Below are 54,452 nucleotides of genomic sequence, written 5' to 3'. Positions count from 1 at the left end.
GCCATCTCGACGCTCGGCACCGTCGCCAATCAGGCGCTGCTCAGGGCACGCGGTATGCAGGAGACGGCGGCCGAAGCTGCCCGGGGCCAGCTCCAGGTGGTGGTGCACCGGCGCTACAATCCGGAAGCCGTCTCACAATACAACATCGTGCCCGGCCTGCTCGGCGTCATCCTGCAGATGACGATGGTGATGATGACCTCGATCGCGCTGACGCGCGAGACCGAGCGCGGCACGATGGAGAACCTTCTGGCGATGCCGTCCAGCCCGCTCGAGATAATGCTGGGCAAGGTGCTGCCCTATCTGGCGGTCGGCGCCGTGCAGGTACTGGTGGTGCTGGCAGCCTCGAAGCTTCTGTTTGCCATCCCCTTCACCGGGTCGATGTCGCTGCTGTTGACGGCGGTCCTTATCTTCGTCTTGGCGCTGGTGCTGCTCGGCTACACGATCTCGACGATCGCCCGCACGCAAATGCAGGCCCTGCAGCTCACTTTCTTCTTCTTCTTGCCGTCGATCATGCTGTCCGGCTTCATGTTTCCCTATCGCGGCATGCCGGACTGGGCGCAGATTTTCGGCGAGGTGCTGCCGCTGACGCATTTCCTGCGCATCATCCGCGCGGTGATGCTGAAGGGCGCCGAGCTGCCGGCGGTGGCAACGGAAATCGGCTGGCTGGTGGTGTTCGTGGCGCTGTTCGCCGGTATTGCGCTGGTGCGGTTCCGCCGGACGCTGGATTAGGGTCGAACTCGATCCGCTTGTGCAAATGATCGAGATTTACACGGACTTGGCCTGGCCCGGGACCGGTGTCAATTCAGGCGCATTGAGCCCTTCGAAGGGATCGCGCCAGGCGTCGATTTCTTCGAGTTTAAGATACCAGCGACTGACAGAGGGATAGTCATCGAGCGGCAATCGGGCGACATCGTTGAAGGGCAGAAACGTCGCCATTCGAAAGTCGGCATAGGAAACCGAAGCGCCGACCAGCCATTCTCGCTCAGAAAGCTCGGCATCAAGTATGGCAGCGGCCGTGCGGAAGTCGCTCAGGCCCTCCTCAACCCGCGCCTGATCGATCGGGCCGAGCCCATAGCGCTGTTTGGTCCCGCGTTCGAAATGCACGACATCGCAGGCTCTTGCGAAGTTCTCTTTCCCCCAACTCAGCCATCGGATCATCTCGGGCTCGTCGTCGCCAGCGCGCCAGAAATCCGAATGCATATCGCGCGAAAGCCGACAGGCTATGGCGTCGGCCTCCCAGAGGCTTTTTCCCGAACCTATAAGGATGGGCAATGAAAGATTTGGATTGAGCGGCCGAAATCGCTCGGCCTGGCCCGGAGCGAAGGGAGAGGCGAATTCAAACTCGACCTTGGCGTTGAGATACCGTGCCACCGCGACCGCGAGGCGAGGATTGGGATTGCGGCTGAAGAACAGTTTCATTGATCTCAGTCTTTGAAGGGTACCGGTTCGACCGGGTGCAACGGAGGCTCGAGCGCCTCGAACCGGCACCTGGAATTGGTTACTATATTAGCTGGCAGCAATGATCTCGGCATAGGTGCTGAGATCGACATTGCCGCCGGAGAGCACCACGGCAATGCATTTCCCGGCAAGGTCGATCTCGCCTGACGACAGCGCGGCCAAGCCGACGCAACCGCCGGGTTCGACGACCAGCTTCAGACAAGCCATCGCATCGCGCATCGCCTGTGCCACCGCCTTGTCGGAAACGGCGATGGCGCCGGCGAGATTCTTGCGGTTGATTTCGAAAGTGATGGCGCCCGGCTCGGCGACGAGAAGGGCATCGCAGATCGAGGTGTGGCCGGGCGTGTTCGACATCCTGGCGCCTTTGATCAGCGAGCGGCGTGTGTCGTCGAAATGCTCGGGTTCCACGGCCCAGACGGCGGTGCCCGGCGAGGCGTCCTTGACCGCGATCGAAATGCCGCTGCTCAACCCGCCGCCGCCGCAGGGAACCACTACTGCATCGAGGCTGACGCCAAGCGCTCTTGCTTGGCGCATCAATTCGAGGCCGATCGTGCCCTGGCCGGCGATGATGGCCGGATCGTCGTAGGGCGGCACTAGGACCATGCCCTTTTCCACGTAAGAACGGACGACGGCAGTGCGATCGTCGCGGACCCGGTCGAAGGTGATCACTTCCGCGCCCATCTTCCTGACATTGCCGACTTTCATCGCCGGCGCATCGGCGGGCATGGCGATGACGGCCTTGACGCCGAACATCGCCGCTGCGGCGGCAACGCCTTGCGCGTGATTACCCGACGAGAAGGCGACGACGCCGCGGGCGCGTTCTTCCGCCGAGAGCGAGGAGAGCTTGTTGTATGCACCGCGGAACTTGAACGAGCCGGTGCGCTGCAACGTCTCCGGCTTGAACAGGATCCTGGCGCCGAAGCGATTGTTCAACTCCGGCGATTCGATCAGCGGCGTTTCGACGATCAGTCCGGACAATCGCGCTGCTGCACTGTGAATATCGGCGATGCCGGGAGGGGTGATCATGGCTGGGTCCTGCAAGAGATGAGACTGCCTATGTGCACGGAAAGGGAAGCCGCGCACCAATGAAAAAATGTGACCGTTACAATTCGACTTGGAAGCAGGAGTGGGCGTGACTGTCACCCACCTCTCCTCCGCCCTCCGCCATGCTTCGTCATTTCGACAAATCGCTGCCGATTTACCGGCATTGCCGGCCGCCCCTCACCCCAACAGCGTCTTTTGCCGTTTGGGGCCGCCGATCTTGCGCCAGGTGTTGAAGCGATGGGTGGCAGCGGCGAAGGAGATCTTCATCTGCTGAGCAACCGAATAGCGCGACTTTCCCTCGTCGAACAGGCGATAGCAGCACTCGACGCCCTCCTCGGTCAACTTGCCGTCGGGAGCCTTGTTATGCGGATTGGCGGGATCAAATTTTTCGACCTGCTGCTCGACCAGCCCTTTCAGGCGCTGCAAGTCCGCCTCGATGTTAGCGATCAGGTCGAGAACCGGCTTGGGGTCAAACGGCTGCTGTTTTTCCAGCATCTGCGGGTTCCTTTCTCTTGGTTGAGATTCGGTTATATAGGTGAACGTTTGCCGATAGCAACGGCAATGTGTTCGGGATTTTGAAGCCTGTACCTTTGAGCATGAGTGGAGCGGGCACGATTGACCGAGGATGTGCGAAGCTCTAGTTTAGAACCGTTCTAAACTAGGGTGAATTTCTCATGCTTTCCCGCGTTTTCGGCTTCGGCCGCCGTCCCTTTGAATCGCTCTCGGAACAGGAGATCCTGGCGCTCGCCATCTCCTCTGAGGAGGATGACGGGCGCATCTATCGCGCCTATGCCGACGGGCTGGCGGAGAGCTTTCCGCAATCGGCCAAGGTGTTCGAGGAGATGGCGGAGGAGGAGGACGGCCATCGCGATTCGCTGATCGAGCTTTACCGCAAGCGCTTCGGCGAGCGCATACCGCTGATCCGGCGCGAACATGTGAAGGGCTATTACGAGCGCAAGCCGGACTGGCTGGTGAGGCCGCTCGGCATCGATCATGTGCGCAGCCAGGCCGAGGCCATGGAGCGCCAAGCCTACCTGTTCTATATCGAGGCGGCCAAACGCACAGGCGATGCGTCGACGCGAAAGCTGCTCGACGACCTGGCGATCGCAGAACAGGGCCACGAGACACTGGCGCAGCGGCTGGAGCAAAAGCATGTGCCGGGCGCGGTCAAGGACGAAGAGGCGGCGGCCGAGCAGCGCCAGTTCATCCTGACCTATGTGCAACCGGGGCTGGCCGGGCTGATGGATGGCTCGGTGTCGACGCTGGCGCCGATCTTTGCCGCCGCCTTTGCCACGCATGATACGTTCCAGACCTTTCTGGTCGGGCTTGCCGCCTCGATCGGCGCTGGCATCTCGATGGGTTTCACCGAGGTGGCTTCCGACGACGGCAAATTATCTGGCCGCGGCTCGCCGGCAAAACGCGGGCTGACCGTCGGCGTCATGACGACGCTGGGCGGGCTCGGCCATGCGCTGCCCTATCTCATCCCGCTTTTTTGGACGGCGACCATTGTCGCCGCCGTGGTGGTTTTCTTCGAGCTGTGGGCGATCGCCTTCGTGCAGAACCGCTACATGCAGACCCCATTCTGGCGCGCCGCCTTCCAGGTGGTGCTGGGTGGCGCGCTGGTGTTTGCGGCAGGGGTGCTGATCGGGAATGCTTAACCATTCACCGCCTGGCTGTCCTGAGGCGCCTCGGCGCGTTCGGTCAGGCCGTAATCGCGCACGACATGAGCGATACGCAAACGATAGTCCGCAAAGATACCGCCGCGCCCGGCCTTCTGCGCCTGCCGATGTTCCTGCGTGTTGCGCCAGGCCTTCACCGCATCCTCGTCGCGCCAGAAGGACAGCGACAGGATGCGGTTCGGATCGGCAAGGCTCTGGAAGCGCTCGATCGACAGGAAACCGTCGATGCCGTCGAGCAGTGGGCGCAGATCGGCGGCGATGCCGAGATAGGCATCGCGCATGCCCGCCGCCGGCTCGACCTCGAAGATGACGGTGATCATGGTTTTACCAAAGGAGCATGTGGCCCGGAGGCGAGCTTGAGGAAGGTGCGGTCCTCCTTCAGGATGAATTTTTCCCGCCGGGCGAACTCGTAATTCGCCTTACCGGCGGGATCGGCGGCGAGCCGGGCGCGGTAGGCTTCGTAGGCCGCAAGACTGTCGATGTTGTAGGCGGCATAAGCCGTGGTGGCCGAGCCTTCGTGCGGCGCGAAATAGCCGATCAGATCGGCGCCGCAGCGCGGGATCGCCTGCCCCCAATTGCGTGCATATTCCTCGAACGCCGCCTTGCCGAACGGATCGATCTCGTAGCGGATGAAGCAGGTGATGGTCATTTTCGCCTCCTTGGCGGTGGATGTTTTCTTGCGGTCACAGTTCGAGCCGGATCGAAACGTTCCGAAGATCGATATGCTAGGCAAATCCTTCGCTGATCATGCCTGCCAGAACGATTTCGCGCATTCGCGGCGGACGTCTTCAGGTGTCAGGCCAAGGTCCCGCAGCAGATGATCGTCGATCTCGGCGAGGTCGAGACGCTGCAGATGACGGTCGTACCACCGCTTCAGGAGCCGCAGCCGCAAGCGGCGCAAGACAATGAACGGGAACGGCCGGCGAGCAGGCGCGGCGCCGAGAATGGTCCTTGCAGGCATCGTTGTCTCCTTGATTTGCATCGAGACTAATGCTTTTCTGACGAGGATGCTTCGATGAGGAACGAACCATGCGCGAAGGACCTGACATAGCCCGCATTGCCAGCCTGGTGGGCGATCCAGCGCGGGCAAACATGCTGTCCGCACTGATGGGCGGCACGGCACTGACGGCGAGTGAACTGGCACTCGAGGCCGGGGTGTCGCTTCCGACAGCGAGCTCCCATCTGTCGAAGCTGATGGAAGGCGGGCTGCTGACGCTGGCAAGCCAGGGACGGCATCGCTACTACGGCCTCGCCGGCCCGCAGGTAGCAGGCATGATCGAGGCGATCACAGGTGTTGCCGCTGCGGCCGGGCCGCAACGAGTGCGGCCTGGCCCACGCGACGCGGCCATGCGCGTGGCGCGGGTCTGCTACGACCACCTCGCCGGCGAGCAGGCGGTGGCGATGCTGGACCGTCTCGTCGCTCGACAAGTGCTCCTGCGAGATGATGAGGAGATTCAGCTTGGGCCGTCGGCCGCCTCGCATTTCGCCGCGATCGGCATCGATGTCGAGGGCAAGGCGCGGCGACCGGTGTGCCGGGCCTGCCTCGACTGGAGCGTGCGGCGTTCGCACCTCGCCGGCACGCTGGGCGCCGCCATTCTCGACAAGATCCTCGCCGAGAAATGGGCGCGGCGCGAGAAGGACAGCCGTGCGGTGATTTTCTCGCCGACAGGCAAGCAGGCGTTCGAGAAGACGTTTCTCGCCTGACGGCTCGCTTCGACGCACTAGAACGGCTCGTCGTTTCACGGAAACACCGAACCGCTCTATCTTTTTTGTTTTGACGCAATCCCAGACGGAAAACCGTTCCACACTTTTCCTGGAATTGCTCTAGCCGCGCTTGAGCGGCTTGGCCTGCTTGAAAAAATCCTCCCAGGGATCGGCTTGCCCAAGCCGCTTCAGCGTCGTCTTGTCGCCGATCGGAAAGGCGTTCGGCGGCAATCCGGCCTCGATTTCCGCCCAGGTCACCGGCATTGATACCGTGGCGCCTTTTTTGGCGCGCGACGAATAGGGCGCGACCGTGGTCGCGCCACGGCCATTGCGCAGATAATCGACGAATATCCTGCCGGTGCGCGCCTTCTTAGACAGCGTCGCCGTGTAGCGGTCGGGTGCGGCTTGCTCGAGCGCTCGGGCGAACTCATGGGCGAAGCCTTTGACCTCGTCCCAGTCCGCCGACGGCTTCAGCGGGACGAGGACATGATAGCCCTTGCCGCCCGAGGTCTTGACGAAATTAGGCAGGGACAGTTCGTCGAGCCGGCTGCGGATATCGAGCGCCGCGGCACGCACCGCCTTCACGTCGACACCCTCGTCGGGATCGAGATCGAAGATGATCTGGTCTGGTTTTTCCAGCTCGTCCGTGGTCGAGCCCCAGATGTGGATCTCGACGACGCCGAGTTGAACGAGGGCCACGACACCGTCGAAATCGCGGATGAACAATATCTCCTCGCCGTCGGTGGGGTCCTTCATCACGGCGATCTTGTCGTGCATGCCGGCCGAGGCATGCTTCTGGAAGAACCGTTGGCCGCCAACACCGTCCGGCGCCCGCACGAGGCTGAGCGGCCGGTTGATGACGAATTGCTTCATGCGCGGCCAGACCAGCGCGTAGTGATCGACCAGATCCTGCTTCGATACGTTCTCCTGCGGCCACAGAAGCTTGTCGGGGCGGGACAGCGTAACCGAGGTTTTCGCCGCGCCGGCGGGTTCGGCGGGCTTTGGCCTCGGCTCGGCCGTGGCTGAGCGTGCTTTCGGTTTCTCCTGCACGACTTCCTCCGCCGGCTTGTCCTCGCGCAATCCCTGGAACGACGCGTGGCGTATTATACGGTCCGACGTCCAACTGCGAAACTCCACTTCGCCGACAAGTTCGGGCTTGACCCAGACCAGCCCCTTGCCCCTTGGCACCGCCCTGTCGAAGGGCGAGGTTGTCGTCTTCAGCGCATCAAGCCTCCTCTTCAGCTCGTTGGTGCTTTTGGCCGTGAAGCCGGTGCCGACGCGGCCGGCATAGCGCAGCTTGCCGCCCTCGTGATAGCCGACCAGCAGCGAGCGCAGGCCCCGCCCGGTCTTGTCCGACGGCATGTAGCCGCCGATGACGAATTCCTGGCGCGCCGTACATTTCGACTTCACCCAGGACGGGACACGGCCGCTGCGATAGGGCGCATCGGCGCGCTTGGAGACGACGCCTTCGAGCCCCAGCCGGCAAGCATGCTCCAGCATGATCTTGCCGGGCTCGGCAAAGTGGTCGCTGAAGCGCACGGCCTGATCCTCGGCCTGTCCGGCGAGCAAAGTGCGCAGCCTTTCCTTGCGCTCGACCAGCGGCTCTGAACGGATATCCTCACCGTTGAGACGCAACAGGTCGAAAACGTAGTAGATGAAACGATCCGTACGGCCCGCCGACAGATCTTGCTGCAGCAGCGAGAATGACGACACGCCATTATGCGCCAGCACGACGATTTCGCCGTCGATGATAGCATCGGTGCATTTCAGGCCGCCAAGTGCCGCGACAATTGCGCCACCGAATTTGTCGGTCCAGTCGAGGCCGGCGCGTGTCAAAAGCCGCACCTCGGTGCCGGCAAGCTGCGCCTGCATGCGATAGCCGTCGAACTTCACCTCATGTAGCCAGTCCTTGCCAGGCGGGGCGTCCCGCTCCAGCGTTGCGAGCGCCGGTTCGATGAATTCCAGCCGCCTTGCCGCGACGGCCTTCGCTTTGCTGGCGGCCGGCCTGTCGGACTGCCAGACGCTTGGCTTCTTGCCGTCGGCGGTCTTGCCTTCGCCGACCTCTTCGATGGTCAGGCCGGATTTCACCGATTGCGGCGCCTCCTGCAAAATGTCCTCGCCCGGACGCGCGGCGGCATCGTCGGATTTGATCAGCAACCAGTTGTCACGCTTTTCGCCCGGACGCGGCTTCAGCCGCACCAGATGCCAGGCGCCATGCAATTTGTGGCCATACAGTTCGAAACTGATATGGCCTTTCTTCATCGCCCTTGCCGGTTCGCCATCGGGGACCCAAGTTCCCTCGTCCCAGACAATGACCGAGCCGCCGCCATATTGGTCCTTCGGGATAGTGCCTTCAAACGGTGCATAGTCGATCGGGTGGTCCTCGACGTGCACGGCGAGCCGCTTTTCGTGCGGGTCGAGGCTCGGGCCTCGCGTCACGGCCCAGCTCCACAGCACGCCACCATGCTCGAGACGAAGGTCGTAGTGGAGCCTGGTGGCGGCATGCTTGTGGATGACGAAGATGCCACCCGCCACGGCTTTCTTGCCGCGCGAAACCTTGCCGGCTGGTTCGGCCGTCTTCTTGAAATTGCGCTTGGCGTGATACTGCTCGAGGCTGGCCATGGGCGGATCCTAAGCAGATTTGCGCCGGGCGGCTTTGGACTTGGCGCCTTTTCCCGGGCGTCCGGTCTTTGCCGGCGCACCGGCTTCCGACGAAAGGCTCTTCTTCAGCGCATCGAAGAGGTTGACGACGTTGGAGGGCCGTGGTTCCGCCTTGGCCTTCGGTGCCTTCTTGCCGGCCTTCTTGGCGCGGACCAGCTCGATCAGGGCATTTTCGTATTTGTCCTCGAATTCGGAAGGATCGAACGCCGCCTGTTTCTCATCGACGATGTGTTCGGCCAGCCTGATCATCTCGGCGTCGGTCTTCACCGTCTTGATGTCGCCGAACACTATCTCGGGCCTGCGAACCGTATCGCCATAGCGCAAGGTCGTCAGCAGCAGACCCTTGCCCAACGGCTCGATGACCACCGGACGTTCGCGGCGATAGAGCACAATGCGGGCTAGCCCCGCCGTCTTCTTGGCGGCCATGGCGTCGCGGATGACGGCGAAGGCCTCTTCCGAGACCTCGTCCGCAGGCGTCACATAATAGGGCGCGTCGAGATAGATCTGTTGGATCGAGGATTTTTCGATGAAACCATCGAGGTTCATCGTGTGCGAGGATTCGATCTGCACGGCTTCGATCTCCTCCTCCTCGATTTGGACGAAGTCGCCGTCGCCGATTTCGTAGCCCTTGATCTCGTCGCCTTCATCGAGCGGCTTGCCGCTTGCCGAATCGACATAGACGCGCTTGACGGTATTGCCGGTCTTGCGGTTGAGCACGCGGAATGAGACTTTCTCCGCGTGGGTGACGACATTGGTCAGTTCGACGGCGCAAGTGACCAGCGAAAGCTTGAGATACCCTCTCCAGGCCGGGCGCGGCGCCATGACAAACTCCCTGCACGACAATGTTCAACCGAGAACGGGCAAAGTCCGTTCCGGTTCCGGCGGCGCAAAAGGCAAGTCCGGGCTTTCAACCCAGCCTTGCCTTGTTCTCGCTCACTGCGCTACTCGGCGGCTTGCAGGTTGACCTTGCTTTCCGCTATCTCGGTAAGCTTGCGGTCGGTTGCCTGCTCCTCCTTGAGGTTGTTGGCCAACACATTGGCGCAGTCGCTGCGGCCCAGTTGCTTGGCCCAAGCAATCAGGGTGCCGTAACGGGTCATCTCATAATGCTCGACCGCCTGGGCGGAGGCGATCAGCGCAGCGTCGAGGACCTCCTTGTCGGCGATGTCGCCGCTGACGTCGTCGGCTTCTTCGAGAATGCCGTCGATGGCTGGGCAGTCGACCTGCTTGGCCTTCACGCCGTGCAGTTCGAACACCTGCTCGACACGCTGGATATGACCCTTGGTCTGAGCGAGATGTTTCTCAAAGCCGGCTTTCAGCTGCGGATCACTCGCCTTGTCGATCATCTTCGGCAGCGATTTCTCGATCTGTTTTTCAGCGTAATAGATGTCGCGCAGCGTGTGCACGAAGAGGTCGTCGAGGGTTTTGATATCCTTCGAAAAGAAACCCATGGCCTTTGCCTTTCCATTGCTCTTGCGGTTTCGGATTTTTTGGCTGCGGCCCACCCGAGCACCACAGCCTGCGGAGCCGGTTCGTCCCGGCACTGGGAAATCAACGTGCGGCTGACGGGCCGGTTCCTGGTTTTCCGGCCGCGTGCACGGAAATTTCGCGGTCCGGCAAAACCTGAAACAAAACCGCGCCTCTGCGACATTCAGGCGAAACATATGTGATGCAAAAGTCACACTGGACGAAATGCCGACGGACTGCATGGAAACACCGCGAATCAGCCGCATTCCAGCCATGAACAAAGGCATTTTCGACCAGAGATTAACATCGCGTTCACCGACTATTCACGCCTGGACGCTATGATCCCCGCAATTCGGAAGGGACATCCGAAGCGGGACAGGGACCGAGTAAAATGAGCTTCTGGAATCAAATCGCCGGCTATGCCGCCGCCATCCGCGAATTCGTCGCTCCGACCTATCGGCCTGAGCGCTATTATATGCGCGGCCCAGGCCCCGCCTGCGCGCGCCGTGGCAACACGCTTGGGATCAGCGTGCACTGATGATGACCACGGAAAGCCGTCACGACAGCCGGATCTGCCGGCCCGACGCCGACAACCGGTCAACGACCTATCGCGCCGAGCGCCCTGCGCTGACCGACGGACGGCGTGCGACAACGCCAAGGCCCTGACATTCCGGGCTTTGATCCAGCCGCCGGCAGGCCTAGTTTCATCTGACACCAGCTGTCAGGCGCCACGTGACCGTCAAGCCGAACCATTCTCCTGAGCCGCCGGAATTCGATGCAAGTCGCCCGTTGATCGTGTTCGACGGCGTCTGCGTGTTGTGCTCGGGCTTTGTGCGCATGGTGGTGAAGCTCGACCGCAAAGGCCGCTTCCATTTCGTAACGGCGCAGTCACCGTTCGGCGAGGTGCTGTTCAAGAAATACGGGCTGCGGACGGATCGCTACGAGACCAATCTCGTCATCGTCGATGGCGCGGCTTTCACCCGCCTGGACAGTTTCGTTGCCGTCATGGCCGAACTCGGCTGGCCGTGTCGGTCGGCGCGGATCCTGCTGCTGTTGCCGCGCCCGCTTCGCGACTGGCTCTACGGCCGCATCGCAAAGAACCGCTACGCCCTGTTCGGCAAGAAAGACAATTGCGAAATCCCTTCCGCCGAGGTGAGGGCAAGATTGATCGGCTAGATTCGTTGCCGTGGCCGGGAGCGGGCGGGGCATTTTGGGGGAACTGTTGGGGGAACTGCGGATGAAGGTTCTTGTCGTCGGCGGCTATGGCACCTTTGGCGGTCGCACTGTCGAGCTTTTGGAGGGCGAGCCGCATCTGATCCTCTTTGTCGCCGGGCGCTCGCTCGCCAAGGCTGACGCGTATTGCAAGAAGCGCGCCCCGACAGCAGCCCAGCTGGTGCCGGCACTGTTCGACCGTGACGGCGATCTCGCCGCGCAACTCGCTGCATTAGAGCCTGATATTGTAGTCGACGCGAGCGGTCCGTTCCAGGCCTATGGCGAGGGACGCTATCGCCTGATCGAGGGCTGCATCGCCCGGCGCATCAACTATCTCGATCTAGCCGACGGCTCGGATTTCGTCGCCGGTGTCTCTGCGTTCGACGAGGCGGCGCGAAACGCCGGCGTCTTCGTGCTGTCCGGCGTGTCGAGCTTTCCGGTGCTGACGGCGGCAGTGGTGCGTCGCCTGTCTTCGGACCTGACGCGGGTCGACGGCATTCGCGGCGGCATCGCGCCGTCGCCCTTTGCCGGAGTCGGCGAGAACGTCATTCGGGCTATCGCCGGTTACGCCGGTCAGCCGGTGCGGCTTGTTCGTAATGGCCGTCCCGAACAAGGCCATCCGTTCACAGAGCAATTGCGCTACTCCGTCGCGCCGCCGGGCCGGCTGCCGCTTCGAAACACGCTGTTCTCGCTGGTCGACGTTCCGGACCTGCGCGCTCTGGCCAAGCTTTGGCCGGAGGCGAAGACCATCTGGATGGGCGCCGGGCCGGTTCCCGAGACGCTGCACCGCGCCCTGATCGGCCTCGCCTGGCTTGTACGCGCCGGATTGATCGGTTCGCTTTCGCCACTGGCGCCGCTGATGCATCAGGCAACGAACCGGCTGTGCCGGGGCGAGCATCGCGGCGGCATGTTCGTCGAGGTGGAGGGATCGGACCGGGCGGGCGCCATCGTCAAGCGCTCGTGGCATCTCTTGGCGGAGGGCAATGACGGGCCGCTGATCCCGTCGATGGCGGTCGAAGCGTTGGTCCGCAAAGCATTGGCCGGAGATCAGCCCGCGCCGGGCGCACGGGCTGCCGTGCGCGATCTGGAACTCCGGGATTACGAAGCCCTGTTCGCTGGCAAAACGATCTGCACCGGGTTCAGGGACGAGCCCAGCGACGAGAGCGAGCCGCTTTATGCCGAGCTGCTCGGCAATGCCTGGCAAGACCTGCCCGACGCAATTCGTTCAATGCATGACCGTACGATCACGGCGGCAGGCCGCGCGTGCGTCGACCGCGGGCGCAATGTTCTTGGCCGGCTAATGGCCTGGATGGTCGGCTTCCCCGGGGCAAGCGAGGCCATCCCGGTTCATGTCCGCTTCGACACCGACAAGGACGGCGAGACCTGGACGCGGACATTCGGCAAGCACAGTTTTTCGAGCGTACAGTCCGCGGGCCGGGGTCGATCGCAGCGCCTGCTGTGCGAACGCTTCGGCCCGCTGACCTTCGCGATGGCGCTGGTTGCAGAAGACGGCCGGCTGGCGCTGGTCTTGCGCCGCTGGAGTTTTTTTGGCCTGCCGCTTCCGATGTGGCTCGGTCCACGCTCGACTTCCTACGAAACGGTGAAGGATGGCCGCTTCCGCTTCCATGTCGAGATCTCGCATCCGCTTGCCGGCATGATCGTCCGCTACCGCGGCTGGCTGGAGCCCTCCGGCCCGCACGGCTCCAGCGAGATCGTGCCGCCTGCCAGTTTGGCCAGTTCGCGACAGTCCTGCGCCGTGCACAGCGTCCAGCCCTGACCCGTGGCACCCGAGGCGGCGAGCGCGAGGCGCCGCTGTGGCCCGACCTTGGGCGCATAGACCCACCAGCCGTTTCTCAGCACCGAGCCTTGCGGCGGCTCCATCCCGGCGCCCGATCCCTTGATGCGGGCCTCGACCAATTGCAGGCCGGACGGCAGCACCTTCCAGTCTTCCTGCCACTGGGTCTTCTCCACCGAATGCACCCAGGAGAGCGTGAAGGCAGCGACCGCGAGCGTCACCGTCTTGCCGGCCGCGACGATGCAGAGGCTCATGCTGAATTAGCCAGCGAAGCCTGCCGCGCGCGCCAGCAGTGCCAGCCGATCCAGGCAAGGGATAGCGCCCAGCCCGCCTCGTCGGTGAGCGGCAGCGCCGCAACCAGCAGCACGCCGGCGGCGAAGGCGACGAGGCGTTCCCACCAGGCCATGCGCCGGGCGAGAAATCCGACGGCCGCGGCGCCCCACAGGACGATACCCATGCAGGCTTTGATGACGATATAGGCGACCTCGACGGGATAGCCGAACTGGGCGGCGATCGGGCCGGGGTCCTGCAGCATCAGCGCCGGGGTATAGACCGCCATGAACGGCACAACGAAGCCGGCAATGGCAAGCTTGGTGGCCTGGACGCCGATCTTGAGGCCGCTTTCCTTGGCCATGGGCGCGGCGGCGAAGGCGGCCAGCGCCACAGGCGGGGTGAGATCGGCCATGATGCCGAAATAGAAGACGAACATATGGCTGACCACCAACGGCACGCCGAGCGACAGCAGCGCTGGCCCGGCCAGCGACGAAGTGATGATGTAGTTGGGAATGGTCGGTATGCCCATGCCGAGCACCAGGCAGGTGAGCATGGTCAAAAGCAGCGACAGGAACAGATTGTTCTCGCCGATCGAGATGATCCAGCCGATGAAGGTCGAGGCGATGCCGGTAAGCGTCAACGTGCCGATGACGATGCCGACAATGGCGCAGGCAATGCCGACCGGCAGCGCGTTCTTTGCTCCTTCGGCAAGCGAATCCACGCATATGCGCAGCGTCTCGCGCCCGCCCTTGAAGGTGAGGCAGGCGGCGACCAGCACGGCGATGACCAGGCTGAGGATGTTGACGCCGAATTTCATGAAGGAAGCCGCGGCAAGCCCGAGCGCCAGCCAGAAGACGATGCGGAAGGCGAGCGGCCCGATCGATGCTGCCAGCGGCGTGCCGAGGATAAGCACAATGGTCAACGCCAGGCCCATGGTGCCGGCGAACACCGGTGTGTAGCCGGCAAACAGCAGGTAGATCAGTGCTGCGAGAGGCAGTACCAGCGGCCAATGTTGTCTCACCGCATCCCACGGGTTGGGCAGGTCGGCCTTGGCCATGCCGTGCAGGCCGGCCTTGCCGGCTTCCAGGTGCACCTGCCAGAAACAGGCGCCGAAATAGAGCAGCGCCGGAATGATCGCCGCCTTGACCACAGCGGCATAGGGGATGTTCAGGGTCTCGGCCATGATAAAGGCAACCGCTCCCATCACCGGCGGCATGATCTGACCGCCCATCGACGAGGTCGCCTCGACGGCGCCGGCGAAAGCCGAGCGGAAACCGAAGCGCTTCATCAGCGGGATGGTGAACTGGCCGCTGGCCACCACATTGGCGACGCCGGAGCCGGAAATGGTGCCCATCAGCGCCGAGGACAGCACGCAGACTTGCGCCGGGCCGCCCCGCCATGAGCCGACCAGGCCAAGCGCAAAATCGTTGAACAGCGCGATCATGCCGGCGCGCTCAAGAAAGGCGGCGAAAACGACGAAGATGAAGATGTAGGCGGCCGAGACATAGATCGGCGTGCCGTAGATGCCTTCGGTACCGTAGGCGAAGGTGTCGACGAGCTGGGCGAAATCATAGCCGCGATGGATGAACGGCGGTGGCAGATGATTGCCGGCGAATGCGTAGGCGAGAAAGATGAAGGCAATGACGGCAAGCGGCAGCCCCATCAACCGCCGCGCCGCCTCGAAGACCAGCACGACCAGCACCGCGCCGACGATCAGGTCAGGCGTGGTGAGAAAGCCGGAGCGGCGGATGAGGTCGGCATAGAACACCCAATTGTACAGACCGGTGGCGAAACCAAGCAGGCCGAGCGTCCAGAACACTGCTTTCGCCGGGACGCTTTTGGCGCGCAGATTGGCGATTAGGGCAAAGCCGAGCAGCAGCAGGAAGCCGACATGCATGGCGCGTATGACCTGGCTCGGTAGGCTGCCGTAGGCGGCGATGTAGATTTGGAAGATGGAGAAGGCGATGGCGATAAAAAAAGCCGCCTTGCCAGCGATGCCTTCGCCGAAGCCAGGCGGCAATCCTTCGACAGGAGCTTCCGCTGTGGGGGAAAGAACGGTCGGGGTTGCGGTCATTAGCGGGGTTCCTGGCGGGGCGCTCCCCTCCCCGAGGGAGGTGCGAGCGAAGCTAGGCGGGTGGGGTCGGTGCGGCAGTGTACGGCCTCAACCGAACCTACCGGTCCATTCGCCTTCGGCAGCTGTTCACCTTTTCCTCAAGGGGGAGGGATGGCTCCTTACTTCACCAATCCCTTTTCCTTGTAATACCTCTCGGCGCCTGGATGCAGCGGCACTGGCATGCCGTCGAGCGCCTTAGCCGGGTCGATCGCCTTGGCGGCGGCGTGGGCAGCGGTGAGCTGGTCGAGATGCTCGAACAGCAGTTTCGTCATCTGGTAGGCGGTCTCGTCGGAGACATCGGCGCTGGTGATCAGGAAATTGCCGACGGCGGCGGTCGCAACATCCTCGGTCTGGCCCTCGTAGGTGCCCTTGGGGATGACCACGGAAAGATAGGGCGAGCCGATCTTGGCGACGTCCTCCGCCGGCACGGCAACGATGTTTACCGGCAATGAGGTGGCGAGGTCACGGATCGACGCGACCCCAAGGCCAGCCGACTGAAGCGTGGCGTCGAGCTGGCGGTTCTTGATCAGCTCCACCGATTCGGCGAAGGGCAGATATTCGACCCGCCCGAGGTCTTCGTATTTCAGCCCGGCAGCGGCAAATATCGTGCGGGCGTTGAGCTCGGTGCCTGAGGCCGGCGCGCCGACCGAAAGGCTCTTGCCCTTGAGATCGGCGAGCGTCTTGATGCCGGATTCCTTGCTGGCGACGATCTGGATGTAGTTGGGATAGATGGCGGCAATGCCGCGCAGCTTGTCGAGCTTGCCTGGGAAGCCTGCTTCAGTATTGCCTTCGGCGGCCAGCTTGACGGAATCGCCGAGCGCAAAGGCGATCTCGCCCTTGCCCTGCTGAAGCAGATTGAGGTTTTCGACCGACGCTTTCGTCGCCTGCACCTGAGTACGCGCGCCTTCGATGCCCTTGCCGTAGATTTCCGACAGCGCGACGCCGAGCGGATAGTAGACGCCGGACGTGCCGCCGGTCAGCACGTTGATGAATTCCTGTGCCTTGACCGATACCGCGCCAAGGCCAAGCGACAGCGCCAGCACGCCGGCTGCAACAAATTTCGTTCTGAAATTGAGCATGCGATTTCCTCCCTGAAAATTCGCCGCCGTGCCCTCCTCGGCGGCACGAAGCGAGTTTAGACAGCGGGCGGGAAATGCCAACCCGCAATAGCAGCGATTAGACGAACGGCTAAGCAGTGCCGCAACACGTTGGCGCTTGCGCGAGGTCGCATCGCGGCAGAAAGATTTTTCCAGCGCTTGTCGAAATCCGGCAGGGCCGCGCGACATAAGTCCGGCTCGCAACGATGCGGCCTTCGAGAAACGGGAGAAGACCATGCGATACATGCTTTTGATCTATGGAAACGAAGCGGGGATGGCAGCCGCGCCACCAGATGCGGTGACACAGATGTCGAGCGCGTACGTCGCCTACACCGAAGCGCTGAAGAAATCCGGCGCCTGGCTCGCCGGCGACCGGCTGAAGCCGACGCAATCCGCTACCTCGGTGCGGATGGCCAATGGCAAGACCAACGTGCTCGACGGCCCCTATGCCGACACCAAGGAGCAGCTTGCCGGCTTCTATATGATCGAAGCGGAGGACGTCGACGCCGCCATCGCCTGGGCGGCGCGCTGCCCGGGCGCCAGCACCGGCACGGTAGAGGTGCGGCCGATCTGGGAACTCACCATGTGATGCCGGAATTGCCCGATACTGCGCGGGCGGCGGCGGAAGCGGCCGCCCGGCAAAGCTACGGCAAGCTGGTCGCTTATCTCGCCGCACGCACGCGCGACGTGGCCGCTGCCGAGGACGCATTGGCCGATGCCTTTGCAGCGGCGCTCGAGCGTTGGCCACAGGCGGGCGTGCCCGACAAGCCGGAAGCCTGGCTGCTGGCGGTGGCACGCAAGCGCCGCGTCGACGCGATCAGACGGCGGCTGACACGCGAGGCGGGCCGCGAGCACCTCAGACTGATCGCCGAGGAGATGGAGGCGCGCATGGCCGAGGAAGACCTGCCGGACGAGCGGCTCAGGCTCATGTTTGCCTGCGCCCATCCCGCGATTGAGGCCGGCGTGCGAGCACCGCTGATCCTGCAGACGGTCCTGGGCTTCGACGCAGCGACCATCGCCTCGGCTTTTCTTGTCTCGCCAGCCACGATGAGCCAGCGCCTGGTGCGCGCCAAGACGCGAATTCGCGAGACAGGCATTCCGTTCCGCGTGCCGGAGCGGGCCGAGCTCGGCGAGCGGCTGGGCACCGTTCTGGAAGCGATCTACGCGGCGTTTGCCGAAGGTTGGTCCGACCCGGCCGGCACCGAAATGCGGCGCCGCAATCTCGCGACCGAAGGCATCTGGCTCGGCCGTTTGATCGCCTCGCTGATGCCGGATGAGCCGGAAGCACTCGGCCTGCTGGCGCTGATGCTGTTCGCCGAGGCGCGGCGTGCAGCCCGGCGCAATGCGGCGGGTGACTATGTGCCGCTGGCCGAGCAGGATCTTGCATTGTGGGACGATACCCTGATCGATGAAGCGGAGGCGCTGCTCGGGCGCGCGGCCGCCGAGGGTGTTGTCGGCCGCTACCAGCTCGAGGCCGCCGTGCAATCCGCCCATACGACACGGCGGCTGACCGGTTGTACCGACTGGGTCGCGATCAAGGAGCTCTACGACGCGCTGTCGGTGATTGCCGGCTCGCCGGTGGTGTCGATCAACCGTGCGGTGGCCATTGCCGAGGCCGAAGGTGCTTCAGCAGGATTGGGCGCGCTTGATCAACTCAGCGGCGACAAGCGGCTGTATGACTATCAACCTTACTGGGCCGCCCGCGCGGGCCTGCTGGCCAGACTCGGCAAAGTTCCACAAGCGAGCGAGGCCTATGACCGGGCTATCGGCCTCGAACGCGATCCGGCCGTGCGCCGGTTCCTGCAGGAACGACGGGCAGGGCTCGGCCGCGCGGAAAGACACTGAGACAAGGCGGAGTGCTTAGGCCGGCCACATGTCGTGGGAAGCATTCAGCCTCTTTATCACCCGATGTTCCCGCAAATTGGCCCACAGGCGTTCGATGTTCGGCCAAGCGGTTGGAACCTTCGCGACCTCCGGATGCCAGGCCACCAACATGACGAGATAGATGTCGGCCAGCGAGAGCCGGTCGCCGGCCAGCCAGTCATGGCCTGCGAGGGCGGCATCGAGAATGGCGAGGCTGCGATCCATTTCCGAGACCGCCGCCTGTTTGACAGCGTCCACGCCCCGGGGATCGGTCGTGTAGCGATGAGCGTAGAAGAACCGCAGGTCAGCCGAATAGATGACGGAGGACATGAAAAACATCCAGCGCAGGAAGTCGGCGCGGTCAGCCGAACTTGCTGCGGGCGCCAGTCCTGCTTCGGGGTGGCGCTCGGCCAGCAGGATGCAGATCGCCGCCGATTCGGTCATCGAGCGTCCGTCCGGCAAGATCAGGACCGGCACCTGGTTCAAGGGGCTGATATCTAAAAAGGCCTGGTCGGGTCGGCCCTTCGGAACGTCGATCTGGTCGAAAGGCACGCCCGCCAAAGCGAGCGCCGCCTCGACGACAAAGCCGCCGGTATTGGCACGCGTATAGAGCTTGTACATAAAGTCCTCCACCTGCCGGGCAGCGACGATTGATACGGAAGTGACCCGCCGCTCAAGCGAACGACGCCCGCCACAGGTGGTTTTTCAGCGGTCCACGCCGACGCGTGATACTGAGTATTTGATGTCGGAGGGGCATCGCGAAGGATCGCTACTGACCGGTAAAAAACGCTCGTGTCTAAGCGCCCAATCCCTCGAACAGGATCGTCGAGAGATAGCGCTCGGCGAAGGAGGGGATGACGACGACGAGGTTCTTGCCCTTGTTCTCGGGCCGCGAGCCGACGACGATCGCCGCTTGCAGGGCGGCCCCCGACGAGATGCCGACCGGCACACCTTCGAGCCGAGCGACGAGCCGTGCATTGGCAACCGAATCCTCGTTCGAGACCTTGACGATCTCGTCATAGATCGTCGTGTCGAGGATTTTTGGCGCGAAGCCGGCGCCAATGCCCTGGATCTTGTGCGGGCCTGGCTGGCCGCCCGACAGCACCGGCGAGGCTTCCGGTTCGACGGCGACGACATGCACCGAGGGCTTACGCTTCTTCAGCACCTGGCCGACGCCGGTGATGGTGCCGCCGGTCCCGATGCCGGCAACGAAGATATCGACTTCGCCATGGGTGTCGTTCCAGATTTCCTCGGCGGTGGTGCGGCGATGGATTTCCGGATTGGCCGGGTTTTCGAATTGCTGCGGAATGACAGCGTCGGGCAGCGTTGCCGCCAGCTCGTCGGCCTTGGCGATGGCGCCCTTCATGCCTTTCGGCCCTTCGGTCAGCACCAGTTCGGCACCGAGCAGAGCCAGCATCTTGCGGCGTTCGACGGACATGGTTTCCGGCATGGTCAGGATCAGCTTGTAGCCCTTGGCAGCGGCGGCAAAGGCGAGTGCGATGCCGGTATTGCCCGAGGTCGGCTCGATGAGGGTGGTCTTGCCGGGCGTAATCCTGCCCGAAGCCTCCAATGCCTCGATCATCGACACGCCGATGCGGTCCTTGACCGAGGCGATCGGGTTGAAGAATTCGAGCTTGGCCAGCAGATTGGCGACGACACCCTTCTCCCTGGCGAATTTATCAAGCCGCACCAGCGGCGTGTCGCCGATCGTCTCGGTGATCGAATTGTAGATGCGGCCGCGGCCGGGCACGTGTGTGGGGGTGGCGGGCTTGTTCATTGATTTCCTCCCAGAGGTCAAGCGGCAAGAGTCGCGCGGGCATAGGATAGAGCCATCCACCGCGCAAGATAGGCTGTCGATCGAAAAATATCCGAGTGAAGTTCGTGCTGAGTACCCCCGCCTTTGCAAGGGGTGGCAATCCTTGGGCGGATTGGCGAAAGAGATCTATTGGCGGGCGGCAATTGCCGCCGCCGCGCCGACCATAAAGCCGGCGGCGGTGCGGTTGAGTGCCCTCAGCGCCCGCGGCGACTTCAGGAACCAGCGCGCCTTGGCCGCCAGCGCCAGATAGGGCACCAGCACGACGAGCAGGACGACGATGGTGAGCGCGACGAGGATGCTGTAATCGGCCAGCGTGATCGTCTTCAGATCGACGATGGTCGGGGTGATGGCAAGATAGAAGATCATCGTCTTCGGATTGCCGAGCGTGACGGCAAGGCCGGCTACAAAGCTGGATGCCAAGCCGCCCTTGCCTTTCTTCGCCTCCACCGTTTCGGGCGTGATGCCGCTCGTCCAGAAACGCCAGCCAAGAAAGGCGAGGTAGGCGACGCCCAGCCATTTGATGGCCAGGAAGACCATGCCGAAAGTCTGTGCGACGAAAGCCAGGCCGAGCACCACGGCAGTGAGATAGGTCAGGTCACCGAGCATCAGCCCGAACGACATGGCCAGCGACGAGTGGAAGCCGGAACCCAGAGCACGCGCAACAAGCGCGGTGACGCCTGGGCCCGGGATGGCCGCGGCGATGCCGAGGGCAGCACTATAGGCGAGGAACCCAGTGAGTGTCATGATTGGCGCTTGTCGCACAATGTTGAAGTTGGGTGAATTCCCTCGGGCCGGATTCGATTGCGCCAGCGCAGCAGGCGACACCGCCGTTCAGGAACGGCCGTCTTCGTAGGTAACGCGCCAGATGGTGCCATTACCGTCTTCTGTGACGATCACCGAGCCGTCCTTGGCCATCGCGACACCGACCGGGCGGCCCCAGACGGCGTCGTTCGAGATGACGAAGCCGGTCATGAAGTCCTCATATTCGCCGGTCGGCTTGCCATCCCTGAATTTGAGCCTCACCACCTTGTAGCCGGTCCTGGCGCCACGGTTCCACGAACCATGCATGGTGACGAAGGCGTCACCCTGATAATCCGCCGGGAAGTTCTTGCCGTCGTAGAAGGCTATATTCATCGGCGCCGAATGCGCCTGCATCAATACATCGGGGACAGTGGCCTTGCCGGCGAGGTCTGGCCGTTCGCCCTGATGGCGCGGATCCTCGTTATTGCCGATGTAGTACCAAGGCCAACCATAGAATCCGCCGTCCTTGACCGCCGTTGCAAATTCGAACGGCACATTGTCGCCGAGTTCGTCGCGCTCATTGACGACGCACCACAATGCGCCGGTGGCGGGCTGCACGGTCATGCCCGTACAGTTGCGCAGGCCGGTGGCAACAGTTCGGGGATTTTTCCCATCCGGGTCAAAGGCGAGCACATCGGCACGGCCGTCCTCGGAGCCCCAGGCCGCCCCTAGCGGCTTTGATTTGGCCCAAGCTTCGAGGCCGCTATCCGGCTCCTTGCCTATATCCTCGGCGACGTTCGAGGCGGAGCCAACCGACAAATAAAGCGTTTTGCCGTCCTGCGAGAAGGCGATGTCGCGGGTCGTGTGACCACCCGACGGGATTTTGGCGACAATGGTTTCTGGTTTGCCGGATGTCTTCAGGTCGCCATCGCGATAGGGGAAGCGGACGATGCTGTCGCTGTTCGCGACATAAACCCATTGCGGTTTGTCTCCTGGCGGATAGAAGGCGATGCCGTAGGGATAATTGAGCCCCTTGGCGAAGATCGCTTTCTCGATGGGCCTGGCGCTGCCCTCGGCGAGACGATAGACGCGTATTTGGTCGGCATGGCTGTTGGCAACAAACAGGTCGCCATTCGGAGCGACGCGCACGACACGTGGATTGACGATGCCGGATGCGATCATTTCAGCCGAAAAGCCCGACGGCAATTCTGGCTTGGCGCTTTCGGGCCGTTCCGCCACGCCGGCGCCGTTCGAAGCGGATTGGGCGGGGTCGGCTGCCGGCATGTCTCGCGGCCCAATCAGGCGTCGGACGCCAGGCCTGTCGGCGTGCCAATCGCCAAACGCGGCTTCGCCTTTGAGCACATTCTGGTCCGCCTGCTGGGCGGCTGCCGGTGTCGCAACAAGGAGGGCAGCGGCCAAGGCCGCAAAGCCGCCAGATCGGATCATCAACGTCCTCCGGGATTCGCCTCGAACAGGGGCAAACGGCATCAGGTATTGATCGTTCCAAGCGGCCGTCCAGCACACGAGGATTTGAAGCCGAACCCGTTCAGTTGCCAGAGGCGTAAAAGTCGTCGTCGAGGCGCTTTTCCAGCGCGACCAGATCGGCCGGCAGCGGTAAACCCATCGCCCGCATCTCTTGCAGCTTCTCGCGCAACTGCTCTTGTACCTCGTGCTGATCCTCTGGCTGGTTGATCATTTCTTCGAGCAGCAGACTGATCTGGGCCTTGAACGATTCCAGCGCCATTCTTTTCTCCTCCTTGCGGCGGGCCCGCGGCGGCTCCTAGCTCAGCATGCGCGAAATCAGCTGCGCCGTATAGTCGACCATCGGTACTATGCGCGCATAATTCAGCCGCGTCGGCCCGATGACGCCGAGCGCACCGACGACACGCGCGTCCTTGTCGCGATAGGGTGCCACCACCAGCGAGGAGCCAGACAGCGAAAACAGCTTGTTTTCCGAACCGATGAATATGCGCACGCCTGGGCCTGCCTCGGCGAGGTCGAGAAGCTGGATCAGCCCATCCTGCGTCTCCAGATCCTCAAACAGATGCCGCAGCAATTCTATGTCGGCCTGGGCAGTGACGTTTTCCAGGAGATTGGCGCGACCGCGCACGATAAGCCGCCCAGGCACGCCGCTTTCAGCGCCTGCCCAGACCGCCAGGCCCTTCTCGACCAGATCCTGCGACAGCGTGTCGAGGGCCGCCCTGGTCTCTTCCTTGATGCGGGCGATCTCGACCCGCGCCTCGGCCAGGGTGCGACCGCGGATATGGGCGTTGAGGAAGTTAGAGGCTTCGTGCAATTGCGAGATGGTGATGCCGGCGGGCAGATCGATGACGCGATTTTCGACGTCGCCGTTCTGCGAGACCAGCACGGCCAGCGCCTTGGTCGGCTCGAGCTGGATGAATTCGATGTGCTTAAGCGCCGCCTCATTCTTGGCGGCGAGCACGAGGCCGGCGCCGCGCGACATGCCGGACAGCATCTGGCTGGCCTCGGTCAGCATATGCTCCAGAGTTGCGCCCGAGCCGGAGGCGCGCACCTGGGCCTCGATGGTGCGGCGCTCCTCGTCGGAGAGGTCACCAAGTTCCATGAAAGCATCGACGAAGAAGCGCAGGCCTGCCTGGGTCGGCAGCCGGCCAGCCGAAATGTGCGGCGCATAGATCAGGCCGAGATGCTCAAGGTCGCTCATCACGTTGCGGATGGTGGCCGGCGACAGCGACGACGGCAGGATGCGCGACAAGCTGCGCGAACCGACCGGCTCGCCATCCCTCAAATAGGAATCGACGATGCGCCGGAAGATGTCGCGCGAACGCATGTCGAGCGATTGAAGCGCGGGCGATTGCAGCGCGTGCGACGGGAGCACGTGCGACTGCAAACCGGGATCGACTGCCTTTGTCATTTCGAGCCAAAAACCTCCGCCCCGAAGATATAGACTTCCGCGGTGTCGGCGCAACCGGTCCATTTTCCTTTGCGCCTCACGCCCCGTGCGGCTACAAGCCGGCCAAGATTCCCCGGCCAAGACTCCGAAGAAAGAAGCCTGAATGCGCCCTTCCAAACGCCAATTCGACGAAATGCGCCCCATCTCCTTCGAGCGCGGCGTCTCCAAGCATGCGGAAGGCTCGTGCCTGGTGAAGTTCGGCGACACGCATGTGCTGTGTACGGCCAGCCTGGAGGAAAAGGTGCCGGGCTGGATGCGCAACTCCGGCAAGGGCTGGGTGACGGCGGAATACGGCATGCTGCCGCGTTCGACCGGCGAGCGCATGCGCCGCGAGGCTTCGTCCGGCAAACAAGGCGGCCGCACGCTGGAAATCCAGCGGCTGATCGGCCGCTCCCTGCGCGCCGTGGTCAATCTGCAGGCGCTCGGCGAGCAGCAGATCACCGTCGACTGCGACGTGATCCAGGCCGACGGCGGCACGCGCACCGCTTCGATCACCGGCGGCTGGGTGGCGCTCTACGACTGCCTGCGCTGGATGGAAGCCCGCCAGATGGCGAGCCTGAGCAAGGTGCTGAAGGATCACGTTGCGGCAATCTCCTGCGGAATCCATGATGGCCAGCCGGTCATCGACCTCGACTACATCGAGGATTCCTCGGCCGGCACCGACGCCAATTTCGTCATGACCGGCAAGGGCGGCATCGTCGAGATCCAAGGCACGGCCGAGGGCGAGCCGTTCTCGGAAGAGCAGTTCGCGGCGCTGATGGGGCTCGCCAAGAAAGGCATTCAGCGCCTGGTCAGCTTGCAGCAAATGGCGGTGGCTTAGCTGCGGTCCAATATTGATGAGATTGGCGATCCTGTGACTCCTTCCGCAATCCTGGAATCAGCACTCTACGTGACCGACCTTGCTGCCGCGGAACGGTTCTATTCGGGCGTGCTCGGGCTCGATCTGCTCGGTAAGGTCGATGGCAGGCATCTCTTCTTCCGCTGCGGCGACGGCGTGCTGCTTATCTTCAATGCCGAGGCCACCAAAGTGCCGCCGCGGGCCGACGCCAAGCTGCCCGTGCCGCCGCATGGCGCGGTCGGCCAGGGCCATCTTTGCTTCGCCGCAAGCGCGGATGAAATCCCACGCTGGAAAGCGCATCTTGAGGCGAAGAAAATCGCCATCGAAAGCGAGTTCGAGTGGCCGCAAGGCGGCCGCTCGATCTATATTCGCGATCCCTCCGGCAATTCGATCGAATTCGCCGAGCCACGAATTTGGGGCATCTGATGCATTCGCCAACTATTCATTCGCTTGATGGGCATAAGATCATCGTCGCAAGCCACAACGCCGGCAAATTGCGAGAATTCGCCGATCTGATGGCGCCATTCGGCATTGAAGCGAAGTCCGCAAAGGAATACGGCCTGCCGGAACCGGACGAGACCGGCACCACTTTCGAGGAGAACGCCCTCATAAAAGCCTTGGCCGCCGCCAAGGCCACTGGATTGCCGGCGCTGTCGGACGATTCCGGCCTGTGTGTCGATGCGCTCGACGGCGCACCCGGCGTCTACACCGCCAACTGGGCTGAGACGCCGGACGGCTCCCGCGACTTCGGCATGGCCATGCAGCGCACGGAAGTGGCCTTGCAAGAAGTTGGCGCGATCACGCCTGCCCAGCGCAAGGGCCGCTTTGTCGCGGTCATCTGCCTGGCCTTCCCCGATGGCCAGGCGGAATATTTTCGCGGTGAGGTCGAGGGCACGCTGGTATGGCCGCCGCGCGGCGAGCTCGGCTTCGGCTACGATCCGGTGTTCTTGCCCGATGGGTTCGAGAAGACCTTCGGCGAGATGAGCGCGAAGGACAAGCATGGCTGGAAGCCCGGCCAGCCAACCGCATTGTCGCACCGTGCCCGCGCCTTCCAGAAATTCGCGCAAGCCCGATTGGCCGCCGTATGACCATGCTGCTCGACCGCAGGCCTGGTTTCGGCGTCTACGTCCACTGGCCGTTCTGCGCGGCCAAATGCCCGTATTGCGACTTCAACAGCCATGTCCGCCACCAGCCGGTCGACCAGGAGCGTTTTGCCCGCGCCTTCGAGGCCGAGCTGGCGACGATGCGCGGCCGCACCGGGCCGCGCGAGGTGACCAGTATCTTTCTTGGCGGCGGCACGCCATCGCTGATGAAACCGCAGACCGTGGCGGCGGTGCTGGATGCAGTGGCGAAGAACTGGACGGTGCCTGATGGCATCGAGGTGACACTGGAGGCCAATCCCTCCTCCGTCGAGGCCGAGCGCTTTCGCGGCTATCGCGCGGCCGGCGTCAACCGGGTATCGCTTGGCGTGCAGGCGCTGCACGACAAGGATCTGCGCTTCCTCGGCCGTTTGCACAATGTCGATGAGGCCCTGCATGCGATCGGCCTGGCGCGCGAGATATTCCCACGGCTGTCGTTCGACCTGATCTACGCGCGGCCCGGTCAGACGCCGGAAGCGTGGCAGGCGGAGCTCGAGCAGGCGATCGGCCACGCCGCAGACCATCTGTCGCTCTATCAGCTGACCATCGAGGAAGGCACGCCGTTCCATGCGCTGCATGCGGCAAGGAAGTTCATCATTCCAGACAATGAGCTTGCCGCCGATCTCTATGCGTTGACACAGGAGATCACCGCCGCGCGCGGACTGCCGGCCTACGAGATTTCCAATCATGCCAGGCCCGGCGCCGAAAGCCGGCACAATCTCACCTACTGGCGTTATGGCGAATATGTCGGCGTCGGTCCCGGCGCGCATGGCCGGTTCGTCGAAAATGGCCGGCGCGTGGTGACGATCGCCGAGAAAATGCCGGAGACCTGGGCCAATCTGGTCGAGGCCAAGGGCCATGGCGTTACCGGCGGCGAGATCCTGACGCGGTCGGAAGAGGCCGACGAGTTCCTGCTGATGGGGCTGAGGTTGGCGGAAGGCATCGACCTTTCCCGCTACGAGGCATTTTCAGGGCGCGGCCTGTCGACGGCACGGCTGTCGGTGCTGCAGGACGAAGGCCTGGTGGCGCCGATCGGCAATGCCCGCCTGCGTGCCACGCCGGCCGGCATGATCGTGCTCGATGCGGTCGTGGCGGATTTGGCCAGATAGCGCGTTGAAGAACGTTCTCTTCATCTGCAGCCAGAATCGCTTGCGCAGCCCGACGGCGGAGCAGGTGTTTTCCAAGCGGCGGGACATCGAGGTCGCTTCGGCCGGCACTAATCACGATGCCGACATTCCGTTGACGCATGAACTCGTCGCCTGGGCCGACATCATCTTCGTGATGGAAAAAATGCACCGCGCCAAACTGCAGCAGAAATTCAAGACAAGCCTGAAAAAGGCTCGAGTAATCTGCCTCGATATTCCCGACGACTATGCATTCATGGACCCGGCTCTGGTGGGCCTGCTGGAGGCGCGTGTCTCGAAGTATCTGGGTTGAATGATACATCGCGGAGCATGCGCAACCGCGCTTTCGAGAGCTGTCTCGACCAATCGCGAAGGTCTGCGGTGGTCAAGCCTCGTGCTTGTGGCGGTGTTTGGCGCGATCTTTTTCGCTGGTCTCTCCGGAACGGGCCGGCTTGATCTCGCTTTTGTCGCGTGAGGCATGGTGCTGGTCGTCTGTGGAATGTGACGCTGCGCCATCGCGGGCGCTTTTTGTTTCGAGGCGGGTGATGAAAATGTCGAAGCGATTGGGCATCGTCCGGTCAGTGCTCCATCGTGCGGGCGGTTTCGTTTGCGGGCTTGCTCTCTGCCGATCGCTGGCGTGCAAGCGGCTTCTTGGCTCTGCCATCTGCGGCTTCGGCAGGCAGGTTCTTGTCGCATGGCGCAGCGAAGCGTTTGCGGCCGGCATAGTAGGGTTCGAAAACGTCCTGTATCGTCAGGCTGTTCATCCTGCTCCTCCCGAGATCAGGTGTAAAATTCGCCGGCAACGGTTTCGTTCCCTACTATGGCGAAGGCATGGCGGCTGGTTCACGTCGGCATCCCTTTTGGAACCAGGGCCTTTGCAACCCAGGCTTTTGCAACCAAGCGTGAGCCGTGCCAAACAGGGTCGAACGGAGTTGTGCAGGTGACCGGCGAATCGGCCAAACGCAGTTACGTGGTCGGGCAGACCGAAATCGCCGCCCGGCCGCTCGAGCCGGCGCTCTACCTGGTGGCGACGCCTATCGGCAATCTCGCCGACATCACGCTGCGCGCGCTGGAAACGCTCGCCGCCGCCGATATCGTCGCTTGCGAGGACACACGTGTCAGCCGCGTGCTGCTCGACCGCTACGGGATCCGCCGCCGCACCACCGCCTACCACGAGCACAATGCCGGCGAGGCCGGACCGAAGCTGATCGCGGCGCTCGAGGCCGGCCAAAGCGTAGCGCTGATCTCGGATGCCAGCACGCCGCTCATCTCCGACCCCGGCTACCGGCTGGTCGGTGAGGCGCTGGAACGTGGCATTCGTGTCGTGCCGATCCCCGGCCCATCAGCAGCACTTGCCGCCTTGACGGCATCCGGCCTGCCCTCGGACGCGTTTCTGTTTGCCGGCTTCCTGCCGGTGAAGTCCGGGCAGCGGCTGACGCGGCTGGAAGCGCTGAAGGCGGCGCCAGCAACGTTGATCTTATTCGAATCGCCGCGCCGGCTGGCCGAGACGCTCAGTGCCATGGTCGAGGTGCTGGGCGGTGCCCGCAAGGCGGCGATCGGCCGCGAGCTGACCAAGACTTTCGAGGAGATGCGGACCGGCACCCTGCAATCGCTCGCCAGCCATTATGCGGGAGCCGATACGCCCAAGGGTGAAATCGTCATCTGCGTCGGCCCGGCCGATGCGGTCGCTGATGAGCCAGAAGACATCGACCGGCTGCTGCTTTCGCTCGCCGCCGAGATGCCGGCCTCCAAGGCAGCGGCGGAAGCCGCCAAGATGACGGGTGGCCAGAAGCAGGCGCTCTATCGTCGGCTGCTCGACCTCAAGAATGCCGGAAGAGACGGGACCGGCGGAGGCGGCGATGGCTGAACGGCCGAGCGCCAGCCGGCAAAAGGCCTACCGGCGCGGCCATCACGGCGAATGGCTGGCGGCGGCGGCGCTGATGCTGAAAGGCTACCGAATTCTTGCCCGCCGCCACCGCACCAGGTTCGGCGAGATCGACCTGATCGCACGGCGTGGCGATCTGGTGCTGATTGTCGAGGTCAAGGCGCGCCGCACGCTGATGGACGCAATGGAAGCCGTCGGTCGCGAATCGGAGCACCGCATCGAAGGCGCCGCCGATTTCTGGCTGTCGCGCCAATCCGACTACGGAAAATTATCGGTGCGCTTCGACATGGTGGCGGTGCTGCCGTGGCGCTGGCCGGTGCATGTCAAGAATGTGTTTTACGGGCGAAACTAGGCCATTCTCGAAGTGGGGCCGTTTTGCTGCGCCTGCGGTTCAGATCATGGTTTGCCGATCTGTCAAGCATCCGCCCAGCGCTGACTGGAACAAAAGCGTTCCTGCGTTGTTCCCCAATCGTCCTGATGTTCGACGGGCTGGTTCAAATGCCGGCCTGGGCAGTCCTCGCGGCAGCTATGCGAGGACAAAGGGATGGCGAGGCAAATGGATCCTGACGATCTCAACCCGGTACGGATCGTCACCGTGTTCGGCGGAACTGGCTTTCTCGGGCGCAGGATCGTGAAGCGGCTCCTGGAAAGAGGTTTCACGGTGCGCGCTGCATCTCGCCATCCGGCTCGCGTGGCCCTGGTCTTTTCCTCGATTACAAGGATGCCCGAGGCAGTCGAGGCGGATATATTGGATGCGTCCTCGATCAGGTCGGCCATTACCGGATCACAGGCGGTCGTGAATGCTGTCAGTCTTTACGTCGAGCACGGCGTCCAGACCTTTGAACGCGTGCATGTGAAAGCCGCGGCCGATCTCGCTGCCGCGTCGCGCGACCGCGCGATCGACCAGTTCGTCCTGATTTCAGGGATCGGCTCCGATCCTCAATCGGATTCGAATTACATAAGGGCGCGTGGGCGCGGAGAGGGTGCCGTGGAAAGCGCATTTCCCGGCGCTTTCATTGTGCGTCCCGCCGTCATGACAGGACCTGACGACGCTTTCCTCACGACCATTGTGAGGATGATACGCCTCCTGCCGGTCTATCCGCTGTTCGGCGATGGTGGCACACGGCTTCAGCCGGTCTATGTGGCGGACGTCGCCGAAGCAGTGAGCCGGCTGATCGACGGGCGAACCCACACGGGTTCATCCATATTCGAATTCGGTGGCCCGCGCATCTATACCTATAAGGAACTGCTTCGGGAGATCGCCCGACAGCTCGATACGCACGTCAAGCTGATGCCGGTGCCGTTTGCGGTATGGAACGCCTTGGCTGGCGTCGCGGAACTCCTCCCGGCTGCCCCCATAACGCGCAACCAGATCGATCTTATGCGTCAGGACAATGTGGCAGCAATCGACACGCCTGGCCTGAAGGAACTCGACATCGAGCCGCGGGATATCGACGAGGTGATCCGTGCGATCGAACAGCGCCGTGGCGTAGGCTCGCGCTCGTCTCCGCCTTAGGACGGCCCCTGATCCTGGCGGGAACCTATCGCCGCGCGACAGGTTGGTCGAGCTTGAAGCCGTGAAAGAAGGAAACGAACTATGGCCAGATGCGATCAATGCGGGAATGACTACGACAAGGCTTTCAAAGTGACGATGGCCGAGGAGACCTACACGTTCGACAGCTTCGAATGCGCGGTCCAGAAACTTGCTCCGATATGTCCGCATTGCGGATGCCGGATCATCGGACATGACGTCGAACAGGATGACATCATCTACTGCTGCGCACATTGCGCCGCGGAGGAAGGTGCGAACGCGCTGACCGATCGCGCGCCTTGATGCACCTCCTTTGGCGTCTCCGGGTCGACCATTCCGAACGACTGCGCCGGCTCATCCCATATTGCCAGTGCTGTCAGCACGACGACGACCAGCCGAGGTCAAGGCCGTCGCACGTTGATGGAGGCAATGGATGCAGTCGGCCACGAATCGGAGCGCCGTATCGAAGGTGCCGGCGATTTCTGGCTGTCGCACCAATGGACTACGGAAAATTGTCGGTGCGCTTCGACAGAAGGCAGCGTGCGTCGTCTTGATCGCGCCAGAGCTGTCATGTTCTTGTACGTTCAAGAACCCGCGTTCGACGCGCTCGTTTAGACGCCGTTCCGTGGCAAGTCGGCTCCCACTTGGACGAGTCGCTCCACGACGGCGGCCGCCTCCTCTGGAATGGCCGGTATGGTGCCCGACTTCCGCGTCGATCCGAAATCGAGGCCGGCGAAAAAGAGACCTGGAACAACGCCGACGCCATCCTCGTGGACGGGCTGGCCGGCGGCATCGAGCGCGCCGGGAAGCCGAACCCATGAGAAATCGCCAGTGAAGCCCGTGCACCAGATCACTGATCTGATGCCGCTCGCCGTCCAGTCGAGGGAGCGGATCGGAGGATCGGGCAAGCGCGGTTCAATCGTCTCGGCTGGATCATCCTCGGCCAGTGGCGCATCGAGGCCGGCGCGCTCGATGTACTCGTCAACCAGGCGCTTGGCATTCGCGGAGACCTCGTCGGCAAATCGCATATGGTCGTCGAGCTCGTCGCCGAAGACGAGGTTGGCGTTCTCCACACCCCTAAAGCGGCCGAGCAGCACCACGCCCTGTGCACTCAGCGATTGCAGGCTGATCGTATGGGTCGCGCCGACCAGCGCGCGGGCCTGCAGCTTGCCGGAGGGGAGGACGAGTTCCTTGCGCGGAACGTCGAGAAAACCGGACAGCGTCAGCCATTTAAGTATGTTGCCCCCGCGGTAGCGCCGCACCCAACGGCCGTTGCGGCTGGTCGCCAAAAAGACCGCACGTCCGGACAGCGCCAGATCCTCGGCGATCTGGCCGCCCGACTGACCGCTGCCGACCACCAGCACCGCGCCACTCTCGAACTCGGCCGGGTTGCGATAAGCCGAGGAATCGACTTGGCGAATTGCGGTTGGCAAATCCGCCGACCCTGCTGGCCGGACCTGCCGATTCTGGTCGCCGGTGGCGATCACCACATTGCGCGCCAGAAATGCCCCGTCCGTCGTGGTGATGCGAAAGATCCCGTCGTCTCTCGTCAGCTCTTGCGCCGGAGTTTGGGTGCTTACCGGCAGGCGGTGCCGCTCGGCATAGCCTTCGAGATACGCGACAAATTCGTGGTGGGTTATCGCGCCCCACGGCTCGGGCCCCTCGTAGGAATCACCGGGTAAGATGGAGCGAATGGTCGGCGAATTCAGTCGAAACGAGTTCCACCGCTGCGTTCGCCACGTTTCGCCAATCCGGCCTCGATCGAGCACACGGTGGTCGCGGCCCTGCCGTTTCAAGAAGTAGCTGACGCCGAGTCCCGCCGGACCGGCGCCAATAACGAGGGCATCAAGAACTTCGCTCATGCATTCCCCTGCCAACCATACGTCCACAAGATCGTGTGGCTCGGCTTCGGGCAAGAATAGAGTTCCGGCTGGGATTGCGCTATCCGCGCCGGCTCATCCCCAGATGGCCAGCCCCGCCAGGCCGACGATGCCGACGACCAGCCGCCACCAGCCGAACAGCGCGTAGCCATGGCGCGAGACGTAGTCGAGCAGGAAGCGCACGACGATTAGCGCGGTGACGAAGGCGGCGACGAAACCGACGGCGATGATGGGCAGGTCGGCGCTGCTCAGCACATTGCGGTTCTTGAACAGGTCGAAGGCGAAGGCGCCGACCATCGTCGGTATGGCGAGGAAGAAGGAGAATTCCGCCGCCGCCCGTTTGTCGACCCCGAGCAGCAGCGCGCCGACGATGGTCGAACCCGAGCGCGACGTGCCGGGGATCAGCGACAGGCACTGAAACAGCCCGATCTGCAGATAAAGCCTGGTCGGAAACCGCTCGACATCGTGGTAATAGGGCTTCGGCTTCATGCGATCGACCAGCAGCAGGATGACACCGCCGATGATCAGCATGATGCAGATCAGCCGCGGCGATTCGAACAGCACCGTCTTGATGAAATCGTGCGCCAGCGCGCCGATAATGGCCGCCGGCAGGAATGCGATGAGGATGCCAAGGACGAAATGCCGCGTCAGCCGATCGTAGGGCAGCTCGAGCAGCATCTTCCAGAGACGGCGGAAATAGACGCTGAGAATCGCCAATATGGCGCCGAGCTGGATCAGGATCTCGAAGGCCTTGCCGGTCGAATGAAAGCCGAGGAAATGGCCGGCAAGCAGGATATGACCGGTTGAAGACACCGGAATAAACTCGGTCAGGCCCTCGAGCATGCCGAGCAGCAGCGCTTCGACGACGGTCTGGCTTTCCATGGCAACCTCGGCGTTGGAGTGAGGGCGTGAGAAAAGGGCTTGCTTGTCACGGCGCGGAACTCCCCCTATAGGTCGCAGCACCCTGACAGCCCGCTGAATCGGGCGGCCAAGACTTACCGGCGCAGCCGGCGATTTGCCAGTGCGCTCTATTATCGCGGGACCATGCTGACGCTTTTCCACCATCCGATGTTCGCCAGCTGCCGCTTCGTCCGCCTTGCCTTTGGCGAGTATGGCGAGGAACTGGCGCTGATCGAAGAGAAGCCGTGGACGCGGCGCAAGGAGTTCCTGGCACTGAACCCGGCCGGCACGCTGCCGATCCTGCTTGCCGAGGGCGACGTGCCGATCGTCGGCGCGATGGTCATCGCCGAATATCTCGACGAGACGCGCGGCGTACTCAAGCGCGACAAGCGGCTGTTCGCGGAGGATCCAATGGAGCGCGCCGAAATCCGCCGGCTGACCGACTGGTACCTCAACAAGGCGGAAAGCGAGGTTACCCGGCATCTGGTGCGCGAGCGCGTCCTGAAGCCGGTCATGCCGGAAACGGCAGGCGGCGGCTCGCCCGATTCGGCGGCGATCCGCGCCGCCCGCGCCAATATCCGCCAGCACATGAAATACACCAACTGGCTGGCCGGCACCCGTCATTGGCTGGCCGGCAACAAGGTCACCTATGCCGATCTCGCGGCGGCGGCGGCACTGTCGGTGCTCGACTATCTCGGCGAGATCGACTGGCGCGAACACAGCGCCGCGCGCGAATGGTATACAAGGGTGAAATCACGGCCTTCGTTCCGGCCGCTTCTGTCCGACCGGGTGCGCGGCCTGTCGCCGGTGTCACATTATGCGGATCTCGATTTCTGATACGGCAAAGCTGCGCGCGCTGATCGACCGCGAGGCGCGGAATGCCGGCTTCGACGCCGTTGCCGTCACCACGCCCGATGCGATTCCGCAGGCGCCGGAACGGCTGGCCGAATTCGTTGCCGACGGCTTTCACGGCTCGATGGGCTGGATTGCCGAAACGCTCGAACGGCGAGGCAAACCGACGACGCTTTGGCCAGAGGTCCGCTCGATCATCGTGCTGGCGATGAATTACGGCCCCGACCACGACCCACGCGACATCCTGGCAAAGCGCGACCGCGGCGCGATCTCGGCCTATGCGCAGAACCGCGACTATCATGACGTGATGAAAGGCCGGCTGAAGGAGATCGCCGGCAAGATCGTGGCGCGCGCCGGCGGGGACGTGAAAGTGTTTGTCGACACCGCGCCGGTGATGGAAAAGCCGCTGGCCGAGGCGGCTGGCCTCGGCTGGCAAGGCAAGCACACCAACCTAGTCAGCCGCGCGCATGGCTCCTGGCTGTTCCTCGGCACCATCTTCACGACGGCCGAGCTGGTGCCGGACGCGCCTGAGAACGATCATTGCGGCTCCTGCCGGGCCTGCCTCGACGCCTGCCCGACGGACGCCTTTCCGGCGCCTTACCGGCTCGATGCGCGGCGCTGCATTTCATACCTCACCATCGAGAACAAAGGACCGATCCCGCATGAGTTCCGGGAAAAGATCGGCAATCGCATCTATGGCTGCGACGACTGCCTGGCCGCCTGCCCGTGGAACAAGTTCGCCCAAGCCGCTTCGGAGGCAAAGCTTGCCGCCCGCGCGGACTTGCGCGAACCGCCGCTCGCCGAGCTGCTGCGTCTAGACGACACTGCCTTCCGCACGCTTTTTTCGGGCTCGCCGATCAAGCGCATCGGCCGCGACCGTTTTATCCGAAACGTGCTGATAGCGGCCGGCAATTCCCAGGACTTGTCGCTGGCCGGCGCCGTTCGCGCGCTGCTCGACGACGCCTCGCCCCTGGTTCGCGGAGCTGCGGTATGGGCGCTGTCGCGGCTGGTGCCGGGTCGGGAGTTTGCCGAACGTGCCGCAGCCGCTTTGCAAGCAGAACATGACGAGGCGGTGAGAGGCGAATGGCTTCTGGCCCTGCCAAAGCCGATCGAGGCGCATACATGACAAAAAAGCAGATTTTCATCTTCGGCGCCGGTTATTCGGGCAAGGCCTTCGCCCGCACCAACAGGGATGCCGACGCAACGATCTTCGGTACAACACGGTCGCTGGAAAAATTCGCGGCGCTGCAGCAAGCCGGTATCGTGCCGCTGCGTTTCGATGGCACGCTGACCTCCGAAATCGGCGATGCCCTTGGGAAGACAACCCATCTCGTCGTCTCGGTCGCGCCGGACGAGGCCGGCGACCCGATGCTGGGCGCGGCACGCGAGGAGATCGCGGCCAACATGCCGGAGCTCGAATGGATCGCCTATCTCTCCACCGTCGGCGTCTATGGCGACCGTGGCGGCAATTGGGTGGACGAGGCCGCCGAATGCCGGCCGTTGTCGAAGCGGTCGGTGATGCGTGTCGCAGCCGAGCAGGATTGGCTACAATTGGGCCATGACATCCACCGGCCGGTGGCGATCCTGCGGCTTTCCGGCATTTACGGGCCGGGCCGCAACGCCCTGGTCAACCTGGAAAACGGCACTGCGCGGCGGCTGGTCAAGCCGGGCCAGGTGTTCAACCGCATCCATTGCGACGATATTGCCGGTGCGCTCTGGCATCTCGCCGAGGGCAATCGCGGCGGCATCTTCAACGTCACCGACGACCTGCCGGCGCCGCCGCAGGACGTCGTCGCCTATGCCGCTCAATTGATGGGCATCGAGCCGCCGCCCGAAATTCCGTTCGAGACCGCCCAACTTTCGCCCATGGCGCGGTCTTTCTACAGCGAGAACAAGCGTGTCGCCAACGCGGCAATCAAGGCGGCCGGTTATGGCTTTCGCTTTCCCGACTATCGCTCGGCGCTCGATGCCATGTGGGCGAGCGGCGACTGGCGCGACGGCGAGGCGCGCAGCCCGATGAAACGGTCATGATCGATACGTTGCGCGGGCTATGGTATGATGCGGTTCAAATCGCGGAGGGGTCCAGCTTGGGGAAGACGTTAGCGCGAGCCTTGCCGGGCAAAACGCTGCTGCTGACGGCAGTACTGGCCATCGCCGGCTTGGCGGCGCTTGCAACGCAGCCAGGGAGCGCCGAGCAACGGGCAAAGGACCTGTTCGGCGCCAAAAAGCTGCCGGCACTCGCAGCAGCGCAATCGATCGGCTTTTATTCCAAAGGCTGTTTTTCCGGCGGCGTCGCCCTACCCATGGACGGCCGGCACTGGGAGGTGATGCGACCGTCGCGCAATCGTCGCTGGGGCCATCCGGCAATGATCGCGCTGATCGAGAAACTGTCGCGCGATGCCGCTGCCGACGGCTGGCCGGGCTTGCTGATCGGCGACATCTCGCAACCGCGCGGCGGTCCGATGCTGACCGGCCATGCCTCGCACCAGATCGGCCTCGACGCCGACATCTGGCTGACGCCGATGCCCGACCGTAAGCTCTCGGCCGAAGAGCGCGAAAACATCAGCGCTACCTTGATGGTCGATGAAAAGACCCATTTGGTGAAGGACGGGCTGTGGACGCCGATGCACACGCGGTTGTTGAAGCGCGCCGCGAGCTATCCCGAAGTCGAGCGCATCCTGGTCAATCCCGGGATCAAGAAGAAGCTCTGCGACACGGTCAAAGGCGACCGTAGCTGGTTGCGCAAGGTCAGGCCGTTCTGGGGCCACGACTACCACTTCCACATTCGCATCGGCTGCCAGGCTGGATCACCCGACTGCAAGGCACAGGAAGCGACGGCGCCAGGCGATGGCTGCGACCAGGCGCTGGCCTGGTGGTTCACCGAGGAGCCGTGGCGCCCCAACAAGAACCCGGACAAGCCGAAGGCACGCGACCTGATGACGATGGCGAACCTGCCCAGGCAATGCCAATTCGTGCTCGACGCGCCAGCTCCGCCGTCGGCGGAAGCAGTCACCTACTATGGCGACGGCGTGCCGATCGCGGCCACCGCACCCGCTCTCGCAGCCGAGCCTGCGCCGCAGCCAACGGTCGCAGCCGGCGCGGCAGCGCTTCCGGCCTCGGCGAACGCCTTTGTGGCGACGCCCGAGATCGGCATTCCGCTGCCGCGGCCACGACCGGGGCACTGATGCGGGCAGCGTGTTCGCTGTCTGCATCCGTGCATCTCCACTTCGAAAACCGATTTCCCTTTTTGCGGTCATGCGCTAGTCAACGAGAGAACGGCGATACGCGTCGGGAACGGACGAGAGCATGCCAGGCGTAAGCGACGACGACACTCTGTTGCGATTTCCGATCCTGATCGGCGATATAGGCGGCACCAATGCGCGCTTCTCGATCGTACTAGATGCGAATTCCGAGGCCGGCGAGCCGACCATCGTCCAGACCGCCAACTTCAATACGATTGACGAGGCGATCCAGTCGGCCGTGCTCGACCGCTCGTCGGTCCGGCCGAATTCAGCTGTGCTGGCGGTAGCCGGTCCTGTCGAAAGCGACGAGATCCCGCTTACCAATTGCCCATGGATCGTCAAGCCGAGACAGATGTTCGCCAGTCTCGGTCTCAGCGACGTCGTGGTGCTCAACGACTTCGAGGCACAGGCGCTGGCTGTCGTCGCGCTCGGCGAAGAGCATATGGAAAAGATCGGCGGCGACGAGCCGGAACCGAATTCCGGGCGGGTGGTGCTCGGCCCGGGAACCGGGCTCGGTGTCGCCGGGCTGGTTTATGCGCTGCATCACTGGATACCGGTACCCGGTGAGGGCGGCCATATGGATATCGGCCCGCGCTCGCCGCGCGATTTCCAGGTGTTTCCGCATATCGAGAAGCTCGAGGGCCGCATCTCCGGCGAACAGATCCTGTCCGGACGCGGCCTGGTCAATGCCTACCGGGCGGTGGCCAAGGCGGACGGCAAGCCGTCGCCCTTTACAACGCCTGCCGAGGTCACCGCCGCGGCGCTGGCAAAGAACGATCCGGTGGCCGAAGAGGCGCTGTCGATCTTCGTCACTTGCCTAGGGCGCACCGCCGGCGATCTCGCTCTGGTGTTCATGAGCCGCGGCGGCGTGTTTCTCACCGGCGGCATCGCGCAAAAAATCCTGCCGGCGCTGCGCACCGGCAATTTCCGCGCCGCCTTCGAGGACAAGGCGCCGCACAGCGCCCTGATGCGCGGCATGCCGGTCTACGTCATCACCCATCCGCTTGCGGCGCTTTTAGGGCTGGCCGCCTATGCCAGAAATCCGTCGCTGTTCGGCGTGCAGACGGCGGGGCGGCGCTGGCGGGTTTAGGACACAAGCTGCGCCGCGACGAAGTTTCGCCGTCCCCGGCCATAGGCAAGCCGCCATCGGGGCGTTAAGAGGTTGCCGAATTGCAGTCCGGCCGAACCGAAACCACAAAGCGCTCCAACGTGACAATTCCAGCACCAACCAAAGGGAAAGTCCGTCCCAGCGAGATCGTGGCGGTGATCCGCCGCATCATCGCCGAGAACAGCCGCGATTATCGCTGGTACTATGCTCTTGCCGTGCTGTGCCTGGTGACGATCGCGGCGACGACCGCCTTCACAGCCTGGATCATGAAGGATGTCATCGATCAGATCTTCTACCAACGGCGCGGCGATCTTATCGCGCTGATCAGCGTGTCGATCCTGGCCGCCTTTATGCTGCGCGGCCTGGCCAGCTACGGCCAGGCAGTGACGCTGGCCAAAATCGGCAACAATCTGGTGGCGCGCTATCAACGCCGCATCTTCGACCATCTGATGAAGCTCGGCGTCGGCTTCTTCAATGACACCCGCTCGGGCCGGCTCGCCGCGCAGATCAACGAGAACGTCAACGGCATCCGCGATCTCCTGTCGATGACGCTGACATCGCTGGCGCGCGATGCGGTATCGCTTGTCGCGCTAGTCGGCGTCATGATCTGGCAGGACCCGATGCTCTCGGCGATGTCGCTGCTGATCGGCCCGCCCTTGATCTACAGTGTCACCTATCTGATGCGCCGGGTGCGTCGCATCACCCGTGAATCGGTGCAGATCAACTCGCGGCTGATCGGCGCCATGCAGGAAGCGACGCAAGGCATCGCTATCGTCAAGGCCTTCACCCTGGAAGACGAGCTGTCGCGCCGCATCGGCGGCCTCGTCGCGGGCGCCGAGCAGCGGGCAAACAAGATCGCCCGCGTCTCGGAACGGCTGACGCCTATCTCCGAAATGCTGGCCGGCTTCGCCGTCGCCGGCGTCATCGCCTATTCCGGCTACCGGGCGACCGTCGGCGGCCAGCCGCCGGGCGCGGTGTTTGCCTTCATCACCGCCCTGCTGCTTGCCTATGATCCGGCCAGGCGGCTGGCGCGTATGCAGGTTGGCATGGAAAAGTCGCTGGTCAATGCGCGCATGATCTACGAGCTTCTCGACCTCGAGCCGCAGCAAGGTGACGTGCCGGCAGCCGCCGAGGCGAAATTCACCTCTGGCGAAGTGCGCTTCAACAACGTGTCCTTCCGCTATGTCGAAGAGGCGCCGGTCCTGCAGGATCTGACCTTTGTCGCCGCCGCCGGCAAGGTGACCGCCATCGTCGGAGCCTCGGGCGCCGGCAAGACGACGCTGGTTGCGCTGCTGCAGCGCTTCTACGATGTCGAGTCGGGCAGGATCGAAATCGACGGCCAGGACATTTCAAAGGTCACCAAGCATTCGCTGCGCGGCTCGATCGCCTATGTATCGCAGCAGCCCTATCTGTTAGAAGGCACCATCCGCGACAACATCCGCTACGGCAGGCTGAGCGCCACCGACGCAGAGATTGAACGCGCCGCCCAACAGGCCGCGGCACACGATTTCATTCGCCAGCAGCCGCAAGGCTACGACACGCCGGTCGGCGAGAATGGCGTGACGCTGTCGGGCGGCCAGCGCCAGCGCGTATCGATTGCACGCGCCATCGTTCGGCAGGCGCCGATCCTGCTGCTCGACGAAGCGACCTCGGCGCTCGACAACGAGGCCGAGGCCCGCGTCCAGGAAGCGCTGACCCATGTCATGGAAGGGCGCACCACCATTGTCATCGCGCACCGGCTGTCGACGGTGGTCAATGCCGACCATATCATCGTGCTGGAGCAGGGCCGGCTGGTCGAACAGGGCACGCATGCCTCGCTGATGGCCGACCCGCACAGCGTCTATGCGCGGTTCCATCGGGTGCAAGGCAGGAAAGGGCTGGGGCTTGTCGATGACGCCAAGCCAATCCAGACTGCGGCGCAAAATGATCACGCGAAAAAGGCGGTCGGGAGACATTCATGAGCGACACGCCGACCGTGAGTGAAATGGGCCTGGTGGTGGTGGGCGCGGCTGGCCGCATGGGCCAGGCGCTGATCCGCGCCATCCACACGATACCGGGCGCGCGTGTCGCCGGCGCCATCGCGCCGGCCGGTTCGCCACATCTCGGCAAGGATGCCGGCGAGCTGGCCGGCGTCGGCAGGCTCGGCGTGGCGATCGGCGACGATCCGCTGCCGGCCTTCGCCAAGGCCGACGGCGTGCTCGATTTCACCACGCCGGCAGCGACCGTCGAATTCGCCGGCTATGCGGCGCAGGCGCGCATCGTCCATATCATCGGCACCACCGGCTGCTCGGCTGAAGACAATGCCAGGATCGCGGCGGCGGCGCGGCACGCGACGGTGGTCAAGTCAGGCAATATGAGCCTCGGCGTCAATCTGCTGGCGGTGCTGGTTGAGCAGGCGGCGCGCGCGCTCGATGCCGACGATTTCGACATCGAGATCCTGGAAATGCACCACCGGCACAAGGTCGATGCTCCGTCGGGCACGGCGCTGCTGCTCGGCGAGGCCGCCGCTGCCGGGCGCGGCGTAGCACTTGCCGGCAACGATGTTCGCGTGCGCGACGGCCATACCGGCGTGCGCAAGGCAGGCTCGATCGGTTTCGCCAGCTTGCGCGGCGGCTCGGTGGTCGGCGACCACAGTGTGGTGCTGGCCGGTACCGGCGAGCGCATCACGCTTGCCCATCATGCCGAGGACCGGGCGATCTTTGCCCGCGGCGCGGTCAAGGCAGCCCTGTGGGCGCGCCGCCGCAAGCCGGGCCTCTATTCGATGCGGGACGTGCTCGGCCTGACAAGCTGATCCACAGATTTGGCTGATCCACAAGATTTGGCTGATCCACAAGATTTGAAGGAGCAAATATGTCGAGAACTCTCGTGCTCGTGCGCCACGGCCAGAGCGAATGGAACCTGAAGAACCTATTTACCGGCTGGCGCGACGTCGACCTGACCGAACTGGGCCATGCCGAGGCCAAGTCGGCCGGCGCCAAGCTCAGGGCGCGCGGCATGAAGTTCGACATCGCCTTCACGTCGTCGCTGATCCGGGCGCAGAAGACCTGCCAGCATATTCTCGACGCCGTTGGCCAGAGCGACCTCGAGACCATTCGCGACCAGGCGCTGAACGAGCGCGACTATGGCGATCTCTCCGGCCTCAACAAGGATGATGCGCGCAAGAAATGGGGCGAGGAGCAGGTGCATGTCTGGCGCCGCTCCTATGACGTGCCGCCGCCCGGCGGTGAAAGCCTGAAGGACACCGGCGCGCGCGTCTGGCCCTATTACCTGCACGATCTGCAACCGCATGTGCTGCGCGGCGGCACCGTGCTGGTGGCGGCGCACGGCAATTCGCTGCGCGCGCTGATCATGGCGCTGGACGGCAAATCGGGCGAGGAGATCGTCAAGCTCGAGCTCGGCACCGGTGTGCCGATCATCTACACGCTCAACGCCGATTCCACGGTGGCGTCGAAGGAAGTGCTGGAGCATTGAGCCGGAGAAGGAACGCGGCTTTCAAAAAAGCGCGTTGACACTCATCCCTCGCCCGCTTAATGAGCGCGCACCAGCCCAGATGGCGGAATTGGTAGACGCGCACGGTTCAGGTCCGTGTTCCGCAAGGAGTGGAGGTTCGAGTCCTCTTCTGGGCACCAAATTCCCGTTTCGAACCGATTGATGCGGTTTCAGAGACCCAAGAAAAAGCCCGGTTTGCCGGGCTTTTTCTTGATCCAATGCTCTAAGCTGCCTACCGTCAGCCATGGTATCCACAAGATATCCAACAATTATCCGTCCGGGTTAGGCAGCGATCTGTCGTTGCGACAGCGCAGCAGCGGAAGGATTTGGCCCGAGATCACTCTGGTGATCTTCTGTTGCTTGGCGTTGGTTACGACCTTCATGCACGCACATCCGTAGCCGTGACCCGAACCAGGCACATTGGTCTCGACGAATTGCCGCTCGTCAAAGGCCGGCACATTGTCGATGCCCTTGGGATCCGGGCGTCCCTGCATCTGGATCCACCAATCCCCGTCACTGTCGGTCAGGACGAGGTTGCCGGGGGTCGGGCTGGAGTACCAGCCACAACGGCGCTCGGCATGGGCGGCTGCAGACAAGGACATGATAGCCAGGCAGACACAGATAGCGAACAGTGGGCGCATGAATATCTCCTCCCTGAAGTAGGTCAGGTCGTGCCGCCGATCCGTTGGCGCCGGGGACGCGCATGACTTTTGCGAGCCTTATGGCTTCAACTTCGTGTCCACATGTTCTTCGATCAATCCGCAATGAAGCGTCACGGGCGCCCTTTGGACGTTGCTGAGTGGACCGTCGATGAAATCGCAGCCGAGCAGATTGACCGAGCTGCTCTTGCGCGCCGACGCAACGTTGACGTTGACATCGGGAGGGCCGGCAAGCCAGTCGAGACGCTTTGCGTCGACCTTGGCGCCGCTGATGCGGGCGTGGCCGCCTGTGCCCGGTATCTCCACCTCTTCGTCGTGCGGTGTGAGATCGATCAGGCCGACTTCGTTGGCGTGCTTCGCGGCGCTCGGCTTGGGGTCGCCGTAATAGGAGGCGAAGACGACGATTCCCTCCTTTTCAGCCGCGAGCTTGGCGGCTGCTTTCTTGGACAGCGTGACGTTGACGTCGAAGCCCATGTCATCCTGGGCTGTTGCCGGCACGGCAGATGCCAGCAGCACAGATGCCGCAATCGCCATTGCGAGCGATGATCCGCAGCGTTTCACAATCCACCTCCTTCAAGTCCCCACGCAGTGATGATGTCCCTCGCATTGTTCATATCTGGCAGCGACGTCATGCTCGCCGCCGGCTTCATCATGATCAAATAAGTTGCAGCACGTGTCAGTTCGCGGCCGGAACGGGGCAACTCAGATCGCCTTCCTTGCAATTCAGGTAACCCTCGAAGGCTTTGACACGGGATTGCGTCAGGCCGTCCATGCATTGCGCGATGAGCATCGGTATTACGCTTCCTCCGGCCGATCCAGCAGTCTGAAAACTGCACTCCGCGTCGCGAAACTTGCCCCAATCCCGCTGTGCCTGAACAAGAAGCTTCTTGGTATCCGCATCGTCCTTCAGGCGGGCTTCGATCTGCTTGTAAAGCTCATTGAGCTTCTTGTCGGATTTCTGGAACTCGGCACCGAAGCACTGATTCATGGTGGCCTGATCCTTGGCATCGGCGCACTTGTCCTTGGCAAGGGCGAATGTCGGCGCAGCCAGAACCACGGCAGCAGTCAATATCGCTATTTTCATCGATTTCCCTTTCCGATTGCAGTCAAGCTCTTAAGTTGCTCAGCCCCGCCCTATGTTCTCGTCAGCTGTCCGTTATTGCCACGATCGGCCCATGGCCCGATTATCTGGTTTTCATTGGATCAGCTTTGCCACCTTCGGCGACCGTGACGTTGCCGACCTTTCCTGAGCCGGTCAGCGTGCCGCCCTCCTTGACCATGACTTCGCCGGAGACCTCTCCGTCAACGACAAGCAGTCCCGAGACGGAAACGTCACCGGTCAAAGAGCCGGTCACGTGCAACTCCGCTCCCGCCACCACTTCCGTCATGCCCGAATATTTGTTCTTGCCGCTCAGCGTCAGCTTGCCACCGGCAACAACGAGGCCGCCGCTGTCGCCGGCGTCATCAAAGTCCGCGATGGTTCCATCAAATTGCCCGTCGGCTGCTGTCAGGATCAGTCTGCCCGCGCCCAGATAGACCTCGCCTTTACCGCCAAGGTTGCGAATGGCCGTATCGTTCAGGGAGTGCGCCACTCCCCAGGGCTTCAGGTGGTTTCCTTTCTGATCGATGTTGAGCACACCGTCGACTATGACGCGCGAGGAATGCTCGATGCTGCCCGGCCCGGCCAGAGTAAGATAGCCATCGGCCGCGATGTGGGTTGTGCCCGTGTAGGTATTGGCCCCGGTCATGCGCACGTCCGCGTCCTTCTCGATCGTGAAGTCGCCGGCGCCGAAGATGTTCCCGGCCAATCCGAGCCATCCGTCGCTGCCCATTTCGCCGTTCACTCGGTTGAGCTGCACTTGATCCTTGACAGCCGCGTCTGTCGTAAAGTCGGCAGCGCTGACAAAATAGGGTGAATAGGCGGTTGTTTTGTTCTCCAGATCATACATCACGGAATTGGACTGAAAGAAGGGTAGGCCGACCCAAATTCCATGGCCACTCTCCTCATCGCTTTGGCGATCGATAACGACATCGCTGTATTCCCTGTTGTTGAAACTATCGTCAAATCCAAAAAACTTGAAGTTTATTATGCCAGAACTGTATTTATCAATCTTAAAACCTTTCGACTTTAGCTTATTTAAAGTATCTTCATTCGTAATATGAACAAATGTCGCTGTTCCTGTATCCAATAAGACCGGTCCGCTGAAATCAACGGATTGCTTCTTTCCCTTATGGTCAAAAGAAATCGTATAACGGTAAGACCCTTCGTACTCATTGGATGCATTCGCGCCTGATCGCGGGAATCGTCTCTGGTAAGCCTGAAAATCCCCTTCGCCCCACGGCGTCAGGGCCGTAAACTGGGATCTCAGACTGGGGGACAAATTCAGCGTCAGGCACGGACCGCCGCCCGGTGTCGTCTTCCTTTTTCCAAGATTTGCATTGGCAGAGACCACATAGCCGCTTCGGGTTTGACCGCCGGGGGCACTGGTCTGGTCTCCTGGAAAGATAAAATCGGCGGCTCCAAAGATGCCGTAAAACGTCGTCGAACCACCGGGTTCGCCTTTCTGCATTCTCTCGCGCGCATTAAGATCCGCATAGACTGGCGTATCGCCGTATTGACCAACGGGCTTCTGCATCAATTTCACATCCTCGAGGTCGCCGAAACCCTTGGTGTAGACGTAATCCACCACCCGAGCAGCGCTAAAGCCGCCGTCGAAGGTTACGACAGGCTCCCACGCATCATCCGGATCGTAAAAAGACAGGCTGTCGAACCGTACCTGTTGTACCCAATCGCCATAGGTGCCGTCACCATAGGCGTACATTGCGGGCTTGCTGCCGGGCACCGGCTTTACGCCAGGGACGCTCGAATCGATCTCCGCGTTGAACTCATCCGACCCGGTGTCGAATTCGAACAGACGAGGCTTGGCACTATTGATGCCCACCATGATCCCGAGTTTGTGATAACCACCGTCGGTTCCGTATTCCCTGACGTGTTGCAATGGAATAAGTATCGGGCCGGCAGCCTGGACAGGGACGGTCTCTTCGGCCACCGCAGGTGCGGCATGTGATGTGTTCGCTGCCGGAACGGGGCAGCTCGGATCGCCTTCCTGGCATTTCAGGTAATCCTCGAAGTCTTTGACACGGGATTGCGTCAGGCTGTCCATGCACTGCGCGACGAGCATTGGCATTACACTTCCTCCGGCCGCTCCCACGGTCTGGAAACTGCACTCCGCGTCGCGAAATTTGACCCAATCGCGCTGTGCTTGAACAAAAAGCGTCTTGGTATCCACATCATCCTTCACGCGGGTTTCAATCTGCTTGTAAAGCTCGTTGAGCTTGTTGTCGGATTTCTTGGACGCGGCATCGGCGCACTCGTTCGCGGCGGCCTGATCCTTGGCGGCGTCGTAGCACTTGTCCTGGGCAAAAACGAAAGCCGGCATGGCCAGGACCATGGCAATGGTCAGCGTCGCGGTTTTCATCGGTTGACCTCCGTTTAGAACTGCCGGCCCGGTCGGCTGCTAGTTGGCATCGTCGTCGTTCGATCCGGCAGCGTCGTCGGTACTGTCATCCGTCGCATCGTCATCCGAGCTGTTGTCGTCAGTGTCGGTGTTGTTGTCGCCATCACCACCGTCCGTTGGGTCTGCATCGTCATTCTGATCGCTCGAATCGTCCTGATCGTCGGAACTATTGTTGTCAGTGCTGTCATCCGACGCATCGTTATCCGTACTATCGTCGTCAGTGTCGTCGTTCTGATCGCTCGGATCGTCCTGATCATCGGAACTTTTGTCATCGGCATCGGGAGGAGACGTTTCTGCGTCCTGACTGGCGTCCCCAGGCTGCGAGTCGTCCCCGCGATAGCTTGTGTCATTGAGGCCCGTCTCCATCTCCTCGTCATACTCATCGACGATCCGCGTCCATTCCTCTCGATTGTCGACGCTCGTCCATTGGGAGATATTGTTGACCGAGATGTTGGTGTTGAAGTTGTTGACGGTGATGTTGGTGTTGACCTCGACGACGTCTGTGACTTCTGTCCCGCGGTTCACGCCAAACAGGAAACTGGTGGCACTCGCGGCAAGGGCGGCCCAAACGAACCTATCGACATCGCGCGGCGTCGAAATCGGCTGATGCCGCACTGTGGCAAGCACGTCACCCGGTCGGATGCCTTGCCGCGCGGCAACACCGTGGGGTGCAACGGCCAGGACATACACGCCGCGAAGCTTGGGCGGGATCTGGTAGCGGTGCCGAGAGGCGTGATTGATCGGTATCAGAACCGCGTTAAGAGCCCGGGAAACATAGGGTTTCGGCAGATCATATTTGCTGGCATACGCAACATTGATCGTGTGCGGGACAGCTACACTCACAACAGCCGTCATTTTCACTGAAGTTGCCAATGCACGGGCGAGCTGCATTATCAGTCTGGATTTTCGAACGGTTTGCATTTTGCACATCCTGCAGCTGATGATTGGAGTCGATCTCAGAGCCCCGGCGCCCCGGAGCGCTCACCAATCATTCTCCCCCTGCACCAACGGTCAGCGGCAATTTCCAGCGATCATCACCGTCGTTCCGTAACTTCCTCGGCAAAACACTTTGCCAGGTCTTGCGGCGCTCCGAGCTTCTTCGCCCAGGATACCAGTTCAGGTTTTTCCGACGGCTCGGCATAGCCGCCCCACACGTCGCGAAACTGCTTCTTTCCGTCGACTGTCTGGAAGAACATCACGCCGTCGTCGCTCACCGGCGTGGAGACGTAGGCGGCGCTCCAGCTGCCGCTCTCCATGATCGTGAAGAACTTTGCCTGAGCGGGCTTGAACTTATTGGTCATCGCCGAGACGACGAGAGGGGCATATTCCTGCTTGCGCGCCTTCGTCACTTCGACCTTTATACCGTCACAGGCGTTATTCGCAGCGAAAGCGGACGTCAGCGCCATTCCCAACCCCGCAAGGCCGACCATAACGATTTTGGCATGTCGCCGGACCAGGCCGCTGAATTCAGACATGATTGGCTTCCTCCTTGTTCGCCCCCGAGTCCGTTAATCGGAATCGTCATCGTCGGATGAATTGTCATCGTCCGGTGTATCGACCTCGCAGCCGATGCCGCGGCAGCCTTGGTAGTTGCCTTGCGTATCGAAGTTGGGATTGCCTTCTCTGTCGTACTGCGGTCTGTCGTCGATACTTTGATCCCCGTCATCAGGATCGTCGACTTTACATCCGAGCCCATGGCAGCCGATGTAACGGCCCCTGGTATCGAAGTTGGGATTGCCGTTCCTGTCGAACTGCGGCCGATAGTCAATCTGTCGGCCACCTTTATGGGGCCGATCAGCCAGGCAGCCCTTTCCGCGACAACCGCCGTAGTCGTCGGTGGTACAACCGGCGACCGCCATCAAAGCAGTGGCCAAGGCCGCACAGATTACGAGTTTCATGATTCATTCCTCCGACTGGCTGGCGGCGGACATCGTCCATATCGGAAGGCCATTGCAGGCGGCGATCCTCGCTTTTGCCGCGAAGGCTGGCGCCAATCGGAGGAGGGCAAAGCTTCGCCAGCCATCAAACGAAAGCCAGGATGTGGGCGATGCATTCGACGACTTAGCCGACGGTTGCCGTAATCTCTTACGTGGGAGGGAACGCTCCCAGCGGGGGCCGCCGCATTAGCGACTGTCAATATTCCTCTCCATGCTTAGTGCCCAGTCCGCCCAAGCATGTTTCAACGATCCGCTGACGCGGCTGTGCTTCCAAGAAATGCATCCGAGTCAGCCTATGACAAGGACAAATCCCAATATCGCAGGATTGAATTTTGCAAATGCTTAATAATTCGGAATCAGCACGGACTATCTTGGCAGATACTAAAATGTGATCAGTAGCAAGATTCCGGAATGCTTCCTTAGTTTTGCTCTCATTAAGCCGAGTTAGTGCAAGTAATATTCTATGTTTTTGTGAATTTTGCGCCCATCTCTACAAAAAAGGCGCGACGATACCACATCTTATACGATCACCCTAATCGCGATCTATTGTGGTATTTTTTCGAACCCAGCCAACCGTTGCGAGGGCCGAAAGAAACGCGCCCCTTTGCCCGCCTTTTCAACGCTGCGGCGTGCCAAATAGGGGCGCAGTGGGGGCGGCACATCCCACAAAAGCTCGCAGAGGCGGCTGCGGCCGACCGGATGCGGCGCCAGCGCCAGATAGGCGAGCAGCGCACACAGCTTGCGCGATTTTGGGAGCCGGCTGATCGACCAGAACATCGCGCAAGGGCATTATCTCGGCGCGCTGATCGCGGCCGAACCGGCACTCGAACTGGTAGCGCCGGTGAGCATCAACATCGTGTGCTTTCGCTACCGCGCGGACGGACTGGGCGGGGAGCGCCTGAAAGCGCTCAATACCGAGATCATGCTGAGGCTGCAGGAAGAAGGCATCGCCGCCATTTCCGACACGACGGTGCATGGCCAGCATAGCCTCAGGGTGGCGATCAACAACCACCGCACCCGGCGCGACGATCTGGACCTGCTGGTGCGGGAGACCGTGCGGCTTGGACTGGAGATTTCAAGGCCTGGCGTGGCTCTTCCTTCTCCCCTTGTGGGAGAAGGTGGACGCGAAGCGGCCGGATGAGGGGTGTTCCAGCTTGATACTGACGGCACTCCGTCCGCACCCCTCAACCGTCTTGGCGCTGCGCGCCAATCCACCTTCTCCCACAAGGGGAGAAGGAAGAAGGAGCGGCGCTGGCCCCGACAATTGGTCGTCTGCAAGGCTACGCCTCGAGCCAGACCTTCTCGAAATGCTGCTCGAGCGATTGGTGCTGCTCGCAGCCATGCACGCCCTTGCGGTAGGTGCGGTAGACCGAGCGCCAGTAGGGCTGGATGATGACGCCGGAATCGCGCAGATTCTGTTCGATCTTGGCCATGAGCTCCTTGCGGGCGCCGGGATCGGGCATCGCCAGCGCCTTGTCGAGCAGACTGTCGAATTCCGGATCGGCGTAGGCGGTCTCGTTCCACGCGGCGCCAGACTTATAAGCGAGCGCCAGCACCTGGACGCCGAGCGGCCGGCCGAGCCATTCCGTGCAGGAGAAAGGATATTTGCTCCAGTCGTTCCAGAAGGTCGCGGCCGGCAGCACGGTGCGCTTGATCTTCAGCCCGGCCTCGCGCATCTGCGCAGCGATGGCGTCGCCGGAGCTCTTCTGCCAGTCGACGTCGACCGAGATGAGTTCGTATTCGTGGTCGGCCTTGCCGGCCTCGGCGAGCAGGGCCTTGGCTTGATCAATGTTGCGGACGGCCGGGCCGATATCGGCATATTCGGGATGCATCGGCCCGACATGATGGTTCTCGGCAGGCTTGCCGCGGTTGTCCATGCCGATCTTCAGCACGGCGGCGTTGTCGACGGCGAGCTGGGCGGCGCGGCGCACCTTGATGTCGTCATAGGGCGGATTGCCGATATTGAACCGCGCGACGATGGTCGAGCCGGTGGCGATTTCCGAATTGCTCAGGCCCATGGAGTCGGTCTGCGCAACCGTGTCGGAGGCGGTTTCGTGATCGGTGTCGATCTCGCCCGATTCGAAGGCCGACAGCATCGCATTGGGGTCGGAGCCGTAGTCCACCCATTTGATGCCGTCGAGGTAGAACTCGCCCTTCCACCATGGCTTGTCTTTGCGGCGGACTTCGGCGCCGACCTCGGCGACCCATGCCACGAGTTCGCAAGGCCCGGTGGTGATCGCCAATGCCTTCAGCGGATCGCCGTCGCCTTCATAGCTGCGGTGCATGATCAGCGCCGGGTAGTCGGCCATGCCGGCGATCAGCGAAATGTCGGGCTTCGGCAAATTGAGCCGCACGGTGACGTCGTCGACGCGCTCGATGCCGCCGTCGACGGGCTTCTTGGTATCGGCGTTGACCAGTGCGCCCAGGCGCGCGGCGACTGAATTGCCGGCGACGGACGCATCACACCAGCGCGTCAGATTGTGGATCACGTCGTCGGCGTTGAAGGTGTCGCCGTTCGACCAGGTGATGCCCTTGCGGACATGCAGCGTCAGGACGCGGGCGTCGTCGCTGGTCTCCCAGCTCTCGAGCAGCCATGGCTCGAAGGTGAAGTCGCGCTTCCAGCGCACCAAATATTCGTTGCACTGGCGGGCGACGTTGGACATCTCGACGCCGTCGAAGGTGCGCGGATCCTTCCAGCCCTTGACGTTCATGGCAACGCGCAAGACGCCGCCGCGCTTCGCCTCCTCGGCCCTGGCCGGTGACGGAGCAAGCCCGCCAAGCGCCAGCGCGCCGGCAGCGCTGATACCGAGCGCAGCCATGGTGGCGAGATATTCGCGGCGGTTCATCTGGCCTTTCTTGAAGCCATCGGCGACGGGCTCGGCCTGCGGATGCAGTTTTCGATCGGTCAGCATGAACTTCATTGTCGTCATTCCCCTGTTGTTGGCACCTCTGCCGATCGCCAAACGCGGGGGACGGATGCGATCGCCGGAGCGCCATTGCCTTGGGGATGATAGGGCGAGCGCCCGTGGGGGAGTGTTCGGACTTCCGCAGTTCTTGTGCGCTGTTCCGCAAGCGGGAGGTCCCCCTCACCCGGATTGCCAACCGAATTGCGAAGGGCAGTTCGGGGCAATCCGACCTCGCCCCCGGGGGAGAGGAGGTCGCCTGCGTTGATGCCAGGCTCTTCTCGCCAGCGGGGAGAAGGTGGACGCGAAGCCGCCGGATGAGGGGGCCTTCGCAACCTCAGTAAGGCCAGTCGCCTTTGTCAAGCGCGGCGATGGCCGCAATGATGCGGGCGAAGGCTTCACCGGCGCGCGGAACGGTTTTGCGGGCGCGCAGGAAACTGTGCACCAGACGCGGCTCCTCGCGCCACCAGGCGCGGCCGCCGGCGGCGAGGATGCAGTCGCGATAGGCCTCGCCGTCGGAGGACAGCGGATCGCACTCGGCCGTGATGATGAAGGTCGGCGGCAGGCCGGAGAAATTGCTGCCTCGGAGCGGCGAAAAGGTCGGATCGTCGGGCGACTGTGCCTTTACGGAGCGCACGTTGCGATAGAATTCGATATCGCGCAACGTCAGCAGCGGCGCTTCGGCGTGCTCGACGCAGGAGCCGGCGCTCTCTTTGCCAACTGGTTCCGGGCCGCCGAGCTCGGGATAGATCAGCACCTGGCCGATCGCATGGCGAGGATGACGGTGTGTCGCCTGTGCCACCGCAGCGGCCAGATTGCCGCCGGCGCTTTCGCCGCAGAGCACTATCGGCAGGCCGGCCGTCGCCGTCGCCCATTCGAATACGGCCAGCGCATCGTCGAAGGCGGCCGGATGCAGATGCTCGGGCGCCAGCCGGTAATCGGCGGACAGCACGGCAAAGCCGGTGCCGGCGCATATCTCGGCGCAGATGTCGTCATGGCTGTCGAGCCCGCCAAGGACGAAGCCGCCGCCGTGATAATAGACAACCATCGCCTGCGGCGCCGTGCCCGCCATCTGGTAACGTCGGACCGGGATCGCACGGTCGCCGGCAGGAACCGCGCTGTCGCTGGCCTTGACACCAGGTGGATAGGGCTCGCGAAACGTCCGGCACATGGCATTATAGACCGCCCGCTGCCTGTCGATCGGCATGTAGACGATTTCGGGCGGATACCACTCGTTGACCCGATCGATATAGGCCCACAGCTCCGGATCGAGCAGCGTCTGGTATTTTCCGCGCCCTCTCGTTCCGGGTCGCTCGGCCCCGGTGATCATCGCTGCGCGATCCCGCTCAGAGCTCGGCGTAGAGCCGGGCAGCATTTTCATAGCTGAAGCGCAGCGGCACCGAGCCCTCGACCTGCCAGGCTTCGACCGTCTCGCCTGCCAGCAGCCGGCAGGCGCCGTCGGTGGTGGTGACGGCACCGCCATAGAGCCGGTTGGCAAGGTTGAGGATGGCCGTCTGGTGCATCGCCGTGCTGCCACTGCCGCAGGCATCCTTGACCAGCAGCACTCGAAACCCGAGCGCCACCGCATCCTTGACGGTGGCATCGATGCAGGCCTCGGTCCAGACGCCGGCAACGACCAGCCACTCGATGCCATCGGCCTTCAACCGTTCGGCGGCAGGCCCCGCGCGGAAGGCGCTGGCATCGGTCTTGACCAGCATCATCTCGCCTGGCGCCGGGCCTACTTCCGCGCAGATGGCAGTCAGCGGATCGTCCTTGTCGGAAAATGCCGACTTGCCGCTGGCCTCGACCGGGTGGAACGGCCGCGCCGTGGCGAGATCGACGATATAGGCCCAGTGATACAAAGGCACATGATTGGCTCGTGCTGCTGTCTGCAGCCGCTGGACGTTGGCGAGGATATCGCCATAGCCTTCGACCAGATAGCGCTTGTCCCGCCGATGCTCCTCCTGGAGATCGATGAACACCGCCGCCACCTTGCCGCGCTTGATCGAGATCGGGCTTTTCATGCAAAACTGCCTGTCAGCACTCAAACCTGCCTGTCAAGGAACTCGTCCTCATAAGGGAAGCGCGACAGAAGCTCGGTGCCGGTCTCGGTGATCAGGATCTCGTCCTCCAGCTTGACGCCCTCACGGCCGCCCTTCTCGCCGATATAGCTTTCGACGCTGACCACCATGCCGGGCACGATGACACCGTCGCGGCCATAGGTCTCGTAGTCCATGGCATGCGCGATGAACGGCGTCTCGCCATGCATGCCGACGCCGTGCATGACCGAGGTATAGCGCTGGTCGACGAAGCGGTCCGGTATCTTCCAGGCCCTTTCGGCAATCTCGCGAAACGCCATGCCCGGCTTGACGATCCCGATATTGTGCTGAACCTGGTCGTGCGCCATGCGGTAGAGCGACTTCTGATAATCCGTCGGCTTGCCCGGTCCGCAACGGAAGGTGCGCGAAAAGTCCGAATAATAGCCGTAGCAGCCGATCGTATCGGTATCGAGCGCCAAGAGTTCGCCCGGCCTGATCTTGCGGCCGCTCGCCTCGTTGAACCACGGATTGGTGCGCTGGCCCGAGGTCAGCAGCCGGGTCTCGATGAACTCGCCGCCTTGCCGGATGACCTCACCATACATGATGGCGAACAGCTCGTTTTCGGAAACGCCAGGTTTGATCGCCTCGCGCACGGCATAGACCGCAGCCTCGGCACCAGCCATCGACACCTGCAGGCATTTTACTTCCTCGGGCGTCTTGACCGCGCGCACCGCCAAAATCTCGCCCTGGCAATCCCGCACCTCGCAGCCGCGCTTTTCGAGCGCCAGTGCCTGGAGATGACTGCAGCGGTCAAGGCCGAGCTTCATCGAGCCGCCGCCATGCGCCTTGAGCAATTCGGCGATCTCATCGGCGAACGGGCCGGCGGTCTCGTCGTCGCGGCCTGACACCGACGACCAGACCAGCTTGGACGGACGCGCTTCGTCGATCGTGTCGAGCACCATCGAGACATGGTAGCTCTGCGGATATTCGAACAGCACGATCGGCCCTTCGGTGGGTATGAAGAAATAGCGCGTCGAGTTGCGCAGGAAATAGCCGAACATGTTGCGCGAACCGGTGGCGTAGCGCTGGTTGTAGGGGTCGAACAAAACGACGCCGCCATAGCCGGCCTCGCGCATCCAGGCGCGCAGCCTGGCCAGCCGGCCCTTGCGCAGCGCGTCGGCGTCGATGAAGGACGGCTCGGTGTCCGACAGCCACATGCCGCCGGCCGGATCCGCCGCCGCCGGATGGCGCATGCGATCCCTAAAGTCGACATCCTCGGTGCTGTCGGGGTCAAAAACGACGATGCTCATGGGTGCCTCCTGGAAGCGGCGAGGATGGGCCATGCGCCGCGTAGAGGCTGTGCGAGATACCGCAGATGTTGTGCGAAATACCGCTTGAAGTCGTTCCGTAGCGTTCTACGGCGCCCCCCTCTGTCCTCCGGACATCTCCCCCTCAAGGGCAGGGCTATCGCATATGAGTGATGGCATTGATGAGATAGTCGTCGTTCCAGGCGCATTTCTTGATGCGATGGCTGATGGGAACTTTGGCAGCATCGG

59 protein-coding genes and 1 tRNA gene (1 of these 60 running past the window's edge) are annotated in these 54,452 nt (G+C 62.7%); 27 read left to right on the top strand and 33 right to left on the bottom strand.

From position 1 onward, the window contains the following. Window positions 1-729, top strand: the 3' portion of a protein-coding gene (locus NKJ15_RS23755) for an ABC transporter permease (RefSeq protein ID WP_352473617.1). It extends 408 nt beyond the left edge of the window; 729 of the gene's 1,137 nt are visible here — the last part of the coding sequence; its start codon lies beyond the left edge, outside the window; it ends in the stop codon at window positions 727-729. A 36-nt stretch (window positions 730-765) separates the two neighbouring features. On the opposite strand, the gene NKJ15_RS23750 is transcribed toward NKJ15_RS23755, so the two are convergent. The 3 genes from NKJ15_RS23750 to NKJ15_RS23740 all read right to left on the bottom strand — a co-directional run bounded on the left by NKJ15_RS23750 (window position 766) and on the right by NKJ15_RS23740 (window position 2,997). Further along, window positions 766-1,419, bottom strand: a complete 654-nt coding sequence (locus NKJ15_RS23750; RefSeq protein WP_352817888.1) for a glutathione S-transferase family protein — start codon at window positions 1,417-1,419, stop codon at window positions 766-768. Window positions 1,420-1,506: 87 nt separating this feature from the next. Continuing rightward, the gene (locus NKJ15_RS23745) at window positions 1,507-2,484 is read right to left on the bottom strand and encodes a threonine/serine dehydratase family protein (protein ID WP_352817885.1); all 978 of its coding nucleotides are present in this window, start codon (window positions 2,482-2,484) and stop codon (window positions 1,507-1,509) included. A gap of 195 nt (window positions 2,485-2,679) precedes the next feature. Continuing rightward, the gene (locus NKJ15_RS23740; protein ID WP_352451855.1) at window positions 2,680-2,997 is read right to left on the bottom strand and encodes a hypothetical protein; all 318 of its coding nucleotides are present in this window, start codon (window positions 2,995-2,997) and stop codon (window positions 2,680-2,682) included. Window positions 2,998-3,176: 179 nt separating this feature from the next. Between NKJ15_RS23740 and mbfA the strand changes: the two genes are divergently transcribed. Next, window positions 3,177-4,160 carry an iron exporter MbfA gene (gene mbfA, locus NKJ15_RS23735; RefSeq protein ID WP_352473594.1) on the top strand — a complete coding sequence of 328 codons (984 nt, stop codon included), beginning with the start codon at window positions 3,177-3,179 and terminating at the stop codon, window positions 4,158-4,160. Here the strand turns inward: mbfA and NKJ15_RS23730 are convergent. From NKJ15_RS23730 to NKJ15_RS23720, 3 genes are all read right to left on the bottom strand, one after another. Beyond that, entirely contained in the window at window positions 4,157-4,501 is a 345-nt protein-coding gene (locus tag NKJ15_RS23730; RefSeq protein WP_352539800.1) for an antibiotic biosynthesis monooxygenase family protein, read from the bottom strand. The two genes, mbfA and NKJ15_RS23730, sit on opposite strands and share 4 nt — an antisense overlap. Continuing rightward, entirely contained in the window at window positions 4,498-4,830 is a 333-nt protein-coding gene (locus NKJ15_RS23725) for an NIPSNAP family protein (protein ID WP_352684016.1), read from the bottom strand. The genes NKJ15_RS23730 and NKJ15_RS23725 overlap by 4 nt, the downstream gene beginning before the upstream one ends. Before the next feature lie 96 nt (window positions 4,831-4,926). Further along, a complete protein-coding gene (locus tag NKJ15_RS23720; protein ID WP_352683672.1) occupies window positions 4,927-5,142 on the bottom strand; it encodes a DUF1127 domain-containing protein in 216 nt (71 codons plus the stop codon). Between the two features lie 68 nt (window positions 5,143-5,210). Between NKJ15_RS23720 and NKJ15_RS23715 the strand changes: the two genes are divergently transcribed. After that, window positions 5,211-5,885: an ArsR/SmtB family transcription factor gene (locus NKJ15_RS23715; RefSeq protein ID WP_352539797.1), complete on the top strand. Its 675-nt coding sequence runs from the start codon at window positions 5,211-5,213 to the stop codon at window positions 5,883-5,885. 120 nt (window positions 5,886-6,005) lie between these two features. On the opposite strand, the gene ligD is transcribed toward NKJ15_RS23715, so the two are convergent. From ligD to NKJ15_RS23700, 3 genes are all read right to left on the bottom strand, one after another. Beyond that, on the bottom strand, window positions 6,006-8,507 hold the full coding sequence (gene ligD, locus NKJ15_RS23710; RefSeq protein WP_352473587.1) for a DNA ligase D: 2,502 nt from the start codon (window positions 8,505-8,507) through the stop codon (window positions 6,006-6,008). A gap of 9 nt (window positions 8,508-8,516) precedes the next feature. After that, entirely contained in the window at window positions 8,517-9,368 is an 852-nt protein-coding gene (gene ku, locus NKJ15_RS23705) for a non-homologous end joining protein Ku (RefSeq protein ID WP_352771397.1), read from the bottom strand. A gap of 119 nt (window positions 9,369-9,487) precedes the next feature. Then, window positions 9,488-9,994, bottom strand: coding sequence for a YciE/YciF ferroxidase family protein (locus NKJ15_RS23700; protein ID WP_352473615.1), 507 nt, complete (start codon window positions 9,992-9,994; stop codon window positions 9,488-9,490). 407 nt (window positions 9,995-10,401) lie between these two features. On the opposite strand from NKJ15_RS23700, the gene NKJ15_RS23695 reads away from it, so the two are divergent. From NKJ15_RS23695 to NKJ15_RS23685, 3 genes are all read left to right on the top strand, one after another. Further along, window positions 10,402-10,548 carry a hypothetical protein gene (locus NKJ15_RS23695; RefSeq protein ID WP_023718851.1) on the top strand — a complete coding sequence of 49 codons (147 nt, stop codon included), beginning with the start codon at window positions 10,402-10,404 and terminating at the stop codon, window positions 10,546-10,548. Between the two features lie 194 nt (window positions 10,549-10,742). Beyond that, a complete protein-coding gene (locus NKJ15_RS23690) occupies window positions 10,743-11,186 on the top strand; it encodes a thiol-disulfide oxidoreductase DCC family protein (RefSeq protein WP_352771396.1) in 444 nt (147 codons plus the stop codon). 61 nt (window positions 11,187-11,247) lie between these two features. Next, complete coding sequence (locus NKJ15_RS23685; RefSeq protein WP_352771394.1) at window positions 11,248-12,999, top strand: saccharopine dehydrogenase family protein; 1,752 nt, start codon at window positions 11,248-11,250, stop codon at window positions 12,997-12,999. Here the strand turns inward: NKJ15_RS23685 and NKJ15_RS23680 are convergent. The 3 genes from NKJ15_RS23680 to NKJ15_RS23670 form a co-directional block, all read right to left on the bottom strand. Further along, window positions 12,888-13,271, bottom strand: a complete 384-nt coding sequence (locus tag NKJ15_RS23680; RefSeq protein ID WP_352451865.1) for a DUF1850 domain-containing protein — start codon at window positions 13,269-13,271, stop codon at window positions 12,888-12,890. The genes NKJ15_RS23685 and NKJ15_RS23680 overlap by 112 nt on opposite strands. After that, complete coding sequence (locus tag NKJ15_RS23675) at window positions 13,268-15,364, bottom strand: TRAP transporter permease (protein WP_352684008.1); 2,097 nt, start codon at window positions 15,362-15,364, stop codon at window positions 13,268-13,270. The genes NKJ15_RS23680 and NKJ15_RS23675 overlap by 4 nt, the downstream gene beginning before the upstream one ends. A gap of 158 nt (window positions 15,365-15,522) precedes the next feature. After that, a complete protein-coding gene (locus NKJ15_RS23670) occupies window positions 15,523-16,482 on the bottom strand; it encodes a TAXI family TRAP transporter solute-binding subunit (protein WP_352771392.1) in 960 nt (319 codons plus the stop codon). A 253-nt stretch (window positions 16,483-16,735) separates the two neighbouring features. On the opposite strand from NKJ15_RS23670, the gene NKJ15_RS23665 reads away from it, so the two are divergent. After that, window positions 16,736-17,089, top strand: coding sequence for a YciI family protein (locus NKJ15_RS23665; protein WP_352614750.1), 354 nt, complete (start codon window positions 16,736-16,738; stop codon window positions 17,087-17,089). Then, window positions 17,089-18,345 carry an RNA polymerase sigma factor gene (locus NKJ15_RS23660; protein ID WP_352771389.1) on the top strand — a complete coding sequence of 419 codons (1,257 nt, stop codon included), beginning with the start codon at window positions 17,089-17,091 and terminating at the stop codon, window positions 18,343-18,345. The genes NKJ15_RS23665 and NKJ15_RS23660 overlap by 1 nt, the downstream gene beginning before the upstream one ends. A gap of 15 nt (window positions 18,346-18,360) precedes the next feature. On the opposite strand, the gene NKJ15_RS23655 is transcribed toward NKJ15_RS23660, so the two are convergent. The 6 genes from NKJ15_RS23655 to hrcA form a co-directional block, all read right to left on the bottom strand. Beyond that, window positions 18,361-18,984: a glutathione S-transferase family protein gene (locus NKJ15_RS23655; protein WP_352771387.1), complete on the bottom strand. Its 624-nt coding sequence runs from the start codon at window positions 18,982-18,984 to the stop codon at window positions 18,361-18,363. A 175-nt stretch (window positions 18,985-19,159) separates the two neighbouring features. Continuing rightward, entirely contained in the window at window positions 19,160-20,140 is a 981-nt protein-coding gene (cysK, locus tag NKJ15_RS23650; protein ID WP_023718844.1) for a cysteine synthase A, read from the bottom strand. A gap of 165 nt (window positions 20,141-20,305) precedes the next feature. Then, window positions 20,306-20,923, bottom strand: coding sequence for a LysE family translocator (locus NKJ15_RS23645; RefSeq protein ID WP_352771385.1), 618 nt, complete (start codon window positions 20,921-20,923; stop codon window positions 20,306-20,308). A gap of 87 nt (window positions 20,924-21,010) precedes the next feature. Next, the gene (locus tag NKJ15_RS23640; protein WP_352771383.1) at window positions 21,011-22,366 is read right to left on the bottom strand and encodes a PQQ-dependent sugar dehydrogenase; all 1,356 of its coding nucleotides are present in this window, start codon (window positions 22,364-22,366) and stop codon (window positions 21,011-21,013) included. Between the two features lie 100 nt (window positions 22,367-22,466). Further along, a complete protein-coding gene (locus NKJ15_RS23635; protein WP_023678983.1) occupies window positions 22,467-22,664 on the bottom strand; it encodes a hypothetical protein in 198 nt (65 codons plus the stop codon). Between the two features lie 36 nt (window positions 22,665-22,700). Next, entirely contained in the window at window positions 22,701-23,813 is a 1,113-nt protein-coding gene (gene hrcA, locus NKJ15_RS23630; protein ID WP_502893799.1) for a heat-inducible transcriptional repressor HrcA, read from the bottom strand. Between the two features lie 142 nt (window positions 23,814-23,955). On the opposite strand from hrcA, the gene rph reads away from it, so the two are divergent. From rph to NKJ15_RS23605, 5 genes are read left to right on the top strand one after another with little or no spacing between them, the layout of a single operon-like run. Then, on the top strand, window positions 23,956-24,672 hold the full coding sequence (gene rph / locus NKJ15_RS23625) for a ribonuclease PH (protein ID WP_352473573.1): 717 nt from the start codon (window positions 23,956-23,958) through the stop codon (window positions 24,670-24,672). Between the two features lie 33 nt (window positions 24,673-24,705). Further along, window positions 24,706-25,116, top strand: a complete 411-nt coding sequence (locus NKJ15_RS23620; RefSeq protein WP_352473571.1) for a VOC family protein — start codon at window positions 24,706-24,708, stop codon at window positions 25,114-25,116. Between the two features lie 14 nt (window positions 25,117-25,130). Then, window positions 25,131-25,778 carry an RdgB/HAM1 family non-canonical purine NTP pyrophosphatase gene (rdgB, locus tag NKJ15_RS23615; protein WP_352614790.1) on the top strand — a complete coding sequence of 216 codons (648 nt, stop codon included), beginning with the start codon at window positions 25,131-25,133 and terminating at the stop codon, window positions 25,776-25,778. Then, window positions 25,775-26,938, top strand: coding sequence for a radical SAM family heme chaperone HemW (hemW, locus tag NKJ15_RS23610; protein WP_352817876.1), 1,164 nt, complete (start codon window positions 25,775-25,777; stop codon window positions 26,936-26,938). The genes rdgB and hemW overlap by 4 nt, the downstream gene beginning before the upstream one ends. A 4-nt stretch (window positions 26,939-26,942) precedes the next feature. Beyond that, on the top strand, window positions 26,943-27,266 hold the full coding sequence (locus NKJ15_RS23605) for a low molecular weight protein tyrosine phosphatase family protein (RefSeq protein WP_352473568.1): 324 nt from the start codon (window positions 26,943-26,945) through the stop codon (window positions 27,264-27,266). Window positions 27,267-27,338: 72 nt separating this feature from the next. On the opposite strand, the gene NKJ15_RS23600 is transcribed toward NKJ15_RS23605, so the two are convergent. Next, window positions 27,339-27,524: a hypothetical protein gene (locus NKJ15_RS23600; RefSeq protein WP_023678976.1), complete on the bottom strand. Its 186-nt coding sequence runs from the start codon at window positions 27,522-27,524 to the stop codon at window positions 27,339-27,341. A gap of 7 nt (window positions 27,525-27,531) precedes the next feature. Continuing rightward, the gene (locus NKJ15_RS23595) at window positions 27,532-27,717 is read right to left on the bottom strand and encodes a hypothetical protein (RefSeq protein ID WP_352473567.1); all 186 of its coding nucleotides are present in this window, start codon (window positions 27,715-27,717) and stop codon (window positions 27,532-27,534) included. Between the two features lie 176 nt (window positions 27,718-27,893). Here NKJ15_RS23595 and rsmI point away from each other — a divergent pair, with 176 nt between their 5' ends. The 4 genes from rsmI (at window position 27,894) to NKJ15_RS23575 (ending at window position 30,672) form a co-directional block, all read left to right on the top strand. Then, window positions 27,894-28,820, top strand: a complete 927-nt coding sequence (rsmI, locus tag NKJ15_RS23590; RefSeq protein WP_352817873.1) for a 16S rRNA (cytidine(1402)-2'-O)-methyltransferase — start codon at window positions 27,894-27,896, stop codon at window positions 28,818-28,820. After that, window positions 28,813-29,190, top strand: a complete 378-nt coding sequence (locus NKJ15_RS23585; RefSeq protein ID WP_352817870.1) for a YraN family protein — start codon at window positions 28,813-28,815, stop codon at window positions 29,188-29,190. Before rsmI ends, NKJ15_RS23585 begins: the two co-directional genes overlap by 8 nt. A gap of 192 nt (window positions 29,191-29,382) precedes the next feature. Further along, the gene (locus tag NKJ15_RS23580; RefSeq protein WP_352683994.1) at window positions 29,383-30,354 is read left to right on the top strand and encodes a complex I NDUFA9 subunit family protein; all 972 of its coding nucleotides are present in this window, start codon (window positions 29,383-29,385) and stop codon (window positions 30,352-30,354) included. A gap of 81 nt (window positions 30,355-30,435) precedes the next feature. Next, window positions 30,436-30,672, top strand: a complete 237-nt coding sequence (locus tag NKJ15_RS23575; protein WP_502906939.1) for a metallothionein — start codon at window positions 30,436-30,438, stop codon at window positions 30,670-30,672. 308 nt (window positions 30,673-30,980) lie between these two features. Here the strand turns inward: NKJ15_RS23575 and NKJ15_RS23570 are convergent, their stop codons facing one another. Together NKJ15_RS23570 and NKJ15_RS23565 are read right to left on the bottom strand one after the other, a co-directional pair. After that, on the bottom strand, window positions 30,981-32,231 hold the full coding sequence (locus NKJ15_RS23570) for a flavin-containing monooxygenase (protein WP_352817947.1): 1,251 nt from the start codon (window positions 32,229-32,231) through the stop codon (window positions 30,981-30,983). 93 nt (window positions 32,232-32,324) lie between these two features. Beyond that, window positions 32,325-33,131 carry an undecaprenyl-diphosphate phosphatase gene (locus NKJ15_RS23565; protein ID WP_352473563.1) on the bottom strand — a complete coding sequence of 269 codons (807 nt, stop codon included), beginning with the start codon at window positions 33,129-33,131 and terminating at the stop codon, window positions 32,325-32,327. A gap of 162 nt (window positions 33,132-33,293) precedes the next feature. Here NKJ15_RS23565 and NKJ15_RS23560 point away from each other — a divergent pair, with 162 nt between their 5' ends. From NKJ15_RS23560 to NKJ15_RS23520, 9 genes are all read left to right on the top strand, one after another. After that, complete coding sequence (locus NKJ15_RS23560) at window positions 33,294-33,986, top strand: glutathione S-transferase family protein (RefSeq protein WP_352476844.1); 693 nt, start codon at window positions 33,294-33,296, stop codon at window positions 33,984-33,986. Continuing rightward, entirely contained in the window at window positions 33,967-35,127 is a 1,161-nt protein-coding gene (gene queG, locus NKJ15_RS23555; RefSeq protein WP_352473562.1) for a tRNA epoxyqueuosine(34) reductase QueG, read from the top strand. The genes NKJ15_RS23560 and queG overlap by 20 nt, the downstream gene beginning before the upstream one ends. After that, window positions 35,124-36,032 carry an SDR family oxidoreductase gene (locus tag NKJ15_RS23550; protein ID WP_352817866.1) on the top strand — a complete coding sequence of 303 codons (909 nt, stop codon included), beginning with the start codon at window positions 35,124-35,126 and terminating at the stop codon, window positions 36,030-36,032. Before queG ends, NKJ15_RS23550 begins: the two co-directional genes overlap by 4 nt. Window positions 36,033-36,088: 56 nt before the next feature. Then, window positions 36,089-37,186, top strand: coding sequence for a penicillin-insensitive murein endopeptidase (mepA, locus tag NKJ15_RS23545; protein ID WP_502895015.1), 1,098 nt, complete (start codon window positions 36,089-36,091; stop codon window positions 37,184-37,186). A 121-nt stretch (window positions 37,187-37,307) separates the two neighbouring features. Further along, window positions 37,308-38,333: a glucokinase gene (locus NKJ15_RS23540; protein ID WP_352473558.1), complete on the top strand. Its 1,026-nt coding sequence runs from the start codon at window positions 37,308-37,310 to the stop codon at window positions 38,331-38,333. Between the two features lie 119 nt (window positions 38,334-38,452). Beyond that, on the top strand, window positions 38,453-40,312 hold the full coding sequence (locus tag NKJ15_RS23535) for an ABC transporter ATP-binding protein (RefSeq protein ID WP_352817863.1): 1,860 nt from the start codon (window positions 38,453-38,455) through the stop codon (window positions 40,310-40,312). After that, entirely contained in the window at window positions 40,309-41,142 is an 834-nt protein-coding gene (dapB, locus tag NKJ15_RS23530) for a 4-hydroxy-tetrahydrodipicolinate reductase (protein ID WP_352817860.1), read from the top strand. Before NKJ15_RS23535 ends, dapB begins: the two co-directional genes overlap by 4 nt. Before the next feature lie 59 nt (window positions 41,143-41,201). After that, window positions 41,202-41,822, top strand: a complete 621-nt coding sequence (locus tag NKJ15_RS23525) for a 2,3-bisphosphoglycerate-dependent phosphoglycerate mutase (protein ID WP_352473555.1) — start codon at window positions 41,202-41,204, stop codon at window positions 41,820-41,822. Window positions 41,823-41,895: 73 nt separating this feature from the next. After that, window positions 41,896-41,980 (top strand) — tRNA-Leu (locus tag NKJ15_RS23520). Between the two features lie 129 nt (window positions 41,981-42,109). On the opposite strand, the gene NKJ15_RS23515 is transcribed toward NKJ15_RS23520, so the two are convergent. The 7 genes from NKJ15_RS23515 to NKJ15_RS23485 all read right to left on the bottom strand — a co-directional run bounded on the left by NKJ15_RS23515 (window position 42,110) and on the right by NKJ15_RS23485 (window position 47,915). After that, the gene (locus NKJ15_RS23515) at window positions 42,110-42,481 is read right to left on the bottom strand and encodes a DUF4087 domain-containing protein (protein WP_352817857.1); all 372 of its coding nucleotides are present in this window, start codon (window positions 42,479-42,481) and stop codon (window positions 42,110-42,112) included. Window positions 42,482-42,559: 78 nt separating this feature from the next. Further along, window positions 42,560-43,060, bottom strand: a complete 501-nt coding sequence (locus NKJ15_RS23510) for a hypothetical protein (protein ID WP_352614725.1) — start codon at window positions 43,058-43,060, stop codon at window positions 42,560-42,562. Window positions 43,061-43,175: 115 nt separating this feature from the next. Further along, on the bottom strand, window positions 43,176-43,583 hold the full coding sequence (locus NKJ15_RS23505; RefSeq protein ID WP_352473552.1) for a lysozyme inhibitor LprI family protein: 408 nt from the start codon (window positions 43,581-43,583) through the stop codon (window positions 43,176-43,178). A gap of 100 nt (window positions 43,584-43,683) precedes the next feature. Then, complete coding sequence (locus tag NKJ15_RS23500) at window positions 43,684-45,978, bottom strand: lysozyme inhibitor LprI family protein (RefSeq protein WP_352817853.1); 2,295 nt, start codon at window positions 45,976-45,978, stop codon at window positions 43,684-43,686. A gap of 39 nt (window positions 45,979-46,017) precedes the next feature. Next, window positions 46,018-46,938, bottom strand: a complete 921-nt coding sequence (locus NKJ15_RS23495; protein WP_352817850.1) for a Do family serine endopeptidase — start codon at window positions 46,936-46,938, stop codon at window positions 46,018-46,020. A 113-nt stretch (window positions 46,939-47,051) separates the two neighbouring features. Next, a complete protein-coding gene (locus NKJ15_RS23490) occupies window positions 47,052-47,492 on the bottom strand; it encodes a hypothetical protein (protein ID WP_352473549.1) in 441 nt (146 codons plus the stop codon). Between the two features lie 33 nt (window positions 47,493-47,525). After that, window positions 47,526-47,915 (bottom strand): hypothetical protein, encoded by a 390-nt coding sequence (locus tag NKJ15_RS23485; protein ID WP_352817847.1) that lies wholly within the window; start codon window positions 47,913-47,915, stop codon window positions 47,526-47,528. 778 nt (window positions 47,916-48,693) lie between these two features. Between NKJ15_RS23485 and NKJ15_RS23480 the strand changes: the two genes are divergently transcribed. Beyond that, window positions 48,694-49,095: a hypothetical protein gene (locus tag NKJ15_RS23480; RefSeq protein WP_352683973.1), complete on the top strand. Its 402-nt coding sequence runs from the start codon at window positions 48,694-48,696 to the stop codon at window positions 49,093-49,095. Window positions 49,096-49,234: 139 nt separating this feature from the next. On the opposite strand, the gene NKJ15_RS23475 is transcribed toward NKJ15_RS23480, so the two are convergent. From NKJ15_RS23475 to NKJ15_RS23460, 4 genes are all read right to left on the bottom strand, one after another. Beyond that, window positions 49,235-50,875, bottom strand: coding sequence for an ABC transporter substrate-binding protein (locus NKJ15_RS23475; protein WP_352817844.1), 1,641 nt, complete (start codon window positions 50,873-50,875; stop codon window positions 49,235-49,237). Window positions 50,876-51,194: 319 nt separating this feature from the next. Next, window positions 51,195-52,187 (bottom strand): alpha/beta hydrolase, encoded by a 993-nt coding sequence (locus NKJ15_RS23470; RefSeq protein WP_352817841.1) that lies wholly within the window; start codon window positions 52,185-52,187, stop codon window positions 51,195-51,197. Between the two features lie 16 nt (window positions 52,188-52,203). Beyond that, complete coding sequence (locus NKJ15_RS23465; protein ID WP_352817838.1) at window positions 52,204-52,881, bottom strand: isochorismatase family protein; 678 nt, start codon at window positions 52,879-52,881, stop codon at window positions 52,204-52,206. A 20-nt stretch (window positions 52,882-52,901) separates the two neighbouring features. Continuing rightward, window positions 52,902-54,206, bottom strand: a complete 1,305-nt coding sequence (locus tag NKJ15_RS23460; protein WP_352817835.1) for a M24 family metallopeptidase — start codon at window positions 54,204-54,206, stop codon at window positions 52,902-52,904. Window positions 54,207-54,452: the final 246 nt, after the last annotated feature.

It is taken from the genome of Mesorhizobium sp. M0207, assembly GCF_040321995.1.
Taxonomy (GTDB): Bacteria; Pseudomonadota; Alphaproteobacteria; order Rhizobiales; family Rhizobiaceae; genus Mesorhizobium.
This window is presented reverse-complemented; position numbering and strand designations above follow the sequence as displayed.

What these genes read in the sequence shown, in the direction of transcription:
- NKJ15_RS23750 (WP_352817888.1), bottom strand. Translation starts at nt 1,419, where the DNA reads ATGAAACTGTTCTTCAGCCGCAATCCCAATCCTCGCCTCGCGGTCGCG.
- NKJ15_RS23745 (WP_352817885.1), bottom strand. Translation starts at nt 2,484, where the DNA reads ATGATCACCCCTCCCGGCATCGCCGATATTCACAGTGCAGCAGCGCGA.
- NKJ15_RS23740 (WP_352451855.1), bottom strand. Translation starts at nt 2,997, where the DNA reads ATGCTGGAAAAACAGCAGCCGTTTGACCCCAAGCCGGTTCTCGACCTG.
- mbfA (WP_352473594.1), top strand. Translation starts at nt 3,177, where the DNA reads ATGCTTTCCCGCGTTTTCGGCTTCGGCCGCCGTCCCTTTGAATCGCTC.
- NKJ15_RS23730 (WP_352539800.1), bottom strand. Translation starts at nt 4,501, where the DNA reads ATGATCACCGTCATCTTCGAGGTCGAGCCGGCGGCGGGCATGCGCGAT.
- NKJ15_RS23725 (WP_352684016.1), bottom strand. Translation starts at nt 4,830, where the DNA reads ATGACCATCACCTGCTTCATCCGCTACGAGATCGATCCGTTCGGCAAG.
- NKJ15_RS23720 (WP_352683672.1), bottom strand. Translation starts at nt 5,142, where the DNA reads ATGCCTGCAAGGACCATTCTCGGCGCCGCGCCTGCTCGCCGGCCGTTC.
- NKJ15_RS23715 (WP_352539797.1), top strand. Translation starts at nt 5,211, where the DNA reads ATGCGCGAAGGACCTGACATAGCCCGCATTGCCAGCCTGGTGGGCGAT.
- ligD (WP_352473587.1), bottom strand. Translation starts at nt 8,507, where the DNA reads ATGGCCAGCCTCGAGCAGTATCACGCCAAGCGCAATTTCAAGAAGACG.
- ku (WP_352771397.1), bottom strand. Translation starts at nt 9,368, where the DNA reads ATGGCGCCGCGCCCGGCCTGGAGAGGGTATCTCAAGCTTTCGCTGGTC.
- NKJ15_RS23700 (WP_352473615.1), bottom strand. Translation starts at nt 9,994, where the DNA reads ATGGGTTTCTTTTCGAAGGATATCAAAACCCTCGACGACCTCTTCGTG.
- NKJ15_RS23695 (WP_023718851.1), top strand. Translation starts at nt 10,402, where the DNA reads ATGAGCTTCTGGAATCAAATCGCCGGCTATGCCGCCGCCATCCGCGAA.
- NKJ15_RS23685 (WP_352771394.1), top strand. Translation starts at nt 11,248, where the DNA reads ATGAAGGTTCTTGTCGTCGGCGGCTATGGCACCTTTGGCGGTCGCACT.
- NKJ15_RS23680 (WP_352451865.1), bottom strand. Translation starts at nt 13,271, where the DNA reads ATGAGCCTCTGCATCGTCGCGGCCGGCAAGACGGTGACGCTCGCGGTC.
- NKJ15_RS23675 (WP_352684008.1), bottom strand. Translation starts at nt 15,364, where the DNA reads ATGACCGCAACCCCGACCGTTCTTTCCCCCACAGCGGAAGCTCCTGTC.
- NKJ15_RS23670 (WP_352771392.1), bottom strand. Translation starts at nt 16,482, where the DNA reads ATGCTCAATTTCAGAACGAAATTTGTTGCAGCCGGCGTGCTGGCGCTG.
- NKJ15_RS23665 (WP_352614750.1), top strand. Translation starts at nt 16,736, where the DNA reads ATGCGATACATGCTTTTGATCTATGGAAACGAAGCGGGGATGGCAGCC.
- NKJ15_RS23660 (WP_352771389.1), top strand. Translation starts at nt 17,089, where the DNA reads ATGCCGGAATTGCCCGATACTGCGCGGGCGGCGGCGGAAGCGGCCGCC.
- NKJ15_RS23655 (WP_352771387.1), bottom strand. Translation starts at nt 18,984, where the DNA reads ATGTACAAGCTCTATACGCGTGCCAATACCGGCGGCTTTGTCGTCGAG.
- cysK (WP_023718844.1), bottom strand. Translation starts at nt 20,140, where the DNA reads ATGAACAAGCCCGCCACCCCCACACACGTGCCCGGCCGCGGCCGCATC.
- NKJ15_RS23645 (WP_352771385.1), bottom strand. Translation starts at nt 20,923, where the DNA reads ATGACACTCACTGGGTTCCTCGCCTATAGTGCTGCCCTCGGCATCGCC.
- NKJ15_RS23640 (WP_352771383.1), bottom strand. Translation starts at nt 22,366, where the DNA reads ATGATCCGATCTGGCGGCTTTGCGGCCTTGGCCGCTGCCCTCCTTGTT.
- NKJ15_RS23635 (WP_023678983.1), bottom strand. Translation starts at nt 22,664, where the DNA reads ATGGCGCTGGAATCGTTCAAGGCCCAGATCAGTCTGCTGCTCGAAGAA.
- hrcA (WP_502893799.1), bottom strand. Translation starts at nt 23,813, where the DNA reads ATGACAAAGGCAGTCGATCCCGGTTTGCAGTCGCACGTGCTCCCGTCG.
- rph (WP_352473573.1), top strand. Translation starts at nt 23,956, where the DNA reads ATGCGCCCTTCCAAACGCCAATTCGACGAAATGCGCCCCATCTCCTTC.
- hemW (WP_352817876.1), top strand. Translation starts at nt 25,775, where the DNA reads ATGACCATGCTGCTCGACCGCAGGCCTGGTTTCGGCGTCTACGTCCAC.
- NKJ15_RS23600 (WP_023678976.1), bottom strand. Translation starts at nt 27,524, where the DNA reads ATGCCCAATCGCTTCGACATTTTCATCACCCGCCTCGAAACAAAAAGC.
- NKJ15_RS23595 (WP_352473567.1), bottom strand. Translation starts at nt 27,717, where the DNA reads ATGAACAGCCTGACGATACAGGACGTTTTCGAACCCTACTATGCCGGC.
- NKJ15_RS23585 (WP_352817870.1), top strand. Translation starts at nt 28,813, where the DNA reads ATGGCTGAACGGCCGAGCGCCAGCCGGCAAAAGGCCTACCGGCGCGGC.
- NKJ15_RS23580 (WP_352683994.1), top strand. Translation starts at nt 29,383, where the DNA reads ATGGCGAGGCAAATGGATCCTGACGATCTCAACCCGGTACGGATCGTC.
- NKJ15_RS23575 (WP_502906939.1), top strand. Translation starts at nt 30,436, where the DNA reads ATGGCCAGATGCGATCAATGCGGGAATGACTACGACAAGGCTTTCAAA.
- NKJ15_RS23570 (WP_352817947.1), bottom strand. Translation starts at nt 32,231, where the DNA reads ATGAGCGAAGTTCTTGATGCCCTCGTTATTGGCGCCGGTCCGGCGGGA.
- NKJ15_RS23565 (WP_352473563.1), bottom strand. Translation starts at nt 33,131, where the DNA reads ATGGAAAGCCAGACCGTCGTCGAAGCGCTGCTGCTCGGCATGCTCGAG.
- NKJ15_RS23560 (WP_352476844.1), top strand. Translation starts at nt 33,294, where the DNA reads ATGCTGACGCTTTTCCACCATCCGATGTTCGCCAGCTGCCGCTTCGTC.
- queG (WP_352473562.1), top strand. Translation starts at nt 33,967, where the DNA reads ATGCGGATCTCGATTTCTGATACGGCAAAGCTGCGCGCGCTGATCGAC.
- NKJ15_RS23550 (WP_352817866.1), top strand. Translation starts at nt 35,124, where the DNA reads ATGACAAAAAAGCAGATTTTCATCTTCGGCGCCGGTTATTCGGGCAAG.
- NKJ15_RS23540 (WP_352473558.1), top strand. Translation starts at nt 37,308, where the DNA reads ATGCCAGGCGTAAGCGACGACGACACTCTGTTGCGATTTCCGATCCTG.
- dapB (WP_352817860.1), top strand. Translation starts at nt 40,309, where the DNA reads ATGAGCGACACGCCGACCGTGAGTGAAATGGGCCTGGTGGTGGTGGGC.
- NKJ15_RS23525 (WP_352473555.1), top strand. Translation starts at nt 41,202, where the DNA reads ATGTCGAGAACTCTCGTGCTCGTGCGCCACGGCCAGAGCGAATGGAAC.
- NKJ15_RS23515 (WP_352817857.1), bottom strand. Translation starts at nt 42,481, where the DNA reads ATGCGCCCACTGTTCGCTATCTGTGTCTGCCTGGCTATCATGTCCTTG.
- NKJ15_RS23505 (WP_352473552.1), bottom strand. Translation starts at nt 43,583, where the DNA reads ATGAAAATAGCGATATTGACTGCTGCCGTGGTTCTGGCTGCGCCGACA.
- NKJ15_RS23500 (WP_352817853.1), bottom strand. Translation starts at nt 45,978, where the DNA reads ATGAAAACCGCGACGCTGACCATTGCCATGGTCCTGGCCATGCCGGCT.
- NKJ15_RS23495 (WP_352817850.1), bottom strand. Translation starts at nt 46,938, where the DNA reads ATGCAAACCGTTCGAAAATCCAGACTGATAATGCAGCTCGCCCGTGCA.
- NKJ15_RS23490 (WP_352473549.1), bottom strand. Translation starts at nt 47,492, where the DNA reads ATGTCTGAATTCAGCGGCCTGGTCCGGCGACATGCCAAAATCGTTATG.
- NKJ15_RS23485 (WP_352817847.1), bottom strand. Translation starts at nt 47,915, where the DNA reads ATGAAACTCGTAATCTGTGCGGCCTTGGCCACTGCTTTGATGGCGGTC.
- NKJ15_RS23475 (WP_352817844.1), bottom strand. Translation starts at nt 50,875, where the DNA reads ATGAAGTTCATGCTGACCGATCGAAAACTGCATCCGCAGGCCGAGCCC.
- NKJ15_RS23470 (WP_352817841.1), bottom strand. Translation starts at nt 52,187, where the DNA reads ATGATCACCGGGGCCGAGCGACCCGGAACGAGAGGGCGCGGAAAATAC.
- NKJ15_RS23465 (WP_352817838.1), bottom strand. Translation starts at nt 52,881, where the DNA reads ATGAAAAGCCCGATCTCGATCAAGCGCGGCAAGGTGGCGGCGGTGTTC.
- NKJ15_RS23460 (WP_352817835.1), bottom strand. Translation starts at nt 54,206, where the DNA reads ATGAGCATCGTCGTTTTTGACCCCGACAGCACCGAGGATGTCGACTTT.